General features: G+C 59.7%; 31 protein-coding genes, 1 pseudogene and 2 riboswitches. Of the genes and pseudogenes, 11 read left to right on the top strand and 21 right to left on the bottom strand.

The genetic code is table 11. The annotated features are described in order from the left end of the window. Nucleotides 1–3,762 (top strand): annotated as a pseudogene (locus AC1DRJ_RS02880) (leucine-rich repeat domain-containing protein); the annotation flags it as partial. A gap of 41 nt (nt 3,763–3,803) precedes the next feature. Here the strand turns inward: AC1DRJ_RS02880 and AC1DRJ_RS02875 are convergent. Both AC1DRJ_RS02875 and AC1DRJ_RS02870 read right to left on the bottom strand, forming a co-directional pair. Further along, a complete protein-coding gene (locus tag AC1DRJ_RS02875; RefSeq protein ID WP_477800734.1) occupies nt 3,804–4,298 on the bottom strand; it encodes a DUF934 domain-containing protein in 495 nt (164 codons plus the stop codon). After that, a complete protein-coding gene (locus tag AC1DRJ_RS02870) occupies nt 4,282–5,940 on the bottom strand; it encodes a nitrite/sulfite reductase (protein WP_477800733.1) in 1,659 nt (552 codons plus the stop codon). Before AC1DRJ_RS02870 ends, AC1DRJ_RS02875 begins: the two co-directional genes overlap by 17 nt. Nucleotides 5,941–6,461: 521 nt before the next feature. Between AC1DRJ_RS02870 and AC1DRJ_RS02865 the strand changes: the two genes are divergently transcribed. After that, complete coding sequence (locus AC1DRJ_RS02865; protein ID WP_477800732.1) at nt 6,462–7,538, top strand: ABC transporter substrate-binding protein; 1,077 nt, start codon at nt 6,462–6,464, stop codon at nt 7,536–7,538. Here AC1DRJ_RS02865 and AC1DRJ_RS02860 read toward each other — a convergent pair. Together AC1DRJ_RS02860 and metH are read right to left on the bottom strand one after the other, a co-directional pair. Beyond that, a complete protein-coding gene (locus AC1DRJ_RS02860) occupies nt 7,535–7,753 on the bottom strand; it encodes a DUF2970 domain-containing protein (RefSeq protein ID WP_477800731.1) in 219 nt (72 codons plus the stop codon). The two genes, AC1DRJ_RS02865 and AC1DRJ_RS02860, sit on opposite strands and share 4 nt — an antisense overlap. Before the next feature lie 190 nt (nt 7,754–7,943). Beyond that, nucleotides 7,944–11,654: a methionine synthase gene (gene metH / locus AC1DRJ_RS02855; RefSeq protein ID WP_477800730.1), complete on the bottom strand. Its 3,711-nt coding sequence runs from the start codon at nt 11,652–11,654 to the stop codon at nt 7,944–7,946. Between the two features lie 155 nt (nt 11,655–11,809). Here metH and AC1DRJ_RS02850 point away from each other — a divergent pair, with 155 nt between their 5' ends. Then, entirely contained in the window at nt 11,810–14,107 is a 2,298-nt protein-coding gene (locus AC1DRJ_RS02850; RefSeq protein ID WP_477800729.1) for a fatty acid cis/trans isomerase, read from the top strand. Nucleotides 14,108–14,305: 198 nt separating this feature from the next. Then, nucleotides 14,306–14,890 carry a Fe-S biogenesis protein NfuA gene (nfuA, locus tag AC1DRJ_RS02845; protein WP_007946504.1) on the top strand — a complete coding sequence of 195 codons (585 nt, stop codon included), beginning with the start codon at nt 14,306–14,308 and terminating at the stop codon, nt 14,888–14,890. Nucleotides 14,891–15,085: 195 nt separating this feature from the next. Here nfuA and cobM read toward each other — a convergent pair whose 3' ends face one another. The 4 genes from cobM to AC1DRJ_RS02825 all read right to left on the bottom strand — a co-directional run bounded on the left by cobM (nt 15,086) and on the right by AC1DRJ_RS02825 (nt 17,246). Further along, nucleotides 15,086–15,832 carry a precorrin-4 C(11)-methyltransferase gene (gene cobM, locus AC1DRJ_RS02840; RefSeq protein WP_477800728.1) on the bottom strand — a complete coding sequence of 249 codons (747 nt, stop codon included), beginning with the start codon at nt 15,830–15,832 and terminating at the stop codon, nt 15,086–15,088. Nucleotides 15,833–15,913: 81 nt separating this feature from the next. Beyond that, on the bottom strand, nt 15,914–16,327 hold the full coding sequence (locus AC1DRJ_RS02835; RefSeq protein WP_477800727.1) for a cobalamin biosynthesis protein: 414 nt from the start codon (nt 16,325–16,327) through the stop codon (nt 15,914–15,916). Continuing rightward, nucleotides 16,324–17,031: a CbtA family protein gene (locus tag AC1DRJ_RS02830; protein ID WP_477800726.1), complete on the bottom strand. Its 708-nt coding sequence runs from the start codon at nt 17,029–17,031 to the stop codon at nt 16,324–16,326. Before AC1DRJ_RS02830 ends, AC1DRJ_RS02835 begins: the two co-directional genes overlap by 4 nt. 11 nt (nt 17,032–17,042) lie before the next feature. Further along, a complete protein-coding gene (locus tag AC1DRJ_RS02825) occupies nt 17,043–17,246 on the bottom strand; it encodes a CbtB domain-containing protein (protein WP_477800725.1) in 204 nt (67 codons plus the stop codon). Nucleotides 17,247–17,366: 120 nt separating this feature from the next. Continuing rightward, nucleotides 17,367–17,594: riboswitch (cobalamin riboswitch) on the bottom strand. Nucleotides 17,595–17,847: 253 nt separating this feature from the next. Next, a riboswitch (cobalamin riboswitch) is annotated at nt 17,848–18,059 on the top strand. A gap of 102 nt (nt 18,060–18,161) precedes the next feature. Here AC1DRJ_RS02825 and cobW point away from each other — a divergent pair. From cobW to AC1DRJ_RS02805, 4 genes are all read left to right on the top strand, one after another. Continuing rightward, nucleotides 18,162–19,223, top strand: coding sequence for a cobalamin biosynthesis protein CobW (cobW, locus tag AC1DRJ_RS02820; RefSeq protein ID WP_477800724.1), 1,062 nt, complete (start codon nt 18,162–18,164; stop codon nt 19,221–19,223). Nucleotides 19,224–19,226: 3 nt separating this feature from the next. Further along, the gene (gene cobN, locus AC1DRJ_RS02815; RefSeq protein WP_477800723.1) at nt 19,227–23,036 is read left to right on the top strand and encodes a cobaltochelatase subunit CobN; all 3,810 of its coding nucleotides are present in this window, start codon (nt 19,227–19,229) and stop codon (nt 23,034–23,036) included. 142 nt (nt 23,037–23,178) lie between these two features. After that, the gene (locus AC1DRJ_RS02810) at nt 23,179–24,177 is read left to right on the top strand and encodes a magnesium chelatase ATPase subunit I (protein WP_477800722.1); all 999 of its coding nucleotides are present in this window, start codon (nt 23,179–23,181) and stop codon (nt 24,175–24,177) included. Nucleotides 24,178–24,230: 53 nt separating this feature from the next. Then, entirely contained in the window at nt 24,231–24,842 is a 612-nt protein-coding gene (locus AC1DRJ_RS02805) for a vWA domain-containing protein (RefSeq protein ID WP_477800735.1), read from the top strand. A gap of 118 nt (nt 24,843–24,960) precedes the next feature. On the opposite strand, the gene AC1DRJ_RS02800 is transcribed toward AC1DRJ_RS02805, so the two are convergent. Further along, the gene (locus tag AC1DRJ_RS02800) at nt 24,961–26,184 is read right to left on the bottom strand and encodes an NADH:flavin oxidoreductase/NADH oxidase family protein (RefSeq protein WP_477800721.1); all 1,224 of its coding nucleotides are present in this window, start codon (nt 26,182–26,184) and stop codon (nt 24,961–24,963) included. Nucleotides 26,185–26,261: 77 nt separating this feature from the next. Between AC1DRJ_RS02800 and AC1DRJ_RS02795 the strand changes: the two genes are divergently transcribed. Further along, on the top strand, nt 26,262–26,666 hold the full coding sequence (locus AC1DRJ_RS02795; RefSeq protein ID WP_477800720.1) for a MerR family transcriptional regulator: 405 nt from the start codon (nt 26,262–26,264) through the stop codon (nt 26,664–26,666). Here AC1DRJ_RS02795 and AC1DRJ_RS02790 read toward each other — a convergent pair. The 3 genes from AC1DRJ_RS02790 to AC1DRJ_RS02780 form a co-directional block, all read right to left on the bottom strand. Then, nucleotides 26,663–26,920 carry a DUF2790 domain-containing protein gene (locus AC1DRJ_RS02790; protein ID WP_477800719.1) on the bottom strand — a complete coding sequence of 86 codons (258 nt, stop codon included), beginning with the start codon at nt 26,918–26,920 and terminating at the stop codon, nt 26,663–26,665. The genes AC1DRJ_RS02795 and AC1DRJ_RS02790 overlap by 4 nt on opposite strands. A 111-nt stretch (nt 26,921–27,031) precedes the next feature. Continuing rightward, nucleotides 27,032–28,108 carry a GGDEF domain-containing protein gene (locus AC1DRJ_RS02785; RefSeq protein ID WP_477800718.1) on the bottom strand — a complete coding sequence of 359 codons (1,077 nt, stop codon included), beginning with the start codon at nt 28,106–28,108 and terminating at the stop codon, nt 27,032–27,034. A gap of 85 nt (nt 28,109–28,193) precedes the next feature. Next, nucleotides 28,194–28,643 (bottom strand): thioredoxin family protein, encoded by a 450-nt coding sequence (locus tag AC1DRJ_RS02780; RefSeq protein WP_477800717.1) that lies wholly within the window; start codon nt 28,641–28,643, stop codon nt 28,194–28,196. 207 nt (nt 28,644–28,850) lie between these two features. On the opposite strand from AC1DRJ_RS02780, the gene AC1DRJ_RS02775 reads away from it, so the two are divergent. Together AC1DRJ_RS02775 and AC1DRJ_RS02770 are read left to right on the top strand one after the other, a co-directional pair. Next, on the top strand, nt 28,851–29,240 hold the full coding sequence (locus AC1DRJ_RS02775) for a RidA family protein (RefSeq protein ID WP_477800716.1): 390 nt from the start codon (nt 28,851–28,853) through the stop codon (nt 29,238–29,240). 109 nt (nt 29,241–29,349) lie between these two features. Beyond that, nucleotides 29,350–30,567: an amino acid deaminase gene (locus tag AC1DRJ_RS02770; RefSeq protein WP_477800715.1), complete on the top strand. Its 1,218-nt coding sequence runs from the start codon at nt 29,350–29,352 to the stop codon at nt 30,565–30,567. A 105-nt stretch (nt 30,568–30,672) separates the two neighbouring features. On the opposite strand, the gene AC1DRJ_RS02765 is transcribed toward AC1DRJ_RS02770, so the two are convergent. The 9 genes from AC1DRJ_RS02765 to AC1DRJ_RS02725 all read right to left on the bottom strand — a co-directional run. Beyond that, nucleotides 30,673–30,948, bottom strand: coding sequence for a peptidylprolyl isomerase (locus AC1DRJ_RS02765; RefSeq protein WP_007898282.1), 276 nt, complete (start codon nt 30,946–30,948; stop codon nt 30,673–30,675). A 66-nt stretch (nt 30,949–31,014) separates the two neighbouring features. Further along, nucleotides 31,015–33,552 (bottom strand): hybrid sensor histidine kinase/response regulator, encoded by a 2,538-nt coding sequence (locus AC1DRJ_RS02760; protein WP_477800714.1) that lies wholly within the window; start codon nt 33,550–33,552, stop codon nt 31,015–31,017. Nucleotides 33,553–33,832: 280 nt separating this feature from the next. After that, a complete protein-coding gene (locus AC1DRJ_RS02755) occupies nt 33,833–35,788 on the bottom strand; it encodes an acetoacetate--CoA ligase (RefSeq protein WP_477800713.1) in 1,956 nt (651 codons plus the stop codon). Nucleotides 35,789–35,979: 191 nt separating this feature from the next. Beyond that, nucleotides 35,980–36,753 (bottom strand): 3-hydroxybutyrate dehydrogenase, encoded by a 774-nt coding sequence (gene hbdH / locus AC1DRJ_RS02750; RefSeq protein WP_477800712.1) that lies wholly within the window; start codon nt 36,751–36,753, stop codon nt 35,980–35,982. Between the two features lie 7 nt (nt 36,754–36,760). Then, on the bottom strand, nt 36,761–38,152 hold the full coding sequence (locus AC1DRJ_RS02745; RefSeq protein ID WP_477800711.1) for a GntP family permease: 1,392 nt from the start codon (nt 38,150–38,152) through the stop codon (nt 36,761–36,763). 248 nt (nt 38,153–38,400) lie between these two features. Continuing rightward, nucleotides 38,401–39,816: a sigma-54 interaction domain-containing protein gene (locus AC1DRJ_RS02740; protein ID WP_477800710.1), complete on the bottom strand. Its 1,416-nt coding sequence runs from the start codon at nt 39,814–39,816 to the stop codon at nt 38,401–38,403. A gap of 158 nt (nt 39,817–39,974) precedes the next feature. After that, a complete protein-coding gene (locus AC1DRJ_RS02735) occupies nt 39,975–41,549 on the bottom strand; it encodes an ABC transporter ATP-binding protein (RefSeq protein ID WP_477800709.1) in 1,575 nt (524 codons plus the stop codon). Between the two features lie 14 nt (nt 41,550–41,563). After that, nucleotides 41,564–42,586 (bottom strand): ABC transporter permease, encoded by a 1,023-nt coding sequence (locus AC1DRJ_RS02730; protein ID WP_477800708.1) that lies wholly within the window; start codon nt 42,584–42,586, stop codon nt 41,564–41,566. Further along, nucleotides 42,586–43,016: ABC transporter permease subunit (locus AC1DRJ_RS02725; protein ID WP_477800707.1), on the bottom strand; the 431-nt coding region annotated here is incomplete at its 5' end. The genes AC1DRJ_RS02730 and AC1DRJ_RS02725, both read right to left, overlap by 1 nt.

Raw genomic sequence — 43,016 nt, 5'->3', positions numbered from 1 at the left:
CCCCCTAAGAATGCGCGACGATCTCAACGCCGTCGTGAACATCGCACTGCCGCAAACCCCTGGCCAATTTGGCGTCCGCTTGATCAAGGAGAAGTGGGGGGCGAATATCGATCCACAGACGGCCTTGTTGGTCACGCTCGATTACGAGTACAAGGGCCATCCAGCTCAGGACGGCATTCACCAAGGGCAAGTGGCGAGTTCGCAATCGCTGCTGCAGGCACTGCTTTCCAACTATCAAACCGTGGGGGACGGACGTTTCGCCGAAACCGCGTTGGCTTGTACACGCCACCGGATGTCGGGCCCTCCGTTCGCATCGTGCAGAAGGTCGACGAGTTCGCTGACCATGGCAGCGGCAATCACCAGACCTATGAAGGTATTTACCGCCAAACCATCGCGCAAACCTATGGACCGTTGACGCAGCTCCGCGTAACCCCCGCAGACTTCAAGAAATGGGCTTGGGAGCTGGATTTGCAGGGCTTGTACAAGGACTATCTTGATCAGGCCTGGCCGTCCAATGAGACGATCGTCGCGGCACAACCCTATGCGCTGAGGACCTCGGTCAAAGCAGCATTTGTCATGACTGCATGGCTGCAGCGGCATGAGCAACGCCTGAGCGAAAAGGGGCTGGAGCTTGCGATGCAGGCAGCAGGTTTACCGGTGGATCAGGCATGGGAAACCCTGAAGATCGAACAACTCCAAGCACCGACACGAACCCCCGTCACAGTCACGACGGGCCGTCTGAAGTTGTATCGCTACACCGCGACCGATATCTGGACTTTTCCTGACGCCGCCAATCCCCGGGTGCTGATGTACATCCCGGGCAACTCCTCACCCCTGCATGACTTCGCCAACGTCTCGCAGTTGCACCAATGGGTGGTCGCACAGAGCAAGGACAACGCAACGAAGCAAGCGCTGGCCAATCATTTTACCGATGACGATCGCCATGACGGCACCTTCCATGCCGGTGTACTGACAGCGTTGGACGGCATGGCGATTTACCCGCAAAAGCACAAGCTGACAAAAAATGCCGGCTTCTTCAACGATGATGGCTATTGGGATCCCACCGAGCAGATAGGCTTCGAAGATCAGGCGCGCACAACGGATCCGTTTGCGCAGTTGGTGTTGACCATGAAACAGGCCGCCTGGAAGAGCGTGACAACAATCCGGGACGATGCACAAGTCAACCGCGACAATTTGAGCGCGGTTGTCGAACCCGTCGTGCAATGGATAAACCAATTCGGGCCATTGGCCTTATTTGTTCCGGGGGGAGAGGGGGTATTGGCGCTGGCCGGGCTCATCGACGCCGGTTACGGTCTGCAACAGGCCGTGAACGGCGTAACATCGAGCCAGCGCAAAGAAGGGGTAACACGTACGGTGTTTGGCGTTCTTAATGCGCTGCCGTTGGCTGGGGTGGTGGGACGCGTTGGCAGGGTAGAGGCGGATGCACTCATGCCACGCGAGCCGCTCGCTGTCGTTACACCCGTGGGAGAAGAGGTTGCAGTGCCATCCCGGCTGTCGCGGCTGGAGCTGATACGTGGCATCGACCCCTCGATGGCGTCATTCAGCGATGAAGTATTGTCGCAGATCGGCAAGGTCAGCCCGATCGATGACGACATGCTGCGCTTGATGAACACCGGCCGGCCACCGACGCCGTTGCTGGCCGATACGATCAGCCGCTTCAAACTCGATCAGGAGCTGGGGCAGACCGGGCAGACCGCGTTGTTCAACAGCCGTTACGACGCGTTGCAGGATTGCGCGCACGAATGGGGCCGGTTGTTTCAGCGCGAATATCCCGCGCTTCCCAAAGGTGCCATTGAGCAAATGCTCGACCGCTATGGTGTGGACATCCTCGCTACGCCCGACGCGGTCGAGGTCCGGCAAGTGTTCAAGCGCCTGGACGGGAAGGCCCGGCAATACCAGCAACAAGTGCGGCTCAATCGAGCCTATGAAGGACTTTACCTTAAGTCGGTCGCCAATGCCGAGACGGACACACTGGCTTTGCATTCCCTCCCGAACGTGCCCGGATGGCCCAAAAACCTGCGGATCAACATTGTTGACCCTACGCCCGTCGGGCGGGTTCTGGACAGCTGTGGTCCACTCGATGCGGCTAACACACGAAGCATCATCAGGGCAGAGGACTGCTATCAACAGCCGGCTTCGCCATCGGCTTTCTACGAGGCAGTACTGGCCATCCTGTCCAAGGACGAGCGCGCAACACTGCACCTGATGTCTGATGATCCTCCCAATGAGTTGCGGCTCAAGACAGGTTCTGTGGCGCTGCCTCGTTCGCAAACCTTGCAGGGGTTGCAACGGATGGACCGCGGGCTGACGTTCAAGCCTCACGGCTTGCGCGGTGGAGGTTATCCATTGACACCTCAAGGCGAATCCTTGACCCACGACATCATGCGGTTGCAGCTCAAGGAAATTTATCCCGAATTCACCGCGGCTCAGGCCGATGAAGCACTGCAGCTCGCTGGCAACAACGCGCAGGCATACATCGATGGGTTGAACCAGCAGTTGCAGCAACTCAACACGGACCTGAGGGGTTGGTCAGATCAGGTAGCCGATGATGTCGATGACATGGCGCTGCCTTTCCTGGCTGTTGGTGATGCCGAGGCAGTGGGTATGAGCCCTGCACAAATTGCGGCTCACAACATTCAGCTTCTGATGGAAGAAAGGCAAGACGAGCAGGCACTCAGGACCGAACTTGCCGAAGAATTGGTCGCTATCTGGCAAAAACGTGGAGAGTCTTCAAGTGCCACGCTGGACATGAACTTTGAGAACTATCACCGATTACCCACATTGAATGTCAGTTTCAACGATGTGACCGAGCTGCTGATGCGACGCTTTCATCTGACCGAACAGGACAGTTTGAACGGGTTTCTTGCAAGCTTTCCCAACCTCAAGATCCTTGACCTGGAAAGTGTCGACCTTAGCCACTTCAACGTTGGCGGCTCTGTGGGCGGTGCGCTGCCTGGGGCGATCAGGCAGATGCGACACCTCACGTCACTGAACCTCAAATCAACGCAATTGGTGTTCAGTGAACGCACTGCCTCAGAACTGGTGGACCTGTCTCATTTGCAAAACCTTGATCTGAGCGATAACCCGTTGGGCATTCCTCCGTTGGTGATGGGGATGAAGGACTTGCGTCGGCTTGCCCTGAGAAATACCAGGATCACCACGTGCCCGGTCGGGATCATGGACGAGCCCTACCTGACGTCCCTCGATTTGCGTGATAACCAGATTGTCCGCGTGCCTGAGCCTGTCCTGAACCAGGCCATCTCCAGGGCGCGTGTGCAGTTGTGGGGCAATCCTGTCACGGACGAAGACACACTACGGCGCCTTGTCACTCATCGCGAAAAAACCGGGATCAACCTTTGGTTAAGTGCGCCGGACCACGATTACGGGCTTYCTGTTCAGTGGTTGCGCGAGAGTGATCAAAGCCAGAGGAACGCCGCGCAAATGATCTGGCAACGGTTGGCAGACAAGCCTTCTGGCCTGCCATTTTTACGTATTGTCGGCGGCATAAGCCTGACGGCGGATTTTCGGGTGAATTACACGAGTCTTCAGGCGCGGGTGTGGCGACTGTTGAGTGAGGCGGACGCGTCGGATGAACTCTGGGGGCGCTTGAGTCGACAGGTCGATACGAGCGAGGTAGACGCTGAAAATCCACTGGCAATGTTTTCGGCGCTGGAAGACAGAGCGAAATTTTACCGGGACTGGATAGCGATGGGACGGCCGTTTCCGGTGGAGACGAAGTAGGAGGGAGCCTTGAACCCCGCAAGGGGTTCAAGGCTGGACCATCAGCGGCGACGGAACAGCGGCAGCGGTTCGTCGGTGGCGGCTTGATAAGTCACCGAGAAGTCCTTGAGGCCTTCCAGGGCTTCGTACGGGTCTTTGTCGGCGCGAATTGCAAACGCATCGAAACCGCAGCGATGCAGGTAGAACAGCTGGTCGCGCAGCACATCGCCAATCGCCCGCAGTTCGCCTTTGAAACCGTAACGGTCACGCAGCAGGCGGGCGTTGGAGTAGTTGCGGCCATCGGTGAACGCCGGGAAGTTCAAGGCGATGACCTTGAAAAACTTGACGTCTTCGCCGATTTCTTCAGCTTCTTCATCGGCGTCCAGCCACACACCCAGACCGCCGTCGCGGGCCTTGAGCGCGTGACCATGATCACGCCACAGGGCCAACGGTACGATCAGGTCGTCGCAGTTGGAAATACCGTCGAGGGTCGCGTCTTTCGGCAGCAAGTGCCAGGTTTCGTCGACGACCTCGTTGTTTTTAATGATTCGCTGCATAGACGCGCTCCTTGAAGAGGTCGATACCAATACGTTGATAGGTGTCGATGAAGCGTTCGTCTTCGGTACGTTGTTCGATGTACACGTCGATCAGCTTTTCGATCACGTCAGGCATGACTTCCTGGGCAAAGGACGGGCCAAGGATTTTACCCAGGCTGGCGTCACGACTGGCGCTGCCACCGAGGGACACCTGGTAGAACTCTTCGCCTTTCTTGTCCACCCCGAGGATGCCGATGTGGCCGACGTGGTGGTGACCACAGGCGTTCATGCAACCGGAGATGTTCAGGTCCAGTTCACCGATATCGAACAGGTAGTCCAGGTCATCGAAGCGACGCTGGATCGATTCGGCAATCGGGATCGACTTGGCGTTGGCCAGCGAGCAGAAATCACCACCCGGGCAGCAGATGATGTCGGTCAGCAAGCCAATGTTCGGCGTGGCGAAACCTTGTTCGCGTAATTCGCCCCACATCGCGAACAGTCGGGATTGTTCCACGTCGGCCAGAATGATGTTCTGTTCGTGGGACGTACGCAGTTGACCGTAGCTGTAACGATCGGCCAGGTCGGCCACGGCGTCGAGCTGTTTGTCAGTGATGTCGCCCGGTGCCACACCGGTCGGCTTCAGGGACAGGGTCACGGCTACATAGCCCGGCTTTTTGTGCGCCAGGGTATTGCGCGTGCGCCAGCGGGCGAAGCCCGGGTGCTGCTGGTCGAGCTCGGCCAGTTCGGCGGTCTGGTTGTCCAGGGCCTTGTAGTCCGGGTCGACGAAGTGCTTCGCAACACGCTGCACTTCGGCTTCGGTCAGCGTGGTCTGGCCACCGCGAAGGTGTTCCATTTCCGCGTCGACCTTTTGCGCGAAGACTTCAGGCGTCAGCGCCTTGACCAGAATCTTGATGCGCGCCTTGTACTTGTTGTCGCGACGGCCATAGCGGTTGTAGACCCGCAGGATGGCGTCGAGGTAGCTCAACAGGTGTTGCCACGGCAGGAATTCATTGATGAACGCGCCCACCACCGGCGTACGGCCGAGACCACCACCGACCAATACACGGAAGCCCAGCTCGCCTGCGGCGTTGTGCACCGGCTCAAGGCCAATGTCATGGACTTCGATGGCGGCACGGTCAGACGTCGAACCGTTGACCGCGATCTTGAATTTACGCGGCAGGTAGGCGAATTCCGGGTGGAACGTCGTCCACTGACGGACGATCTCGCACCATGGACGCGGATCGATCAACTCATCGGCGGCGACACCGGCGAACTGGTCGGTGGTGACGTTGCGCAGGCAGTTGCCGCTGGTCTGGATCGCGTGCATCTGCACGGTCGCCAGTTCAGCCAGAATGTCTGGAATGTCTTCCACGGCTGGCCAGTTGAACTGTACGTTCTGCCGGGTGCTGATATGGGCATAACCTTTGTCATAGTCGCGGGCGATCTTGGCCATCATCCGCACTTGGCGCGAAGTCAGTTGGCCGTAAGGCACCGCCACACGCAACATCGGCGCGAAACGCTGGATATATAGCCCGTTTTGCAAGCGCAGAGGGCGGAATTCTTCTTCGCTCAGCTCCCCTGCCAGATAGCGTCGGGTCTGATCACGGAACTGCTTGACGCGGTCCTCGATGATCCGCTGATCGTATTCGTCGTATACGTACATATAGGTCCTGTTCTCAGGCTTGGGTCGCTCGGATACAGCTGCGTTTTTGTGCTTGCCGCAGTCCAAGAACCTCTGCAATTCTGCGCGCACGGCCGCGCTCTCCCTACGGAGCCGGGGCAAGATACCAGTTTGCGGTTATGCGCAAAAGTGATGTTTGAGTATATATAAAGAACCAAAGCGACTAACAGGAAACGTTATGACTAAACCCTCATTTGTGGTGCGGGCAATCGTCGTCTTTACTGTGGTCGAGTCTTTATGCAATCACCGATAAAACCGACAAGAGGCGATGCAATGAGCAACCCTACCAAAGCTACAAAGACTGACAGTACGGTCGATGCTTGGGCGATCTTGTTTCTGATCATCCTGGTCGTGGGCACAGCGGTATTCTGGGTCAGCCATCAATAACCGACCCCGTCCGGGTCCCGTTTCGACGATTGTCGGACAATAACCGGAATAAACGCCGTTTTGCGGAATGTCACTGGCTATACTGCGCGGCGGATTTTCCGGGGGCTCGGACGTTGATGTTGAAGTTTTTCTACACATTGCTGCTGATGCTTTGCGTGGTTTACGGACCAGCTGCGCGTGCGGAATCGGTGCTGTTCCTGAGTCCGGGCAAGGCTCAAGAAGCCTTCTGGATCAGCTATGCGCAATTCATGCAGGCAGCCGCCCGGGACTTGGGCATCGACCTGCAGATTCTCTATTCCCAACGCCTGCCCGAACTCACCGTGGCGCAAGCACGCCAGGCTTTGCAAGGTCCTGACCGTCCGGACTATCTGGTGTTTGTCAACGAACAGTACGTTGCACCGCAAATCCTGCGACTGGCCCAAGGCAGCGGCGTGAAGTTGTTTATGGTCAACTCGTCGCTGACGGACAATCAATTGAGTCTGCTGGGCGAACGTCCCGATCGCCTCGGCAGCCTGGTGCCCAACGACGAGGAGGGCGGCTACCAGATGCTCAAGGAGTTGATTCGTTTGCATCCGCCTGCCGCACCCGGTCAGGTGATTGAGCTGTTGGCCTTTTCCGGTCTGAAGATCACTTCCTCGGCGCAACTGCGCGAAAAAGGTATGTTGCGCGCGCTGGCCGAGCATCCGGAAGTTCGTTTGCGGCAAATGGTTTACAGCGGCTGGACCCGTGAACGCGCCTATGAACAGGCGAAACTGTTGTTTCGGCGCTATCCGAATGTCTCGCTGATATGGTCAGCCAATGACGAAATGGCCTTCGGTGCGATGCAGGCATTTTCGGAAGAAATGGGCGGTATACCCGGCAAGGATGCCTTGTTCAGCGCAGTCAATGCCTCACCCGCCGCGTTACAGGCGAAAGTCGATGGCACGTTGAGCGTGTTGTTGGGCGGGCACTTCACGTTGGGCGGCTGGGCACTGGTGCAGTTGCATGATGTGGATCAGGGCGTGGACCTCAGCCAGTACGGCGGTCGTGATCGGCAGGTTCCGTTGTTGCAACTGATCGACAAGACGCAAGCCAGACAGCTGCTGGCCTTGGGGGTATCGCCGGACTATGGCGTGAGCTTCCGCCGACTTTCGGCCAAGGGGCGGCCAACGTCCTACCGTTACCCGTTCAGCCTGCAAACGCTGATGCGCTAAATCCCGGCCAGATGCACCACCAGTTGCACGATGCCGTACAGGGTCAGCGCGAACACTGCGGTGAACAAAATCCCCAGAATCACGAAATGACTCGGTTTGCCGTGAGTGAAGTCGCGGGCCCGGTTCTTCCCGCTCTGCACCCCGAATGCGGCGGCCATGACGCTGTGCAGCATCTGCCAGAAGGTCGGTGGCTTGTTGTCGACTGGATCGTCCATAAATCCCTCGTCATGTGTGTTTGAGCCATAAGCATAGACCTACGGCAGACACAAACAACTGTGGGAGCGAGCCTGCTCGCGATGGGGTCCTTTCAGTCAAAACAATATTGACTGTCAGGCCACTATCGCGAGCAGGCTCGCTCCCACAGGGGATCACTGCTGGCCACACAATGGTGGCCAACCGGGCTGGTTAGTTGTCGTACCCGAGATTCGGGGCCAGCCAACGCTCAGTCACGCTCAGCTCCTGACCTTTACGCGACGTGTAGCTCTGCACCTGATCCTTGTCGATCTTGCCCACGGCAAAATACTGCGCCTGCGGGTGAGCAAAATACCAACCGCTGACCGCCGCCGCCGGGAACATCGCGTAGTGCTCTGTGAGGAACACGCCGCTGCGACCCGCCTTCAGCTCTTCAGCTTCTGGGTCCAGCAGTTTGAACAGCGTGGACTTTTCGGTGTGGTCCGGGCACGCCGGGTAGCCCGGGGCAGGGCGGATGCCGGTGTATTGCTCTTTGATCAGCGCTTCGTTGTCGAGCGTCTCGTCCTTGGCGTAACCCCAGTAGTCTTTACGGACTTGCTGGTGCAGCCATTCGGCGCACGCCTCGGCCAGACGGTCGGCCAAGGCCTTGACCATGATCGAGTTGTAATCGTCGCCAGCGTCCTGGTAAGCCTTGGCCACTTCTTCGGCGCCAATGCCGGCGGTAGTGATGAAACCGCCCACGTAGTCGGTGATTTCGCTGTCTTTCGGTGCCACAAAGTCGGCCAGGGAGAAGTTCGGCTTGCCGTCGGTCTTGATGATCTGCTGGCGCAGGTGATGCAGCTTGGCGATTGCCTTGCCGTCATCGCCGTAGACTTCAATGTCATCGTCACGCACCTGGTTGGCCGGCCAGAAGCCGAACACCGCACGCGCGCTGATGAGTTTTTCGTCGATCAGCTTGGCGAGCATTTCCTGGGCATCGGCATACAAAGAGGTAGCGGCTTCACCGACCACTTCGTCCGTGAGGATGCGCGGGAATTTGCCCGCCAGGTCCCAGGAGATAAAGAACGGTGTCCAGTCGATGTATTCGGCCAGAACCTTGAGGTCAATGTTGTCCAGCACTTTGGCGCCGGTAAATGTCGGTTTGACCGGTTCGTAGGTGCCCCAGTCGAACTGCGGCTTTTTGGCGATGGCCGCCGGGTAGCTGAGGCGTTCGGTGCGCGCGCTGCGGTTTGCCGTGCGTTCGCGAACGTCGATGTACTCCAGGCGGGTCTTCTCGACGAACGCCGGTTTCAATTCCTTGGACAGCAACTGCGTCGCCACGCCCACGGCGCGGGAGGCGTCGGTGACGTAGATCACCGCGTCATTGCTGTACTTCGGCTCGATTTTCACCGCCGTGTGGGCCTTGGAGGTGGTCGCGCCACCGATCATCAGCGGCAGGTAGAAATCCTGACGCTGCATTTCGCGAGCAACGTGGACCATTTCATCCAGCGAAGGCGTGATCAGGCCGGACAGGCCGATGATGTCGCACTTCTGCTCTTTGGCCACTTGCAGGATTTTTTCTGCCGGGACCATCACGCCGAGGTCGACGATGTCATAGCCGTTACAGCCCAGGACTACGCCGACGATGTTTTTGCCGATGTCGTGCACGTCGCCTTTTACTGTTGCCATCAGGATCTTGCCCTTGGCTTCCGGTTTGTCGCCTTTTTCCAGTTCGATGAACGGGATCAAGTGGGCCACGGCCTGTTTCATCACGCGGGCGGATTTCACCACCTGCGGCAGGAACATTTTACCGGCGCCGAACAGATCGCCGACGATGTTCATGCCGGACATCAGCGGGCCTTCGATCACTTCAATCGGGCGAGCGAAGGATTGGCGCGATTCTTCGGTGTCTTCAACGATGTGCGTGGTGATGCCCTTGACCAGCGCATGCTCCAGACGCTTGTTGACCGGCCAGCCGCGCCACTCTTCGGTCTCGGCTTCCTTGACGCTGCCGTCGCCCTTGTACTTGTCGGCGATGGCGAGGAGGGCGTCGGTGCCTTCCGGGGTGCGGTTGAGCACTACGTCCTCAACGGCGTCACGCAGTTCGGCCGGGATCTGGTCGTAGATCTCCAGCTGACCGGCGTTGACGATGCCCATGGTCAGGCCGTTGCGGATCGCATACAGCAGGAACACCGAGTGAATCGCCTCGCGCACCGGGTTGTTGCCACGGAACGAGAACGACACGTTGGACACGCCGCCCGACGTCAGCGCATACGGCAGCTCGTCGCGGATGTAGGCGCAGGCATTGATGAAGTCCACGGCGTAGTTGTTGTGTTCTTCAATGCCGGTGGCCACGGCGAAGATGTTCGGGTCGAAAATGATGTCTTCCGGCGGGAAGCCGACTTCGTTGACCAGAATGTCGTAGGAGCGTTTGCAGATTTCTTTCTTGCGCGCTTCGGTGTCGGCCTGGCCGGCTTCGTCGAACGCCATCACGACAACAGCCGCGCCGTAGCGCTTGCACAGTTTGGCGTGGTGAATGAACTGCTCGACGCCTTCTTTCATGCTGATCGAGTTGACGATGCCCTTGCCCTGGATGCACTTGAGGCCGGCTTCGATCACTTCCCACTTCGAGGAGTCGATCATGATCGGCACGCGAGAGATGTCCGGCTCGCCGGCAATCAGATTGAGGAAGGTCACCATGGCCTTCTTCGAATCGAGCATCCCTTCGTCCATGTTGATGTCGATCACCTGCGCGCCGGCTTCGACCTGTTGCAGGGCGACTTCCAGGGCTTCGGTGTAATTGTCTTCACGGATCAGGCGGGCGAACTTGGCAGAGCCTGTGATGTTGGTCCGTTCGCCGACGTTGACGAACAGGGAGTTGCGATCGATGGTGAAAGGTTCCAGGCCCGAGAGGCGGCAGGCCTTGGGGATTTCCGGGATTTCACGCGGTGCGTAACCGGCCACGGCTTTGGCGATGGCTTCGATGTGGCCCGGGGTGGTGCCGCAGCAGCCGCCGACAATGTTCAGGAAACCACTTTGAGCGAACTCTTCGATGACCTTGGCGGTGTCCACCGGCAGCTCGTCGTACTCGCCGAATTCGTTCGGCAGACCGGCGTTCGGGTGCGCGGACACATGGGTGCCGGCCTTGTTCGACAGCTCTTCCAGGTACGGGCGAAGTTCGCGGGCACCAAGGGCGCAGTTCAGACCGACCGAGATCGGCTTGGCATGGGCCACGGAGTTCCAGAAGGCTTCAGTGGTCTGGCCGGAGAGGGTGCGGCCAGAGGCGTCGGTGATGGTGCCGGAAATCATGATCGGCAACTCGATGCCCAACTCTTCGAACACGCCTTGTACGGCGAAGATCGCCGCTTTGGCGTTCAGGGTATCGAAGATGGTCTCGATCAGGATCAGGTCGGCGCCGCCTTCGATCAGACCCTTGGTGGATTCGGTGTAGTTCTCCACCAGTTCATCAAAGGTCACGTTGCGGTAGCCGGGGTTGTTCACATCTGGCGATAGCGAGCAGGTGCGGCTGGTCGGGCCCAGTACGCCGGCGACGAAGCGCGGCTTGTCCGGGTTCTCGAAGGTTTTCGCATCGGCGACTTTGCGCGCCAGGCGAGCGCCTTCTACGTTCAATTCGTAGGCCAGTTCTTCCATGCCGTAATCGGCCATGGAAATCCGGGTGGCGTTGAAGGTATTTGTTTCGAGAATGTCGGCACCGGCATCCAGGTAGGCTTTCTCGATGCCACCAATCACATCCGGGCGAGTCAGCACCAACAGGTCGTTGTTGCCTTTGACATCGCTTGGCCAGTCAGCAAAGCGTTTGCCACGGTAATCCTGTTCTTCGAGCTTGTAGCTCTGGATCATCGTGCCCATGCCGCCATCGAGAATCAGGATGCGCTCTTTGAGGGCGTGCTTGAGAGCTTGAAGGCGAACACTGCGATCGGACATTTGGACTACTCGGAAAGACCATGACGAAGGGCCGGGATCATAGCAAACCTGTGCGCTTTTAGAGCATGTCCCGGTTTTGCATGAATATCGTTCATGTTGGTACGGCCGTCCACCCGGTAGAATCGCGGCGATTTTTCATGATCGGGACCAGGGATATGTCGTATCGCGTCATCATCAGCATGTTTATGCTGCTTCTAAGCTGGGACGCCGTTGCGCAAGGTCCGGCCATTTCCTCTGCTATTTCCTACAGCCGTGACATACAACCGATCTTTACCGAAAAGTGCGTTGCCTGCCATGCGTGCAACGATGCCGCCTGCCAGCTCAACCTCGGCAGTGGCGAAGGGGCGGCACGTGGCGCGACGAAAGTCCCGGTCTACGACGGCGATCGCGTCACCGCTGCTGCACCGACGCGGCTGTTTTACGATGCATTCGGCAAACACGCCTGGCAGCAGAAGGGCTTCTTTCCTGTGCTCGACGCCCAAGGCAGTCAGGCCGCGTTGATGGCGCGAATGCTTGAACTGGGCCACAAAACCCCGTTGCAACCCAATGCAAAAATTCCATCAGACATCGTGCTGGGGCTGAACCGGGAAAACATGTGCGCCACGCCGGCGCAATTCGACGGCTACACCCGTTCGCATCCCAAAGAGGGCATGCCGCTGGCAGTCACCGGCCTGACCGATCAGCAATACCAGACGCTGCAGCGCTGGCTGGCGTCGGGGGCGCCGATTGATGAGCAAGGGCTGGTACCGAGCGCGAAAGAAGCGTTGCAGGTGGTGCAGTGGGAAAACCTGCTCAACGCGCCCGGCTCCCGGCAAAGCCTGGTGGCACGCTGGCTGTTCGAGCACTGGTTTCTTGCCCATATCTACTTCAAGGACGGTGAACCTGGGCACTTCTTCCAGTGGGTCCGTTCGCGTACGCCCACCGGCCAGCCGATTGACCTGATCACCACACGCCGCCCGAATGACGACCCTGGCACGCAGGTGTATTACCGCTTGTGGCCGGTGCAGGGTGTGATTGTGCAGAAGACTCACATCACCTATCCGCTGAGTGCGGCGAAGATGGCGCGGGTCAACAGCCTGTTCTATAGCGGCAACTGGCAGGTCGATGCCTTGCCCGGTTATGGGCCGGAGCGGCGGGCCAATCCATTTGCGACGTTTGAAGCGATCCCGGCGCAGGCGCGCTATCAATTCATGCTGGATAACGCCGAATACTTCGTGCGCACCTTTATTCGCGGCCCGGTGTGCCGTGGTCAGATCGCTACTGATGTGATCCGCGATAACTTCTGGGCGCTGTTCCAGGCGCCCGATCACGACCTCTATGTGATCGACCCCAACTATCGCGGCCAGGCCACGCCGTTGCTGGCTATGCCCGGCCAAAACGACGACGTCGGCAGCGTCTTGAGTCTGTGGCATGACTACCGCGACAAACGTAACGAGTACGAAGTGCTGCGCCGGGACAGCTACGCCGATGCACCGGCGCCCAGCTGGTCGACCTTGTGGGTGGGGAATGACAATGCGCTGCTGAGTATCTTCCGGCACTTCGACAGTGCTTCGGTAAACAAGGGCCTGATCGGCGATGTGCCGCAAACGATGTGGTTGTTCGACTTCCCGCTGCTGGAGCGCACCTACTATCAACTGGCGGTGAACTTCGACGTGTTCGGCAACGTTTCCCATCAGGCCCAGACACGTCTGTATTTCGACTTGATCCGAAATGGCGCCGAGCAGAACTTCCTGCGCCTGATGCCGGCCGATTCCCGGGACGGCTACCTCGACGATTGGTACCAGGACGGCGGCAAGGTCAAGATGTGGCTGAACTACGAGGCCATCGATGACGACAAACCGAGCGCGCTGAAACTCGACGAGAAAGACCCCAAGCGCGACTTCGCCAAGCAACTGCTGGCCCGTTACGGTGATTTCAATGCGAAGCCCGATCCGATCAATCGGTGCGAAGGTGCGTATTGCTCGCGGCCGAATATCGACCCGGCCTTGCAGGACGCCGAACAGGATTTGAGTCGCCTGACTTCGCGCCCGGCGGCCGGTTTGAAGGTCATCGACCAATTGCCGGAAGCGACGATGTTGCGCATCGAAACCGCTAGCGGCAAACGCGTGGTCTACAGCCTGATACGCAACCGCGCCCACAGCAACGTCGCTTTTCTGCTCGGTGAGTCGTTGCGGTATCAGCCGGGGCTCGACACGCTGACCATATACCCGGGCGTACTCAGCAGTTATCCGAACTTTATGTTCAACATTCCGGCCGACCAGGTGCCGGCCTTCGTCGATGCGATGGAGAGTGCCAAGGATGCGGGTAGCTTCGAAAAAATCGTCGAACGTTGGGGGATTCGTCGCAGTCATCCGCAATTCTGGTTCTATTTCCACGACCTCAGCCAGTACGTTCACGAGACCGACCCGGTGGAAGAGGGCGTGCTGGACATGAACCGTTACGAAAACCTCTGAGTCACCGCAATACCCTGTGGGAGCGGGCTTGCTCGCGAAGGGGCCGTCCCATTCAGCATATGTGTTGATTTGTCCGGCGCCATCGCGAGCAGGCTCACTCCTACAAAGGGAATGACTTTTCTTTCCCGACAAAAATACTAGGACTTTGTGCGGCGCGTTGATTGGCGTAAACTGCGCCCAAGCCTGCGAGGAGTTTCCATGACCGCTATAACCATTACCGACGCCGCCCACGATTATCTGGCTGACCTGCTCTCCAAGCAGAACACCCCGGGTATCGGCATCCGCGTCTTTATCACCCAGCCTGGCACCCAGTACGCCGAAACCTGCATTGCCTATTGCAAGCCGGGCGAAGAAAAACCTGAAGACACAGCGCTGGGGCTCAAAAGCTTCACCGCTTACATCGACTCGTTCAGCGAAGCATTCCTGGACGATGCGGTAGTCGACTACGCCACCGACCGTATGGGCGGCCAGCTGACCATCAAGGCGCCAAACGCCAAAGTGCCGATGGTCAACGCCGACAGCCCGGTCAACGAGCGCATCAATTACTACCTGCAAACCGAGATCAACCCGGGGCTGGCGAGCCACGGCGGTCAGGTCAGCCTGATCGATGTGGTCGAAGACGGCATCGCCGTTCTGAAATTCGGTGGTGGTTGCCAAGGCTGCGGCCAGGCGGACGTGACCCTGAAGGAAGGCATCGAGCGCACTTTGCTTGAGCGTATTCCGGAGTTGAAAGGTGTGCGTGACGTGACTGACCACACGCAGAAAGAAAACGCCTACTACTAAGTAAGGTGTTCACTGCGACATAAAAAACGGCACCCGTGAGTGCCGTTTTTTTATGGTTGATCGATTACCTGTGGCGAGGGGGCTTGCCCCCGTTCGGCGGCGAAGCCGTCGCAAAGCCTGCAAGCAGTGTGTTCCTAAGATGATGGGTGGTGCGGCATTCCGACAAGCTCCCTCACCACAGGGATATGCGTGAACTCAGGGCCTGTAGAGGTGCGCATGCCCAGCGCGATACAGTGACGACTCGCTAAACTGGTCACTCTCCAACACCCGACCCACCAAAATCAACGCCGTCCGTCGAAACCCCTTGGCTTCAACCTTCCCGGCAATATCCTCAAGCGTCCCCACCACCCAATCCTGATCCGGCCACGTTGCCCGGTGAATCACCGCAATCGGACAGTCCGCGCCGTAATGCGGCAGCAGTTCAGCGAGAATTTTTTCCAGGTGATTCACGCCCAAATGAATGGCCATGGTCGCCCCGTGTTGCGCCAGATTGCCGAGCTCTTCGCCCGCCGGCATGGAGGTCTTGTCGGCGTAGCGGGTCAGGATCACGCTTTGCGAAATGTCCGGAAGGGTCAGTTCCGTCCCCAAAAGCGCCGCACACGCGGCGGTCGCCGTGACACCCGGTACGATTTCAAAAGGAATGTCGAGCTCGCGCAGGTAACGAATCTGCTCGCCAATCGCGCCATACAGGCTCGGATCGCCGGAATGCACCCTCGCCACGTCCTGGCCGTTGGCATGCGCGGTTTTGATCAGTTCGATGATCTGTTCCAAGTGTAATTCGGCGCTGTTGGCCACCAGTTCGGCGCGATGGCCTTCCAGGACGGCCGCAGGCACCAGGGAGCCGGCATAGATGATCACCGGGCAGCTGCGAATCAGCCGCTGACCTTTGACCGTGATCAATTCCGGGTCGCCGGGCCCTGCGCCAATGAAGTAGACGGTCATCGTCGGTTCCTGTGAAAAAAGAGACTGGGCAAGGCTTCAGATGAAGATTGCTCATGATCGAAAGCGTGATTATCCGGGATTTTACGCAGCGACTGCCAATGCCAGCGTCGCCTGAGCAAATTTTTGTCGGGAGATCAGTAGTTTTGCCGGCGCCTGGGCCAGCTGTTCGGCCAGTGCCAGGGCGGCACTTTCAGCCACGCCGTAGCAGCCGGTGCGTTCGAACGCGATCTGCGAATGATGGCTGAGTTGGGGGTGATAACCGGCTAATTGTTCACTGCTGAAATACATCACCGGCAGCGCAAGCTGCTCAGCAAGCTCGATCAGGCCAGGCTCATCACGTTTCAAGTCGATGCTGGCCAAGGCCGTGATCTCATGAAATCCGATGTGATGCGCCTGTAATGCCTGATCGAGCAAAGCACGTAGCGTGCTGGCGGGGCAGCCGCGCTGGCAGCCCAGGCCGACCACTAACGTCGGCACTGTGCCAGCCTCTGTCATGCGTGGTATTGACCATCGCTTTTGCGGCGGAACAACCAGGCACTGATCAGGCCCAGGGCCAGCCAGAACGCCACGTTGGTCAACTGCGAAGCGATCTTGAACTGAGTTTCCAGGGCTTGCGGTGCGAGCATTGAATGCACGTCCGGTTGTGGCGCGCCGATCACGTGCGGAACGGCCAGAATCGCCACGCCGAGGATCTTCATCAGCCAGTGACGGCTGAACACGATCAACGCAATACCGACTGCGGTGGAGGCAGCGGTGCCGATCCACCACATTTGCCGTTGAGCCAGATCAGCAGCCGCAGTGCCCGGCAGTTCCGGCGGCAGGCCAAGGGTCGGCGCCAACACGAAGGTCGCATAACCAGCCAGGCCCCAGAGTAGGCCCTGAGACGTTTTGGTCGGTGCACGCAAGGTGTACAGGCCAGCAAGCATCAGGGCAAAACCGACAGCCACCACCAGGTTGCCGCCGGTGGTCGACAGCACTCGCTGCCAGCCATCTTCCGGCTCCCAGGCTTCAGCGTTGTGGGTGTGGCCGGCCATGGCGCCGTCGGCGTGTTCATGTGGTTGAACCACAGCAGGTTCGGATTTTTCGTAGGTTTCCGCCTGAACAATCAACGGTGCGACCCAGAAGCTTTGCAGCAGGGTCAGCAGCAGGGCGGCCAGCAGCCCGGTGAACCCTGCGGTTTGCGCTATACGCTTGAACATGTCGGCAGCTCTCAATGGCACGGGAAAGCGGCGCTGTGACGGGTATCGTGCGCGGCATTGTGCACCGCTTCGATGTGCGAGAAGCCGGCGAAATACACAAGGCACGCGCCAAAAATCGACGCACAAACGGCGGCGGTCAGGCGTTGAGTCAGGGTGGTGGTAGTGCTGGCGGTGCTCTTATCGGTGTTGCTGGCGGTGCTGCTGATGATCGACATGGCGCTTCCCTCTGGTCTGTCAGCGGGTGAATAGAGCGCATGGAAAACCCCTGCGAGTCGGGCACGCAGACGTTCAAACAGCGCCCGCCCACCGCGGGTTTGTTGTTCAGTAACCGTAGTGGTCACTTTGTGTTGCGGGCCGGTCTCCGGGCTCACGAGGGGCGCAGGCTTTCGCCTTGACCTGCAAGCATCACCTTCCCATGCCGAACTGCTGGCACAGTGGATTTGATGCTTCGCTCGCTTACCGTTGCGGGGGCAGCACCGGACTGACATGGCTTTGAGTAAAGCACATGATTCACCGGTTTCCCGTTTCACCCTGTGAAGGGCACCCGTAACAAAGTGCGTAGGAGAGCATGGGCGAGGGATTGACGTCAATTGGCAAAGGTTCTCAACTCTGTGGCGAGGGGGCTTGCCTGTGGTGAGGGGGCTTGCCCCCGTTCGGCGGCGCAGCCGTCGCAAAACCAAAATGCAGGTTTTAACTGGAGAAATGCAAGGGTCGCTTCGCAACCCAACGGGGGCAAGCCCCCTCGCCACAGRCAAGCCCCACTCACCATAGGGATCGTAATCAACTTATGAACATTGACCCGCCCAAGCGCGATGCGTAGCCTTGCGCTTTCGAGGTTCTTCGGCGTTTGCCGAAGCTAAGAAGGGAACGCGGTCAATGCCGCGGCTGCCCCCGCAACTGTGAACGGTTCAGTTTCTGCCATGCCACTGCATGCGCCAGCCATGGCGCGAGCGGGAAGGCGCAGCAACCGCCAGTCAAACGACTGGCCAGCCGTCAGCCAGGAGACCTGCCTCGACACAGATTCTCACTTTCAACCGGGCGGGGTGATCCGGTGGCGAACTCTTCAGGCACGCGCATCCGCGCTGCCGGTCCTCGTCCCGTATGCCCGCCACCTTGCCAAAGGGCATCCGATGAAAACACTGGCCAAACTCCCCGTCACCATCGTTACCGGCTTCCTCGGTTCGGGCAAAACCACCTTGCTGCGGCACATGCTCGACAACGCTCAGGGCCGTCGCATTGCGGTGATCGTCAATGAGTTTGGCGAGTTGGGCATCGACGGCGAAATCCTCAAGCAGTGCTCCATCGGCTGCACGGAAGAAGAAGCCAATGGCCGCGTTTATGAGCTGGCCAACGGCTGCCTGTGCTGCACCGTCCAGGAAGAATTCTTCCCGGTGATGCGCGAACTGGTGGCCCGTCGCGGTGACCTCGACCATATCCTCATCGAAACCTCGGGCCTGGCCTTGCCCAAGCCGCTGGTGCAAGCCTTCCAGTGGCCGGAAATCCGCAGCGCCTGCACCGTCGACGCCGTCATCACCGTGGTCGACAGCCCAGCCGTGGCCGCTGGCACCTTCGCCGCATTCCCGGATCAGGTCGATGCCCAGCGCAAACAAGACCCGAACCTGGATCACGAATCGCCGCTGCACGAACTGTTCGCCGACCAACTGGCCAGTGCCGACCTGGTGATTCTCAACAAGGCTGACCTGATCAGCCCTGAAGACCTGGCCCGCGTGCGCCTCGAAGTCGCCGAAGAATTGCCGCCAGCGGTAAAAGTCATCGAAGCCAGCAGCGGTCGCCTGCCACTGGACGTGTTGATCGGCCTCGGTGCCGGTTCCGAAGAACACATCGACAGCCGTCACAGCCATCACGATCATCACCATGAAGGTGAAGACGATCACGACCACGACGCCTTCGATTCCATTTCCATCGAATTGCCACAAGCCGACGAAAGCTTGCTGATGGATGCGCTGACCCAGTTGGTGGTCAAGCACGGAATCCTGCGGGTCAAGGGTTTCGCGGCGATCCCGAACAAGCCGATGCGCTTGCTGATTCAGGGCGTGGGCACGCGTTTCGACAAGCATTTCGACCGTCAGTGGGGCGCCGACGAAGCGCGCACTACGCGCTTGGTGTTGATCGGCCAGGAACTGAATGCCATTGAACTCGAAGCGCAATTGCGCGCCGCGCTCAGCGTTTAAGCCATGCACCTGCTCAGGACCCAGCCCGGCGGTTTCGTGTCGGATGACAATATCGCCGACCTTGGACAAACCCCCGCCGAGCTGGTGATCCTGTGCAGCGGCGATTCCAGCCTGGCGCTGCTAGCCGAAGCCGCGCAGCAACTGCCCGACGACTACCCCAGCGTGCGCCTGGCCAACCCGATGCAGGTGCAGAATCACGCTTCGGTCGATCTGTACGTCGACGAAGTGTTGCGTCACGCCAAGGTGATTCTGATCTCGCTGCACGGCGGCATCGCCTATTGGCGGTATGGCGTCGAGCGGTTGGTGCAATTGTCCGAACAGGGCGTGCAGCTGATTCTGGTGCCGGGAGATGATCGTCCGGACCCGGAACTCAGCGACCTCAGTACCGTGGCTGCGGAAGACCGCGACCGGCTCTGGCAGTTTTTGCGTCAGGGCGGCATGGGCAATGCCGTGGACTTTTTCCGCTGCCTGGCTAATCGCTGGTTGGGTCGCGATTACGCCTGGGCCGAGCCGCAAGTTCTGCCGCGTACGACGATTTACCACCCGCACAAAAGCCCTGCAGACCTGAAGGATTGGCAAGCCGACTGGCAAGCCGATCAACCGGTGGCAGCGGTGCTGTTTTACCGCTCGCATTTGCAGGCGGCCAATACCGCTTTTATCGACGTTTTCTGCCAACGTTTGCAAGCGGCGGGGTTGAACCCGTTGCCGATTGCCGTGGCCAGTTTGAAAGAGCCCGGCTGCCTGACGGTGGTCGAGGATTGGCTGGATGAAGTCGAAGCGGGGGTGATTTTGAACACCACCGGTTTTGCCCAATCCAGCCCCGAAGCCCCGCACCTGCGACCGTTTCGCCGCAACATTCCGGTGATCCAGGCGATTTGCGCCCAAGACAACGAGCCCGGTTGGCGTGCCAGCGAGCAGGGGCTCGGCCCGCGCGACCTGGCGATGCACATCGCGTTGCCGGAGCTGGACGGCCGTATCATCAGCCGCCCGATCAGCTTCAAGGACCTGGCGTGGCGCAGCGAGCGCAGTCAGTCGGACGTGGTCTGTTATCGACCGCAACCGGAACGCATGGATTTCGTCGCCGAACTGGCGCGGCGCTGGATCGATCTGGCGCGGGTGCCAAACAACGAAAAACGCATCGCCCTGATCCTCGCCAACTACCCGACCCGTGATGGGCGTATCGGCAATGGCGTGGGTCTCGATACACCGGCCGCCGCGCTGAACATCCTGCGTGCGCTGCATAAAGAAGGTTATCCGTTGCCGGGCGAATTACCGGACAGCGGCACCGCACTGATCCAGCAACTACTCGGCGGCGTCAGCAATGACCTCGAGACCCTCGATCAGCGTCCGTGTCATCAAAGCCTCGCGCTCGACGAATACAAGCGGATGTTCGACGCCTTGCCCGAGGCCAATCGGCAAGCAGTGTTGGAGCGCTGGGGCACGCCCGAAAGCGACCCGATGTGCCGTGGCGAACGGATGATGATCGCCGGTCTGCGCTTCGGCCTGACCTTTGTCGGCATTCAACCGGCGCGCGGCTATCAGGTGGACCCGAGCGCGGTCTATCACGACCCGGACCTGGTTCCGCCTCACGGCTATCTGGCGTTTTACTTCTGGCTGCGCAGCACCTACGGGGCCCACGGTGTGATTCACGTCGGCAAGCACGGCAACCTCGAATGGCTGCCGGGCAAAGGTGTCGGGCTGTCGGAAAGCTGCTGGCCGGATGCACTGCTCGGGCCGCTGCCGAATATTTATCCGTTTATCGTCAACGATCCGGGCGAGGGCGCACAGGCCAAGCGCCGCACCCAAGCGGTGATCATCGATCACCTGATGCCGCCGCTGACCCGCGCTGAAACCTACGGGCCATTGCGCAACCTTGAGCTGCTGGCCGACGAATATTACGAAGCTCAACTGCTCGATCCGCGCCGCGCCCGTGAGTTGCAGCGCGACATCCTGCAACTGGTGCGCGAGACCCACATCGACCGCGAACTGCAACTGGACGACAAGCTCGACAGCGATGCCGATGCGGCGATCTGGTTGCCGCGCCTGGACACGTACCTGTGCGATTTGAAGGAATCGCAGATTCGCGATGGCTTGCACATCTTTGGCGAGTCACCGACCGGGCGGTTGCGCATCGACACGCTGCTGGCTTTGCTGCGGATTCCCCGGGGCGATGGCCGTGGTGCGCAATCGAGTTTGTTGCGGGCGTTGGCCAAGGCGTTCGAGCTGGGTTTCGATCCGCTGGATTGTGCGTTGGCTGAGCCGTGGACCGGGCCGCGTCCTGCTGAGCTGCATACCCTCACAGATGAAGCCTGGCGCACGGCAGGCGACACGCGTGAACGCCTGGAGCTGTTCGCTGCTCAACTCATCACCCAGAGTTTGGATACCGAACCCGGACACTGTGGGAGCGAGCCCCCTCACCACAAAGGCTCGCTCCCACAGGAGGCGCGCTGGGCCGAAGTGCACGCCATCATCGATGGCCTGCGCAATGTGGTCGCACCACGCCTTGACGCCTGCGGCCCAGCCGAAATGCGTGGTCTGCTTGACGCCTTGAGCGGTCGATTCGTCCCCGCCGGCCCGAGCGGCGCACCCAGTCGCGGTCGTCTGGACGTGCTGCCCACCGGGCGTAACTTCTATTCGGTGGACGTGCGCAATCTGCCAACCACCACCGCGTGGCGCATCGGCTTCCAGTCGGCGAACCTGATCCTTGAACGCCATCTGCAAGACCACGGCGATCACCTGCGCCAGCTCGGTCTGTCGGTCTGGGGCACCGCCACCATGCGCACCGGCGGCGACGACATCGCCCAAGCCATGGCGCTGATGGGTGTGCGTCCGGTCTGGGCGACGGGCAGTCAGCGGGTCGACGATTTCGAAATCCTGCCGCTGAGCTTGCTCGACCGCCCGCGGGTGGACGTGACCTTGCGCGTCTCCGGGTTCTTCCGCGATGCCTTTGCCAACCTGATCCGTCTGTTCGACGCGGCGGTGCAGGCGGTCGCGGCGCTGGATGAGCCCGACGACCTCAATCCGCTGGCCGCCAAAGTGCGGGCCGAGCGTGAAGCGCTGATGCGATCGGGCCTGGATGAAGACGCTGCGAACCGTCAGGCCGGTTGGCGAATTTTCGGTGCCAAACCCGGTGCCTATGGCGCCGGTGTGCAGGGCGCTATCGACGGTCGTCTGTGGCAAAGCCGCGAAGACCTTGCCGAGGTTTACCTGAATTGGGGTGGCTATGCTTATGGCGGTTCCGACGAAGGTACCGCCGCCCGCGAACAATTCGCCCAGCGCCTGAGTCAGGTGCAAGCGGTGCTGCAAAACCAGGACAACCGCGAGCATGACTTGCTCGATTCCAACGACTATTACCAGTTCCAGGGCGGCATGCTCGCCGCCGTGGAAAGCCTCAGCGGTGAAGCAGCGGCCAGTTACCACGGCGATCACAGTCAGCCGGACCTGCCGAAGATCCGTACCCTGAAAGAGGAGCTGAATCGGGTGATCCGCTCCCGGGCAGCCAATCCAAAGTGGATCGAGGGGGTCAAGCGTCACGGCTACAAAGGCGCGTTTGAACTGGCGGCGACGGTCGACAACCTGTTTGCGTTCGACGCCACCACACAATTGATTGACGATCACCAGTACGCGTTGCTGGCCGACGCCTATCTGCTCGATCCGCAGACTCGCGAGTTTGTTCGCGAACACAATCCGCACGCGTTGCGTGACATGACGGAACGGATGCTCGAAGCGCAGCAGCGGGGGATGTGGAAGGAGCCGGGCGAGTACCGCGAGGCACTGGAAAACCTGTTGCTGGATATAGAAGAAGATTCTTGAGGGCATGATCGTTCCCACGCTCCGCGTGGGAATGCCTCAACGGACGCTCCGCGTTCGGCTCTGGGGACGCAGAGCGTCCCGGACTGCATTCCCACGCGGAGCGTGGGAACGATCACATTACCGACCACACACGAGACCCGACATGACCGACACCCCGCATTTCCCCTTATCCGCCGTGGTCGGCGCCGACGACTTGAAGCTCGCCCTGTACCTGACCGCCATCGACCCGAAAATCGGCGGCGTACTGATCGAAGGTCCGCGCGGCATGGCCAAATCCACCCTGGCCCGGGGCCTCGCGGACCTGCTGGCAAGCGGTCAATTCGTCACGTTGCCGCTGGGCGCCACCGAAGAACGCCTGGTCGGCACTCTCGACCTCGACGCCGCGCTGAGCGACGGTCGTGCGCAATTCTCACCCGGCGTATTGGCCAAGGCCGACGGCGGCGTGCTTTACGTTGATGAAGTCAACCTGTTGCCCGATCACCTCGTGGACCTGTTGCTCGACGTCGCCGCCAGCGGCACCAACCTGATCGAGCGCGACGGCATTTCCCATCGGCATTCGGCGAAGTTTGTGCTGATCGGCACGATGAACCCAGAGGAGGGCGAGCTGCGTCCGCAATTGCTCGACCGCTTCGGTCTGAACGTCGCGCTCAGTGGGCATACAGCACCCACCGAGCGCGGCCAGATCATCCGTCGACGCCTGGATTTCGACAGCGATCCACAACGCTTCTGCGCGCAGTGGGAGCATCAGCAGCAGTCACTGCGCGAACGGTGCGAGAAGGCACGTAACGTACTGGAGAGCATTCCCCTTGATGATGACGCGTTGACGCAGATCACCGAGCGCTGCTTTGCTGCTGGTGTCGATGGCTTGCGTGCTGACCTGGTCTGGTTACGCGCCGCGCGCGCCCACGCAGCATGGCGCGGTGCAAACGTGATCGCCGAGGCCGATATCGACGCTGTCGCCGAGTTTGCCTTGCGCCATCGTCGCCGCGAGCAATCACCACCGGCACCGCAACACCCTCAGCCGCCGTCTGCACAAAACGCCAACCCGAGCGAAGGCCAGGGTCAATGGGGTGAAATGCCCGCCCAGGCGCTGCCGGTCGGCGCCCGCCGTGAAGTGCCGAGTTGGCCAAAAAAGCCCTAGGCATTCGCCCTCGATCTGATGCGGGGGCGAATGCCAGACCCCGCGCAGGACGACTGGACAAAGGCAAGCAAGGCAAACGCCACGCCGCGCGCAGCGGCTCGATCAACTGGCCCGGCACCTTGCTCAACGGCCGGCCACGTCAGCGCAGTGATGTGCTGTTCCACCTGCGTACCCGTTGCGCCCATGAGTTGTGGCTGGTGATTGTCGATGCCTCCGCTTCGACCCGACGACATCAGGCATTGAGTGATGCCAAAGGCCTGTTGGCGCAAGTGTTCGACGATGCCTACCGCCAGCGGGCACGTCTCGCGTTGTTGACGGCCAGCGGCCTGGCGCCGAACTGGCAGGTTAAAGGCTTGAAAGCATCCAGCGGAATGCGCAGCTGGCTTGAAGACCTGGGCGCGGGCGGCGGCACGCCGTTGCTGGCGGCGCTAGGTGATGCTGGGCGCTGGTTGGCGGTTCGAAAGAAGCGCTTTCCGGCGGAACAACAGCGGGTGTTGCTGGTAACGGATGGGCGAGTGAAGGAGTGGTCGAGTTTGCCGGTGCTGGAGTGTCCGGGGTTGCTGATTGATATCGAGCGTGGGCCGATTCGGCTTGGGCGTGCGAGGCAGATGGCGGCTGAATTACAAACGGATTATCGCCATATTGATGAGCTGATTTCAGACTGAGTTATAGGTTGTCTGTTCCGGCCCTATCGCGAGCAGGCTCGCTCCTACAGTGGATCTCCAGTGTCCACAAAACCTGTGGGAGTGAGCCTGCTCGCGATGGGCGCGACTCGGTTTCAAATTATTTACCCATCGCCTGACGGTACTGCCGCGTACGCCGGCCAATGTACAACCGATCAACAATCAACGCCCATACCGCCGACACCTGCGGCCGTGGCTTGCGCCCGCGACTCAATCGATGCAGCTGAAACTTCACCACCGCCATGCTCGCCAGCGCGGCCAGCGGTTTGCGTTTCCACAGAATCGGCGGAAGTTGCGGATGGCTGTTGCGGCCTTCGCGCCAGTGTTTGACCAACTGCGGCTCGACCGCCAGCRCCGTACCGATGCCGGCCATGGCGATGCCGCTGTCGAGCACCTGTTCGACGACGGCCAGGCGCCGAATGCCGCCGGTCACCATCACCGGCATGCGCGCGACGCTGGCCAGTTCACCGGCCATTTCAAGAAAGTACGCTTCACGCGCCAACGTCCGGCCATCGCGGGCTTCGCCTTGCATGGCCGGGGCTTCGTAGCTGCCGCCGGAGAGCTCTAGCAGGTCGATGGGTAGCTCGTTGAGCCACAGAATTACCTGACGGGCATCGTCGGCGTCAAAACCGCCACGCTGAAAGTCGGCGGAGTTGAGTTTCACTGACACGCAAAACTGCGGCGAGACAGCTTGGCGAACGGCGTTGACCACGTCCAGCAGCAAACGCGCGCGATTCTCCAGTGATCCACCCCAGCGGTCGGTGCGGCGATTGGTCAACGGTGAGAGGAACTGGCTGATCAGGTAGCCATGCGCGGCATGAATCTGCACGCCGGTGAAGCCAGCCTTTTCGGCGAGGGCCGCACTGGTGGCGAAGCGCACGATCACGTCTGCGATATCGCCCTCGGACATCGGTTTGGGCTCGGCGAACATCTTCGAAAACGCTCCCAGGTCCAACGCCACGGCGGACGGTGCCAATGCCTGCTGGCCGAGATTGGCCATGGTCTGGCGGCCGGGATGATTGATCTGCATCCAGAACTGCGCACCACCGGATCGTCCGATGGTTGCCCACTGGCGAAAGCGTTGCAGATCGCGTTCGTCTTCCAGCACGACGCCGCCGGGGCCGGTCATGGCGAGGCGGTCGATCATGACATTGCCGCTCAGCAACAAACCGGCTTCGCCCTCGGCCCAGGCCTGATACAGCCGAAATAATGCGTCAGACGGTGCTTGCCCGATGTCAGCGAGGTTTTCTTCCATCGCGGCTTTGGCGATACGATTGCCGACGGTCTGGCCGTTAGGCAGATTCAACGCTTGGAAGGGCGACATGCTTGACTCCTCATCAGTGAAGAGCAGAGGCTAAGCTTAAAGTTAACTTTAATGTCAAGCAGGCAAATGAGGCCGTGATGAAAATTGGTGAACTGGCGCAGTTAAGCGGGCTGAATGCGTCACGCATTCGTTTTTACGAGGCTCAGGGTTTGATTCGTCAGGTAGAGCGGTCGGCCAATGGTTACCGGCGGTATCCCGCGCAAGTGCTGCAAACCCTGCAAATCATCCAGTGCGCGCAGCAGGCAGGATTCAGTCTGGACGAACTGAAGCTGTTGCTACCGGACACGGTGACCGGGGAGTTCAAGCACGACGAATTGGTGGCGGGGCTTGTACGCAAGGTGGAGCAGATCGAGGAAATGCAACTGCACCTGGCCCAGAGCAAGGCGCAGTTGCTGGCGGTGATCGAAAACATCCAGACGCGGCCCGAAGGGATGGCCTGTGATGCGAATGCCAAGCGGGTGATAGCGTCGTTCAAGCATTAGTTCTTATCGATGCATGCGTCACCGTAAGCCTGGTAGCGCAAGACATGAGTAGCGCCCATCGTGTCGACGTAGGTCATCTCCCGGGGGCCTATACCGCAATAATCGCCACCGGTGATGTTAACGACTCTGGCGATGTTCAGTGGTTTCGAATAGCTGTAATCATCAACGTTCGAGGGACTGGCGTTTTCGACGGAGGCGGCGGCTGCGGTGCTGCTCAGGGCAATTAGAATCAGCGTGGAAAGAAAGCTTTTCATGATGGGGCTCTCGTAGTGGCTACTGAATGATTTCAGTGGCAGTACGACGAGCCCCGCTCAGGTTTATTCCAGGCCCAAGGCAACGTTTTTCAGATCAAAAGGCGCTTTAGGCTATTCATGAAAGGTGTACCGATCCTTCCCCGAGTGCTTTGACTCATACAACGCCTCATCGGCCTTGATCAGCGCTTGATTCAACGTGTCGTCATCCGTCACCCGCGTCAGGCCGATGCTGATGGTCACCGGATGCCGGGTGTTTTGTTCGCGCACCATCCGGCACAGTTCACCCGCCAGTTGCTCAACGTCTTCGCGCCGCACCCCGGTCAGGTAAATTGCAAACTCCTCACCCCCCAATCGTGCGTATTCAAAATCGACCATCACCGATTTGATGTCCGCGGCAACGCGCTTGAGCACTTCATCGCCGATGTCGTGGCCATAGACGTCGTTGACCTTCTTGAAGTTGTCGATGTCGATCATCGCCAGATAATGGTCACGTTCTCGGGGCTCGGCATGCAGTTGCTGGCTGGCGCGGGCCATGAATGACCGGCGATTGGGGATTTCGGTCAGGGTGTCGAGGTAGGCCTGATCCAGCAATATTTTGGCCATGATGTAGTTGTTCAGCTTGGCGTCACGCAATTTGAAGAAACTGTAGAGCGTCAGCGCACAGAGGAAAGCGCTGTAATTGAGGGTCATCACGCCCCTGAGCTCGAACGCGAGAACGTCGGTGTGATAGAACGGGTTGAGGTTCACCCAGGTAATCAGTTGCGCACCATAGAACGACCAGCGACTGAGCGGCAGGATCGAGGCGCCGTACAGCGTGCTTGATGCTGCAATTAACAGCCATGCGGCACGATAACTGTCAGGCAAATCTTCGACCAGCAGCCGCGAACCCAACGTGATGGCGAACACGAAAAGTAGGTTCAAGACATCAAAATGCCCGGCCTTGCGGGTGAACAGCAACAGGATTGTCAGGGTCGAAAACACCCCGAAGAATAGCAGCGACTGCCAGGCGAAAGGCCGCCCGCCCATGAAACTGAGAATCAGGTCGAACACCACCCACATGGCGACACTGGCGACATAGATCAACACGCAGAACGTGTGCTGGCGTTCGAACTCGTGCTGGATGAACTCGGCTTTCAACGCAGCCGGCGCGGCTTCGCTACGGATTTCATCTTCAATGGTTTTGTACATCGCCGACCCTGCTGCTGTGCTGGTATTGAATAAAGCAGTCGCAAGCGGGGTTGTCCAATGCCCATACAGGCGGCATTGATGTCGATCAACAACGGATATGGAGGCGATAATTCAACAGCTCGTGGGCCCTTGGGACGGTGCGCAGGGTCCTGAGCGTTTGTCGTAACCAATGAACCGTGTGGGTGGATTGTCGATGTGGGAGTTTGGGTTTTGTCTTGCCAATATGGGCGGCGAAGTCGGCTTCAAGGGTTTGCCGGGTGTCCATGCCTTTGAGTTTTTTCAGYAGTTTCCCATCCTTGTAAAACAGCACCGTGGGGGTACCGGTCACGTTCGGATGGCGGGGAGACTCGCCGGTGTTCAGCACGTAAATACACGCCCGGTCCCGGTACTGTTCGGCTATTTGACGGAAAATCGGTTCGGCGGATTCGCAGGCAGGGCAGTGGGTATTGCCGAAATACAGGATCACCGGGCGCCAGGTGTCCACGGCTTTTCGGTAGGCCGGGGCGAGTGTTGGAGGGGGGCGGGTCGAGCTCATTGAAATCTCCTTTTTCACAACGACCATCGAGGTTGGCCGACGGTAAAGGAGTGGGCGGGGAGGGTCTACTGTCAGAAATTACAGGTGGTTTTTTCCTGAGTTGTAAACCTTTCGGCTTACTGCATCGCAGCCCCGGTTTAATCTCACCAAACTTGCCCTCAAAACCTGTGGCACACTTTCTGCTGTCCGAAATCAGGAGAAACACTCATGAGCATTACCCGTTACGGCACTGGCAGCACTGCTGGCGGCGGCCAGCCCCGTCCTTTTGCCCGCGCCGTTGAAGCCGATGGCTGGCTGCACGTGTCCGGGCAGGTGCCGGCGCTGAATGGCGAAATCATTGTGGGTGGCATTGTCGAGCAGACTCACCAGACCATGAAGAACCTGATCGCGATCCTCGAAGAGGCCGGTTATGGGCTGGAAGACGTGGTACGTACCGGCGTGTGGCTGGAAGATCCACGGGATTTCTGGAGTTTCAACAAGGTGTTTTCCGAGTATTTCAGCCCCGAGCATGCCCCGGCGCGCGCGTGTGTGCAGGCGAGCATGATGGTTGATTGCAAGGTCGAGATAGACTGCATTGCGTACAAGAAAAAGGCTTGAACCGAGTCGCGCCCATCGCGGACAAGCCCTGCTCCTACAAGCGATGGCGGCCCGGCGTATCAACGAATAACGGCGGCTGCCTGCGGCCGCGAACGTGAGGAGTTCGACCATGTCTACTGCCCAACACACTGCCGCCGTGGAAAAGGGCTTTGCCCATATCGGCGCCAACCTGGTCCGCGATGTCAGCTTGCCGGCGCTGGTGCTGCACCGCGAAGCGCTGGAGCACAACATTCGCTGGATGCAGGCCTTTGCCAGCAACAGCGGTGCCGAGCTCGCGCCCCACGGTAAAACCAGCATGACCCCGGCCCTGTTTCGCCGGCAACTGGACGCTGGCGCCTGGGGCATCACCTTGGCCACTGCCACGCAAACCCGTGCGGCGTATGCCCATGGCGTGCGTCGGGTGCTGATGGCCAACCAATTGGTCGGCACGCCGAACATGGCGCTGATTGCCGTTCTGCTGGCAGACCCGACTTTCGATTTCCATTGCATGGTCGATCACCCGGACAACGTCGCCGACCTCGGCGCTTACTTCGCCTCGCGCGGTGTGCGTCTGAACGTGATGATCGAATACGGCGTAGTCGGTGGTCGTTGTGGTTGCCGTACCGAAGACGAAGTCATCGCACTGGCCAAAGCCATCAACGCACAACCGGCGCTGGCCCTGACTGGCATCGAGGGCTACGAAGGCGTGATCCATGGTGATCATGCAGTCAGCGGCATTCGTGATTTCGCTGCGTCGTTGGTGCGTTTGGCGGTGCAGTTGCAGGACAACGGCGCGTTCGCGGTTGCCAAACCGATCATCACCGCGTCGGGGTCAGCCTGGTATGACTTGATTGCCGAGGAGTTCGAAGCGCAGAACGCAGGCGGACGTTTCCTCAGCGTGCTGCGTCCCGGCAGCTACGTGGCGCACGACCATGGTATCTACAAAGAAGCGCAATGCTGTGTGCTCAATCGCCGTAGCGACCTCAACGAGGGCCTGCGTCCGGCAATGGAAGTCTGGGCGCATGTGCAGTCGATGCCGGAGCCGGGTTTCGCAGTGATTGCCCTGGGCAAGCGCGATGTGGCCTACGACGCCGGTTTRCCGGTGCCGTTACTGCGTTACAAGGCCGGCGTGGTGCCAGCGAAGGGCTATGACGTCAGCGCCTGCAAGGTGACGGCGGTGATGGATCAACACGCGTTCATGAATGTGGCGCCGGGGGTTGAATTGCGAGTGGGTGACATCATTTCGTTTGGCAGTTCGCACCCGTGCCTGACGTTCGACAAGTGGCGTACGGGGTGTCTGGTGGATGAACAGCTGAATGTCATCGAAACCATGGAGACCTTTTTCTAGGTCTCCAGACCGATGTACGGCCATCGCGAGCAGGCTCACTCCTACAGGGAAACGCATTCCATTGTGGGAGTGAGCCTGCTCGCGATGAGGCCCTAAGCCAACCGCTCAATCCCGGTAAAACACCTGCACCAGGTGATACCCGAACTTGCTCTTGATTGGCCCATGCACCACTCGCAGCGGTTTCTTGAAAATCACTGCATCAATGACGCCGACCATCTGCCCCGGCCGCACTTCACCCAAGTCGCCGCCGCGCTTGCCGGACGGACAGGTGGAATACTTTTTGGCCAGCACATCGAAGGCTTCGCCCTTGGCGATGCGTTGTTTGAGCTGCTCGGCTTCTTCCGAGGTTTTCACCAGAATATGGCGGGCTTGAGCTTTCATTGGGGCATACCTTGCAACGGTGGTGGCTATGTTGGTACCCGCGGGGGCGGGCGATTATGCCTCAACTCACTCGGGTTGGCCGATCATCGTGCGAATCTTGTTGGCCAGCAGGTCGATGGAAAAAGGCTTGGTCACCATGTCCATGCCTTCCTCCAGAAAACCCTGGCGTTCGGCGGCCGTTTCCGCGTAACCGGTCATGAACAACACTTTAAGGTCCGGGCGGTGCTGACGGGCGATCTCGGCCAATTGCCGCCCATTCATGCCAGGCAGCCCGACATCGGTCACCAGCAAATCAACGCGCAGGTCGGATTCAAGCAAGGGCAGGGCGGTCTTTGCATCTTCGGCTTCGTGTGCGTGGTAACCCAGCTCATTGAGCAAATTGAGTACCAGCATGCGCACCGCTGGATCATCTTCCACCAACACCACGGTTTCACCGGCAATCGCCGCCGGTGCCTCGCCCGTCACGGGCATCAGCACAACTTCCGGTTCCATGGCGTGCAGGCGTGGCAAGTACAAGCGCACGCTGGTGCCCTTGCCCGGCAAACTGAACAGGCTGACATGCCCGCCCGATTGCTGGGCGAAGCCATAGATCATCGACAATCCCAGGCCGGTGCCCTGGCCGATGGGTTTGGTGGTGAAGAAAGGGTCAAAGGCCTTGGCCAACACCGACGGCGTCATGCCGGTGCCATTGTCGCTGACGGCGATCATCACGTAGTCCCCGGCACTGACCGGTTCCAGCGTGGAGAGATCGCTGCCGTCGAGGTAAACATTGGCTGTTTCGATCAGCAGTTCGCCACCCTCGGGCATCGCATCGCGGGCGTTGATCACCAGGTTGAGCAGGGCGTTTTCCAGTTGACTGACGTCGGTGCTGATCGGCCAGACTTCCTCGGCCAGTTGCAGGTTGAGCGCGATGTGCTCGCCCTTGGTTCGGCTGAGCAGATCTTCCAGCGAACGCACCAGCTCATTGGCGTTCAGCGGCTTGCGATCCAGTGACTGGCGCCGGGAGAACGCCAGCAGGCGATGGGTCAACGCGGCGGCGCGGTTGGCCGAGGACACGGCGGCTTCAGTAAAACGGCCGATCTCGTCGGTGCGCCCCTCAGCGATATAGCGCTGCATCAAGTCGAGGCTGCCGATGATTCCCGTCAGCATGTTGTTGAAGTCATGGGCGATGCCGCCGGTGAGCTGCCCTACCGCTTCCATTTTCTGCGCATGGCGCAAGGCGTCTTCGGCGCGTTCACGCTCGAACATCTCGTTTTGCAGACGCTGGTTGGCTTCCGCGAGCTGTTGAGTACGGGCAGCGAYACGCTCTTCCAGGGTTTCGTTGAGATTGCGCAGGGCTTCTTCGGTCTGTTTGCGCTCGGTTTCGTCGATCACAAAGATATAGAACCCGTTCACCGCACCATCCGCACCGTGGCGTGGCAGGTAGTTCATCAGTGCCTGGCGAATGCTGCCGTCACGGTGCGGCGTGCTGATGCTAAAACAGCAGGGCTTGCCTTTCAGGGCGTCGGCGATGTATTCGGCGCGCAAGGCATAGGCCCCGTCACCCAGCACTTCACGAATGGTTTTGCCATAGAGCTCCTGCGGCGTCAGTCCATACCAGTCCAGGTACGCAGAGTTGTTCAGGCGGAAACGCTCTTCACTGTCGACGTAGCTGATCAGGACTGGCATGGCGTTGATGATCAGTTGCAGCTCGGTCTGACTCTGGCGCAATGCCTGCTCGGTGTGTTTTCGCTCAGTCAGGTCTAACGCGGCGCCGAGAAAACGCATCGGCCGGCCGTGGTGATCCTTGTAACAGCGTCCTCGGGCAAACACCCAACGCAACTGGCCGTCGGGTTGCAGCAGGCGATATTCCTCGGCGTACTCGGTGCCGTGGGTGATGCAGTGCTTAATGCTGCGCGCAATCATCGCCCGGTCTTCCGGATGCACGCCGTGCAGGTATTCGCTGATTGGCAACTGCGCGGCCATACCCGGATCGACGCCGTGCAGTTGCGCGAAATGGGCGTCGGCGAGGAAGCGATCTTCGCCRATGTCCCAGTCCCAGGTGCCGACCGCGTCGGTGGCGGCCAGGGCCAGTTGCAGACGTTGCTCGGTGTCGCGCTGAGCCTTGAGGCTGGCGGCCGAGCGCTGTTCCAGTTCCAGTGCGATGCGGCGCCGTTCATTGGTTTCGATGGCCGTGACCAGAATACCGGCGACCTCGGCACTTTCATCGCGGATCGGGCTGTAGGTCAAATCCAGCCAGAAGTCGGAATCCTCACCGTCACGCTGCAAGGTGAAGCGTTGTTCGCTGTAGGTACGCACCTGACCCTGCAGGACGGCGCTGTAAATCGGGTCGGTAAAGTCCTGGAGTTCTGGCCAGATCTGGTGCGTCGGCTGTCCGAACGCGTGTGGGTGTTTACTGCCGGCGAGGAAGGCGAAACCATCGTTGTAAATCTGCGTGAGCTGCGGTCCCCATAGCAACAGCATCGGCATCGGTGAGTGAATCACGATGTCGACGGCGGTGCGCAAGCTCTGCGGCCAAGTGCCGGCAGCGCCCAATGGGGTGCGTGTCCAGTCCAGTCTGGCAATCAAGGCCTGGGCATCGCTGCCGGTGGAAGCTGCGTTCATCAATGGGTCCTGCGTTTAAGTCGGCGGCGTTTTCTATCTCGTCGGGCAGTAGACGCTGGATGACCCGTATTGGGTCATTATTTTTTCATTGAATGCTTTGCGGGGGCTTTTTGCCATGGATTTCGGTGCGTGCGCAAAGTTATCACGCAGCGGTGGAATCAAGGACTGACACAGACCCATTGTGGGGGCGGGCTTGCTCGCGAAAGCGGTTTATCAGTAAACATTGTGCTGACTGGCACACCGCTTTCGCGAGCAAGCCCGCTCCCGCACTAGATCTGTGTCAATCAAGGAGTTCGGGGCGGTTGCGGAATTGTTCGAGAGCCTCCGGATTGGCCAGTGCATCAGTGTTTTTCACCTTTTGCCCATGCACCACATTTCTCACAGCCAACTCGACGACCTTGCCGCTGATGGTCCGTGGAATGTCGGTCACCGCGACGATCTTCGCCGGCACATGCCGGGGCGTGGTGTTGGTTCGGATGACCTCGCGGATTTGCTGCTGCAAGGCCACGTCCAGTTCGACGCCGTCCTGCAAGCGTACAAACAGCACCACCCGCACGTCATCCTGCCATTGCTGACCGATGGCCACACTGTCCAGAACTTGCGGGACTTTTTCCACCTGACGGTAGATTTCCGCCGTGCCGATACGCACACCGCCAGGGTTGAGCACTGCATCCGAGCGGCCATGGATCATCATCGCGCCGTGGGGCAGTTGCTCGGCGTAATCGCCCTGGGCCCAGATGCCGGGAAACTGGCTGAAATAAGAAGTTCGCAGTTGTTCCTGCTGCGGGTCATTCCAAAAACCGATGGGTATCGCCGGAAAGTGCCGGGTGCACACCAATTCGCCTTTTTCGCCGATCACAGGCCGACCTTGGTCATTCCACACTTCGATGGCCATGCCCAGGCTCTTGCCCTGCATCTCACCCCGACGCACCGGTTGAAACGGGTTGCCGTTCACAAAGCACGAAACGATGTCAGTACCACCGGACATCGAGGCCAGACACACGTCGGGTTTGAGGTCGCGGTACACATAGTCGTAACTCTGGGGCGAGAGCGCGGAACCGGTGCAGAGCAGGATTTTCAAGCTGCTCAGGTCATGGCTTGCCCGTGGCTTCACGCCGTTGCTTTCCAGGGTCGCCAGGAATTTCGGGCTGGTGCCGAAGACGCTGATGCATTCGTCGTCGATCAGGTCGATAAGGCGTTGCGGATCAGGATGAAACGGCGAGCCGTCGTAGAGCACTACGGCACTGCCCACGGCGAGGGCCGAGACCAGCCAGTTCCACATCATCCAGCCGCACGTGGTGTAGTAGAACAAACGGTCGCCGGCACCGAGATCGCAATGCAATCCGTGTTCCTTGACGTGCTGCAGCAACACGCCGCCGGTGCTGTGGATGATGCATTTGGGCACGCCGGTGGTGCCGCTGGAATAGAGGATGTACAGCGGATGCGCGAAGGGTACAGGGACAAAGTCCGGCTCGCCGCCAACGTCGTAGAAATCCTCCCACAACGTTACGTTGGCACAAGTATGGAAGTCGACGATGTGAGCCTGTGGCCTTGCATACGGCACCACGATCAACTGCTGCAAGGACGGCAGGCGTTGAAGGATTTCGTTGATTTTGCCGGTCTGGTCGACCTCTTTGCCGGCGTAGCGGTAACCGGCGCAGGTGATCAGTACTTTTGGTTCGATCTGGCCGAAACGGTCGATTACACCTTGAGTGCCAAAATCCGGCGACGAGCAGGACCATATCGCCCCCAGGCTGGTGGTACCGAGCATCGCCACCAGCGTTTGCCAGGTGTTGGGCATACACGCTGCGACACGGTCGCCGAGGCCAACGCCCGCGGCAATCAAACTGTGCTGGAACCCGGCCACATGCTCCACCAACTCACCCCAGGTAAGGTGTTCGCGCTGGCCATTCTCGCCAATGGCAATCACCGCGATGGCATCGTCGCGACGGCGCAGCAGGTGTTCGGCAAAATTCAGGGTGGCGCCCGGAAACCACTGGGCGCTGGGCATTTGTGTGCCCTCGATCAGCACTGTGTCGGGTTGATCGTGAAAACGGATGTCGAAGAAATCGACAATGGCCTGCCAGAAGTCTTCGCGATGATCGATGGACCATTGGTGCAGGGCCGGGTAGTCATCGACGTGGAGGTGGTGGCGCTGATTGATGGAACGCCGAAAGGCCTCCATGCGCGACTTGCCGATGCGCTCGGCGTTGGGTTGCCAGAGGATCTCGGACATGGCTTGCCTCTTCTCCTTTATATGTACACACGGGCTTGTGGCGAGGGGGCTTGTCGRAACGCCGCACCGCCCCGTTCGGCTGCGCAGCAGTCGTAAATAGGTTGACGCGACCAATTTGGGGCTGCTGCGCCACCCAACGGGGCGGTGCGGCGTTCCGACAAGCCCCCTCGCCACATGGGACTGGTGGCTGATTACTGCGCCAACCACCCACCATCAATATTCCACGCCGCGCCACGCACCTGGCTACCGGCCTCGCTGCACAAAAACAACACCAGCTCACCCAACTGCGGCGGGGTGACGAACTCCAGTGACGGCTGCTTTTCTGCGAGCAAATCATGCTGCGCCTGCTGCGGATCGATCCCGGTCGCGGCGCGGTCATCAATCTGCTTCTGTACCAGCGGCGTCAACACCCAGCCCGGACAGATCGCGTTGCAAGTCACGTGCGTGGTTGCAGTCTCCAGGCCCACCACTTTGGTCAGGCCGATCACCCCATGCTTGGCCGCCACATACGCAGCCTTGCCCACCGACCCTACCTGACCATGCACCGAGGCGATGTTGATGATCCGCCCCCAATTCTTGGCCCGCATGCGCGGCAGGCACAAGCGGGTGCTGTGAAACACCGACGACAGGTTGATCGCGATAATCGAGTCCCAGCGCTCCACCGGAAACTCTTCCACTGACGCCACGTGCTGGATGCCAGCGTTGTTGACCAGAATGTCGATGCCGCCGAACTCGCGCTCGGCGTAGTCGATCATTTCGGCAATTTGTGCCGGATCGCTGACGTCGGCCGGATGATGACCAACCTTGCCGCCGAACTGCTGGACCTCGGTAATCACTTTGGAGGCATCACCGAAACCATTGAGCACCACGTTGGCGCCGGCCTTGGCCAGGCTGAGCGCAATGCCCAGGCCGATGCCGCTGGTGGAACCGGTGACCAGTGCGGTCTTGCCTGAAAGAGTCGTCATGAATACCTCACACAATGCCAGTGGCGTAGAAAGTGGCGATGACCACGAAGACCGCGAGGGTCTTGATCAGCGTAATACAGAAAATATCTTTGTAGGCTTCGCGGTGCGTCAGGCCGGTGACCGCCAGCAGGGTAATCACCGCGCCATTGTGCGGCAGGGTGTCCATGCCGCCGCTGGCCATCGCGGCCACGCGGTGCAGCACTTCCAGCGGAATATTGGCCGCATGGGCCGCCGCGATGAATTGATTGGCCATGGCCGCCAGGGCGATGCTCATGCCGCCCGAGGCAGAACCGGTGATGCCCGCCAGTACCGTCACGGTAATGGCTTCGTTGACCAGCGGGTTCGGAATGCTTTTGAGCCAGTCGGCCAGTACCAGGAAGCCTGGCAACGAGGCGATCACCGCGCCAAAACCGTATTCCGAGGCGGTGTTCATCGCCGCCAGCAACGAACCGCCAACTGCACTTCGACTGCCTTCAGCCAGCTTGCCGCGAATTGCTTGAAAGCCGAACACCAGCACCATGATGATGCCGACCAGCAACGCCGCCTGAACCGCCCAAATCGCGGTCAGCTTGGCGATTTCAGTGGTCACCGGCGCGGCCATGCCCGGCAGCTGCAGGGTGTGGGTCTTGCCGTAGAACTGCGGAATCCACTGGGTAAACAGCAGGTTCGAGATGCCCACGGCCAACAGCGGCGACAGGGCGATCCACGGGTTGGGCAGTTTGATATCGAGCGCCGTTTCCGGCTCGTTGCGCAATTCGGTGCCATAGCCTTCGCCGGAGCGTTGCGCCTTGTTGCGCTGACGCTGCAGAAACAGCATGCCGGCGCAGAATACGAAGATCGCGCCGATCAAGCCCAGCCACGGCGCCGCCCAGGCGGTGGTGTTGAAGAAGGTGCTGGGGATGATGTTCTGGATTTGCGGGGTGCCGGGCAGGGCGTCCATGGTGAACGAGAACGCACCGAGGGCGATGGTCGCGGGGATCAAACGCTTGGGGATGTTGCTCTGGCGGAACATTTCAGCGGCAAACGGATAGACCGCGAAGACCACCACGAACAGCGACACGCCACCGTAGGTGAGCAAGGCGCAAACCAGCACAATCACCAACATTGCCTGACGCGTGCCGAGCAGGCGAATGGCGGCGGCGACGATGGAGCGGGAGAAGCCGGACAGCTCGATCAGTTTGCCGAAGACGGCACCGAGCAGGAACACCGGGAAATACAGTTTGATGAACCCGACCATTTTTTCCATGAACACCCCGGTGAAGACTGGGGCAACAGCGGAAGGGTCGGTGAACAGGACGGCGCCGAGGGCGGCAATCGGGGCGAAAAGGATAACGCTGTAGCCGCGGTAAGCAGCCACCATCAGCAGCGTGAGGGCTGCCAAGGCAATGATCACACTCATGGTGTGTCTCCTGGATTGTTATTTTTGTAGGGTAGGTCTTTTGTGAGGATAGGCTTTAGCGAGATTCGTGCCAGACACTTATGTTATTGAAATATAAGGGTAATTTGTTTGTTTTTGATGGGTTTTCGAGAGGGTAATCTCTGATTTGAGACTCCCACAGTTTGACCGAGTCACCCTTGAAAATGCGGTCCCCTGTGGGAACGAGCCTGCTCGCGATGGTCTGTCTAACAATGGAGATTTATGTCTCGTTATAGAGACTCGGCGATCCCCAACGCAACCATCTTCTTGTACAACGTCGACCGCCCCAACCCCAATCGCACCGCCGCTTCAATCACCTTGCCGCCGCATTGCGCGAGGGCGGATTCAATCAGTTGCCGGTCAAACCGCTCCCGAGCCTGGCTAAACGTCTCATGCGCAACCGGCTCAATCATCAGCGGTGTCGAGCGCTCCACTGGCGTGAAGGTGCCAATCGCTGCACGAATCTCCGCCGCATCCAGCACCAGATCATCACTGAGCAACGCCGCCCGCTCCAGAACGTTGCGCAGTTCGCGAATATTCCCCGGCCACGCGTGCTGGCCCAACAATTCCAGCGCCTCGGGGTTCAGTTCATGCTGACTGCGCAACTCCTCAAGGATCGCTTCGCTGAGCGCCGGGATATCATCGAGACGATCCCGCAGCGGCGGAACGTGAATTGGCAGTACGTTGAGGCGGTAATACAAATCCGCGCGAAACTCGCCGCGTTTGATCGCGGCCGCAAGATCCGTGGATGTGGCGGCAATCACCCGAACATCGCTCTGGATCACTTCGTTGGAGCCGACCGGTTCGAATTCCTTTTCCTGCAATACCCGCAGCAATTTGCTTTGCAGCGTCAGCGGCATGTCGCCAATTTCATCGAGAAACAACGTGCCGCCCTGGGCGATCTGCAACTTGCCGGCGCGGCCCTTGCGGTCGGCGCCGGTGAATGCGCCTGGGGCGGTGCCAAAGAATTCCGCTTCCAGCAACGATTCGGGAATCGCCGCGCTGTTGATGCTGACGAATGCCCTGTGGGCGCGTGGCGAAGCATTATGGATCGCCTGGGCCAGCAGCTCCTTGCCGGTGCCGGTTTCGCCGAGCAGCAACACCGGCGACTCGGTGCTGGCGCTGCGCCGGGCACGGCGTTTGACTTCCAGGCTGGGTGCGCTGGTGCCGATGAAGTGGGCGAAGTTGTATTTGGTCTGCCTTGCCCGTAGCAGCGAGCGGGTGGACGCCAGTTCTTCCTGCATGCTCATGTAGCGCTTGAGCATCGGCGACAGGCTGCGCAATTCGTCGAACAGGGCAAAGCCGATGGCGCCGATCACCACGCCCCCATCGTCATGAATCGGCAGGCGCATGACTACCAACGGCTCTTTCGACGTGTCCTGCATGTCCAACAAAATCGGGCGCCCGGTGCGCACGACCTCACGCAAAAGACTGCCCGGTATCACGCTTTCGCAGGACTTGCCGATGGCGCCTTCCGCCGACTCCAGACCGAAACGCCGGGCATATCGCTCATTCATCCACACGATGTTCGCATCGCGGTCGACAATCACCGTGCCTTCGCTGGACTGCTCGATGATTTCGAACAGCGAACGGATCGCCAGCAGGCGGACCCGCTGGTAATCCTTTAGGCTTTCGGTGGTGTTCATAAGCACAGATCCTGAATGTGTATTGCTTGTGCGGGCCTCTTCGCGAGCAAGCCCGCTCCCACAGTTGACCGAGTTATCAGGACGAACGCGGTCAACTGTGGGAGCGGGCTTGCTCGCGAAGGGGGCGCCTCGGTCTAGCTGTTTGACACGAATTATGCCTACCGCGGATGCGCAGCCGCCAACAGCTCTTTGGTGTAAGGATGCTGCGGCGAATCGAACACATCATGGCTCGCTCCGCTTTCGACTACCTTGCCGTCCTTGATCACGATCATGTCGTGGGCCAGGGCGCGTACCACTGCCAAGTCATGGCTGATAAACAAATACGTCAAGCCGTGTTTTTCCTGAAGCTGGCGGAGCAGGGCGACCACTTGTTTTTGCACGGTGCGGTCCAGCGCCGAAGTCGGTTCGTCCAGCAAGATCAACGCCGGTTTCAGCACCAGCGCCCGGGCGATGGCGATGCGCTGACGTTGGCCACCGGAAAATTCGTGCGGGTAGCGATGACGGCTTTGCGGGTCCAGGCCGACTTCTTCCAGCGCCCGAATCACTTCAGCCTTGCACTGTTCATCGGTCAACTGGCTATGCACCTCAAGGCCTTCGCTGATGATCTGCGCGACTGACATCCGGGGGCTGAGGCTGCCATAAGGGTCCTGGAACACCACCTGCATTTTCTTGCGCCACGGCCGCAGTTGCTTTTGTGTCAGGCCGTCCAGCGCCGCGCCCTGAAAGCGGATGCCGCCTTCAGAGTCGAGCAAGCGCAGGATCGCTTGACCGAGCGTGGACTTGCCCGAGCCGGACTCACCGACGATGCCGAGGGTCTTGCCACGCTGAAGGTTGAGGCTGATGCCATCCACGGCGGTGAGGTACGTCTTGCGCTGGAACAAGCCGCCGCCGAGGGGGAATTGGACTCGTAGATTGTCCACTTCCAGCACATTCTCGCGCTCGTCCCGGCAAAGGGCTTCGCCTTCCGGTTCGGCGTTCAACAGCACGCAGCTATAAGGGTGCTTCGGCTCGGTGAAGATCGTTTCGCAAGTGGCCTGCTCGACGATTTCCCCGCCCTTCATCACACAGACCCGCTGGGCAATGCTGCGCACCAGATTGAGGTCATGGCTGATCAGCAGCAGCGACATGCCGAGCCGTTGTTGCAGCGATTTGAGCAGGATCAGAATCTTGCGCTGCACCGTCACGTCCAGTGCGGTGGTCGGTTCGTCGGCGATCAACAACTCCGGCTCGCAGGCCAGGGCCATCGCGATCATTACGCGCTGACGTTGGCCGCCCGAGAGTTGATGGGGATAGGCCTTGAGCCGCTCTTTGGGTTTTTGGATGCCGACCAGATGCAACAACTCCAGGATCCGCGCTTGCGCCGCTTTGCCAGTCAGGCCTTTGTGCAGCAGCAAGGTTTCGCCGATCTGCTTTTCGATGCTGTGCAGCGGGTTGAGCGACGTCATCGGCTCCTGAAAAATCATCGCGATCCGGTTGCCGCGCAATTCACGCAACACATTGGGCGGTGCGCCGAGCAGTTCCTTGCCACGATAACGGATGCTGCCGGTGGATTTGGTGCCGGTTTCGGGTAGCAATTGCAGGATCGAATGCGCCGTCACCGATTTACCGGAGCCCGACTCGCCGACCAGCGCCAGGCATTCACCGGGGCGGATGTCCAGGCACAGATTGCGCACCACGGTTTCGCCGTTGAAGGCGACGCTGAGGCCACGGATTTCGATCAGGGGAGTACTCATATCAACAGTCCGCGTCAGGATCTCGGATCGAAAGCATCACGTAATGCCTCGCCGATAAACACCAGTAAGGAAAGAATCAGCGCCAGAGTGAAAAACGCGGTCAGCCCCAGCCACGGCGCTTGCAGGTTCTGCTTGCCCTGACCGATCAATTCGCCGAGAGATGCACTGCCGGCCGGCATGCCGAAACCGAGGAAGTCTAGCGCCGTCAGGGTGGTAATCGCCCCGGTCAGAATGAACGGCAGGTAACTCAGGGTCGCGTTCATTGCGTTGGGCAGAATGTGCCGCACGATCACTTTGCGATCCGTCAGGCCCAGCGCCCGGGCAGCTTTGACGTATTCCAGGTTGCGCCCGCGCAGGAACTCGGCGCGCACCACATCGACCAGTGCCAGCCATGAAAACAGCGCCATGATCCCTAGCAACCACCAGAAATTCGGCTCGACGAACCCCGAGAGAATGATCAGCAGGTACAACACCGGCAGCCCGGACCAGACTTCCAGCAAGCGCTGGCCGATCAGGTCGACCCAGCCGCCGTAATAACCTTGAAGGGCCCCGGCGGCAATGCCGATCAGGGCGCTGACAAAGGTCAGCATCAAAGCAAACAGGATCGACACTCGGGCGCCGAAAATCACCCGGGCCAAGACATCCCGGGACTGATCGTCGGTGCCGAGCCAGTTCACATTAGTCGGCGGGCTCGGTGCGGGTTTGTTGAGGTCATAGTTAGGCGTGTCGTCGCTGAACGGGATCGGCGGGAACAGCATCCAGCCGCCGTCCTTTTTGATCAGCTTCTGCACATAGTCGCTGCGGTAATCCGCCTGGAACGGCAGTTGCCCGCCGAACGCCTGCTCGGTGTGGCGCTTGAACACCGGGAAATACCATTGCCCCTGATAGCTGACCACCAGCGGCTTGTCGTTGGCGATCAACTCGCCACCCAGGGTCAGCGCGAACAGGCCAATGAATAACCACAGCGACCACCAGCCCCGGCGGTTTTTCTTGAAGCGTTCAAAACGACGACGGCCCAACGGCGAGAGCTTGAACATCAGGCATTCCTCGCGGCGAAGTCGATACGCGGGTCGACCAAGGTGTAGCAGAGGTCGCCGACGAGTTTTATCAGCAGGCCAAACAGCGTGAAGATAAACAGCGAGCCGAACACCACCGGATAGTCACGCGAGACGGCGGCTTCATAACTCATGCGGCCCAGACCATCGAGGGAGAAAATCACCTCGATCAGCAAGGAACCGGCGAAAAACACGCTGATGAACGCCTGCGGAATGCCCGACACCACCAGCAACATCGCATTGCGGAATACGTGCCCATACAGCACCCGACGCTCGCTCATGCCTTTGGCGCGGGCGGTGATCACGTATTGGCGGGTGATTTCATTGAGGAACGAATTTTTGGTGAGGATGGTGAGGGTGGCGAAACCGCCAATCACCAGCGACGTCACTGGAAGAACCAGGTGCCAGAAGT

This window comes from Pseudomonas sp. P5_B2, from assembly GCF_056400445.1.
This window is presented reverse-complemented; position numbering and strand designations above follow the sequence as displayed.

Coding starts and splice junctions, on each gene's coding strand:
- AC1DRJ_RS02875 (WP_477800734.1), bottom strand. CDS start 4,298: ATGCAGCGAATCATTAAAAACAACGAGGTCGTCGACGAAACCTGGCAC.
- AC1DRJ_RS02870 (WP_477800733.1), bottom strand. CDS start 5,940: ATGTACGTATACGACGAATACGATCAGCGGATCATCGAGGACCGCGTC.
- AC1DRJ_RS02865 (WP_477800732.1), top strand. CDS start 6,462: ATGTTGAAGTTTTTCTACACATTGCTGCTGATGCTTTGCGTGGTTTAC.
- AC1DRJ_RS02860 (WP_477800731.1), bottom strand. CDS start 7,753: ATGGACGATCCAGTCGACAACAAGCCACCGACCTTCTGGCAGATGCTG.
- metH (WP_477800730.1), bottom strand. CDS start 11,654: ATGTCCGATCGCAGTGTTCGCCTTCAAGCTCTCAAGCACGCCCTCAAA.
- AC1DRJ_RS02850 (WP_477800729.1), top strand. CDS start 11,810: ATGTCGTATCGCGTCATCATCAGCATGTTTATGCTGCTTCTAAGCTGG.
- nfuA (WP_007946504.1), top strand. CDS start 14,306: ATGACCGCTATAACCATTACCGACGCCGCCCACGATTATCTGGCTGAC.
- cobM (WP_477800728.1), bottom strand. CDS start 15,832: ATGACCGTCTACTTCATTGGCGCAGGGCCCGGCGACCCGGAATTGATC.
- AC1DRJ_RS02835 (WP_477800727.1), bottom strand. CDS start 16,327: ATGACAGAGGCTGGCACAGTGCCGACGTTAGTGGTCGGCCTGGGCTGC.
- AC1DRJ_RS02830 (WP_477800726.1), bottom strand. CDS start 17,031: ATGTTCAAGCGTATAGCGCAAACCGCAGGGTTCACCGGGCTGCTGGCC.
- AC1DRJ_RS02825 (WP_477800725.1), bottom strand. CDS start 17,246: ATGTCGATCATCAGCAGCACCGCCAGCAACACCGATAAGAGCACCGCC.
- cobW (WP_477800724.1), top strand. CDS start 18,162: ATGAAAACACTGGCCAAACTCCCCGTCACCATCGTTACCGGCTTCCTC.
- cobN (WP_477800723.1), top strand. CDS start 19,227: ATGCACCTGCTCAGGACCCAGCCCGGCGGTTTCGTGTCGGATGACAAT.
- AC1DRJ_RS02810 (WP_477800722.1), top strand. CDS start 23,179: ATGACCGACACCCCGCATTTCCCCTTATCCGCCGTGGTCGGCGCCGAC.
- AC1DRJ_RS02795 (WP_477800720.1), top strand. CDS start 26,262: ATGAAAATTGGTGAACTGGCGCAGTTAAGCGGGCTGAATGCGTCACGC.
- AC1DRJ_RS02790 (WP_477800719.1), bottom strand. CDS start 26,920: ATGAAAAGCTTTCTTTCCACGCTGATTCTAATTGCCCTGAGCAGCACC.
- AC1DRJ_RS02785 (WP_477800718.1), bottom strand. CDS start 28,108: ATGTACAAAACCATTGAAGATGAAATCCGTAGCGAAGCCGCGCCGGCT.
- AC1DRJ_RS02775 (WP_477800716.1), top strand. CDS start 28,851: ATGAGCATTACCCGTTACGGCACTGGCAGCACTGCTGGCGGCGGCCAG.
- AC1DRJ_RS02765 (WP_007898282.1), bottom strand. CDS start 30,948: ATGAAAGCTCAAGCCCGCCATATTCTGGTGAAAACCTCGGAAGAAGCC.
- AC1DRJ_RS02755 (WP_477800713.1), bottom strand. CDS start 35,788: ATGTCCGAGATCCTCTGGCAACCCAACGCCGAGCGCATCGGCAAGTCG.
- hbdH (WP_477800712.1), bottom strand. CDS start 36,753: ATGACGACTCTTTCAGGCAAGACCGCACTGGTCACCGGTTCCACCAGC.
- AC1DRJ_RS02745 (WP_477800711.1), bottom strand. CDS start 38,152: ATGAGTGTGATCATTGCCTTGGCAGCCCTCACGCTGCTGATGGTGGCT.
- AC1DRJ_RS02740 (WP_477800710.1), bottom strand. CDS start 39,816: ATGAACACCACCGAAAGCCTAAAGGATTACCAGCGGGTCCGCCTGCTG.
- AC1DRJ_RS02735 (WP_477800709.1), bottom strand. CDS start 41,549: ATGAGTACTCCCCTGATCGAAATCCGTGGCCTCAGCGTCGCCTTCAAC.
- AC1DRJ_RS02730 (WP_477800708.1), bottom strand. CDS start 42,586: ATGTTCAAGCTCTCGCCGTTGGGCCGTCGTCGTTTTGAACGCTTCAAG.